Here is a 56,643-nt window from a genome sequence, read left to right as displayed (position 1 = left end):
TGAGTGGGATGACCACCAAACGCTGCCGCAGCATCTCCAGCGGGACCATCGGCGCGCGGTGCCACCGCTCGGCGAGGTGGAAGCCCACACCGCCCGCGACCGCGATCGCCAGGGCACTGAGCACTCCCGGCTGTGTCCAGCCCGCGTGGCCGCCCTCGATGACCGCGTACGCGACCCCCGCCAGCGCCACTATCGCGGTCGCCTGGCCCATCAGGTCGAGCGGCGCCGGCCGCTTCGGGGACGGCGCGATGCGAGTCAGCAGGACCAGAATCAGCACCCCGATCGGCAGGTTGAGCAGGAACACCGCCCGCCAGCCCGGGCCTTCCGTCAGCACCCCGCCCAGCACCGGGCCGGCGGCCATCGCCACCGAGCCGCCCACGGTCCACAACGCGATCGCGCGGGCCCGTTGCCGGGGCTCGTCATAGGTTTGCCGGATCAACGCGAGCGATGCCGGGATCACGATCGCCGCCGCGGCGCCCTGCGCGACGCGCGCCCCGATGAGCGTGCCGATTCCGGGAGCCAGCGCGCAGGCGAGCGACGCCAGGGTGAACAGCGTCACGCCCCAGGCGTAGGCACGTCGCGCACCGGTCCGGTCGGCGAGCGCGCCCGCCGACAACATCAGGGCCGCGAGCATGAGCGTGTACGCGTCGACGACCCACTGCAGGCCGGTCATCCCGCTGTGCAGTGACGAGCGGATCGACGGCAGCGCGATGTTCACCGCGGACACGTCGATCGAGATCACGGTGAATCCGAGCAGCGCGGCGACCAACGCGAATGGCGACGGCCGCTGCTCCGCGCCGACGTCGGACGAGGCGCGGGCGGACCTCGCGGCGGACGGGTCGGCCGTCGGCTCGGCGCGGGTGTGCTGGTCACCGGTGTCGGTGAGCGTGCTGGTCGACATGCGCGGGGCCTCCGTCGGTGGTGCCGTGGGACTGGATCGTGCGGGCGGTCCGGCCTCCGGGTCCGCGGCCCGGTGTCGCGCACCCCCTGGGATCCCCGAAGACGGGCCGCCCGCAACGAGCACAACTCTCCCGGCCCCGGGCGAACCGTGGCAGGACGCGTTTCACCGGGGCGGGGCGTTCCGGGGTGTGACACGGCCCCCCACCTCCGAACGCCACCTGAGACAATGGTTCGATGGCTGAGGTCACCGAGCTGGGCAGGTACTTGCGGGCGAGGCGTGCACTCGTGCGCCCCCAGGATGTCGGGCTGCCCGCGGGCAATGGGCTGCGGCGCACCCCCGGCCTGCGCCGTGAGGAGTTGGCGACGCTGTCCGGCGTGAGCGTCGACTACTACACACGGCTCGAACGCGGGCGCGAGAGCAACCCGTCGCCGGCCGTCATCGACGCCGTGGCCCGCGCCCTCGGGTTGTGCGGCGACGCGCACGCGCGCCTCCACGAACTGGCCGACCTCGCGGCGGGCCGGGCCACCGATACCCCGGGGGCCACGGACCGCACGGTACGTGATTCGGTACTGCGCGTGCTGGAGGCGGTGCGCCCGCTCCCGGCGTACGTCGTCAACCGGTTCAACTACGTGTTGGCCGCGAATCCGCCCGGGCGGCGCCTCACCCCCGGACTGTGGGACCTCCCCCCGGAGCAGCGCAACATCACGCGCTACCTTTTCCTGCACCCCACCGGCCGAACGCTGTACCAGCCGTGGGAGGAGACCGTCGCGGCGTCCGTCGCGCACTTGCGCGCGGTGGCCGGCGCCGACCCCGACTCGCCGCAACTCGCCGCCCTGGTCGGCGAGCTCCTGCTCAAGTCGACGGATTTCGCACGGCTTTGGGAACGCTACGAGGTCTTCGAGCGCGGCGGTGGCCGCAAGACGTTCGATCATCCCAAGGTCGGCCTCATGACCTTGACCTTCGAGGTGATGCAGTTGTCGCGCACCGGCGGACTGCGGATGGTCGTCTACAACGCCGAGCCGGGCACGGCGGACGAGGCGGCGATGCTGCGCCTCGAATCGGCATCCGGTACCCGTACGCCGGAGGCTCCTGCGTCCGACGCCGCATCGTCCGACACCTCGCCGTCCGACGCCTCCACTTCGGACGCCTCCGTGTCGTCCTGCGCGAACGCGTAGGTCGCGGCACCGGCGCCGCCGAGAAGTACCGGTGTTCGACGGCGCGGCGACGGGCGCGGCGTGGAACCCGGTTCCGCGCGGGCCGGTTCGGCCGAGTGCGACGGGATGCGCCGGACGACGTCGTTCACCGTTTCCGCCGCGCACGCGACTGCGCACCGTCGGCCGCGGCGGTGACCAGTCCGTGCCACAGCAGGCGTCCGGGGTGCCGCCAGTTCGGGAACGCCGACCGGAAACGGGCTCCGGCCGGCGCACCGGGCACTGCGATCTCGTGTCAGCTCAGATGCCGCGCGAAGAACCTCGGCGAGCTGTCTACTTCGAACGACGGCACATCCCCGTGCCTGCCGGGGTTGGCGTGCAGCGTCTTCTCGGCCGAGGCCAGGGCGTCGAACAACGCCAGGCTCTGGTCCTGCGGCGGCCGCTCGACACGCCAAGGTGCCGGTCCCGCCCGCCGACCGGGGCACCCGGAGGTTCGTCGCCGACGCCTGCGAGCAGCGGTTCCTCTGCGCCGCCGAGCCTGACTGGGACGACGTCGCCGCCGCGCATCGGCACCTCGGCCTCGGCCGTCGTCTCCTCCCGTTGGTTCGGCGGAACCGCGTGTGCACGGCCGGATGGCGGTCGAACGTTCAGCGGACAGTCGGCCGGAGCACCCAAGCCTCGCGGATCATTCGGCGAGGGTCGGGGCAGCGCGGGACCAGCGGTGCTCGTCGAGTTCGCGGGCGATGAAGCGGGCGAGGTCGGTGCGCGTCACCTTCCGGCCGCCCTTGGGGTTGCTCGCGTCGAGGACGCGGTAGTTGCCGGTGGGGGGTTCGTCCTGCAACCGGGCGGGGCGAACGAAGGTCCAGTCGACGGCACTTCGGCGGACGATCGTTTCCATCAACCGCATGTCGTCGTACAGCTCCCGAACCAGCGGTGTGACGAGATTGCGGTACCACCAGGGGAAGTTGGGGTCGCGGTGGTGGACTCCGCCCGAGGTGACCGCGATCAGCCGGGGTACGCCGGCGCCTTCCATCGCGGACACCAGGGTCCGCGCCGCATCGGAGTAGAGCCGGTGTGCGTGCCGCCCCGGCGGTCCGATCGCGGAGACCACGACGTCGTGGCCCTCGACGGCGGAGCGTACGCCGGCGGCGTCGCGCACGTCGGCCCGCACGACGTTCGACTTCCCCGTGCCGGGCGAGTCCTCCGCGGTCGGGGGTTGCCACCGGGCCGGCTCGCGCACCGCGGCGGTGACGTCGTGGCCCAGGCGCAGGGCCTCCCGGACGACGAGCTGCCCGGTACGGCCGTTGGCTCCGAAGACGATGACGTTGCTCATGACGGGGCTCCTCACATGGTCGATGGTCTGATGCGGGTCACTCGTCGGGTGCACGAATGCACGGGTCCACGAGTGCATAGGTGCACGGGTCTGCGGGTCTGCGGGTCTGCGGGTGGGCGGTCCGCGGGTGTGCGGGCCACGGGTCCACAAGTGCGACCGAACTACCGGCCGGCCCGACACAACCCGGGGCGCGGCCCGGTCGGTCCTTCGGCTACGAGGCACGGCCGCGGTCACGGTCGCGGTCACGGTCACGGTCACGGTCACGCGGCAGCAGGAGCACCAGGGCAGCGCCGACCAGGCAGGTCGCGGTGACCACGAGTGCGCCGATGACCAGGCCGTCCGCTCCCGGGTCGGGCGCACCGGGGTCGTGGGCGGCGAAGTACACGGTGCCCAGCACCGCGACGCCCAGGGCCGTGGAGAGTTGTTGGAGTGCGTTGAGGGCGCCCGACGCACTGCCCGTCTCGGCGGGTTCGGCTGCCGCCAGGATCGATTGGACCAAGGTGCCCGACACCAGTCCCACGCCCGAACCCACGACCAGGGTGGGTATCGACAGCGCCCAGGCCGGAGATCCCGACGCGGCCACCGCGGCCAGGCCGAGCGTGCCGAGCGCCTCGACCCCCAGCCCCACGTGCAGGAGCGAGCGGCCGAGCCGGACGGCCGCCGCCGGGGCGACGAGTGAGGCGAGCCCGATGCCCACGGCGAGCGGAGACAGGGAGAGCGCGGTCTCCCACGCGGACCGGCCGAGAGCGAGTTGGAGGTGGAGGGAGAGGACGAGCAGCAGTCCGCCGAGGCCGGTGAAGAATGCGGCGGTGACCGCGAGGCCGCCGACGAACGCGGGTTTGCGCAGCAGGCTCGGCACCAGGACCGGCGAGCGGCTGGTGCCTTGACGTCGACCAAAGGCGATGAAGGCCACGATGCCAACGGCGATCTCCGCGAACGTCCACCACGGCCAACCCGCCTCCCGGCCCTGGATCAGCGGGTGGACCACGAGCGCGGACCCCATGGCGACCAGGAGGGCACCCGGCGGGTCGATCCGCACGAGCGGGTCCCCCGGGTCGGCCGGCATCCACCGCAGTGCCCCGACCACGGTCAGCACGCCGAGCGGAAGGTTGATCAGGAAGATCAGCCGCCAGTCGAGTCCGGCCGGGTCGAGGGCGATGAGCCCGCCCGCGAGGACGGGGCCGCCGACGCCCGCGAGCGCCATCACCGGTCCGAACGTCGCGAACGCGCGGCCGCGTTCGCGTTCGTCGAACGCCGCGCTCAGGACGCCGAATCCCTGCGGGATCATCAACGCGCCGAGCGCACCCTGCGCCACCCGAGCCGCGACCAGCACGGCCGGCGAAGGCGCCGTCGCACACACCGCGGAGGCCACCGTGAACCCGGCGGCGCCCAGGACGAACAGCCGCCGCCGACCCCACCGATCACCCAGCCGGCCGCCGACGATCAGCAGGACGCCGAAGGCGAGCGTGTACCCGGCGGTGAGCCACTGCATCATCGCCGCGCCGCCGCCCAGCCCGGCGCGGACCGATGGGGCTGCCACGTTCATCACGGTCGCGTCCAGCAGGTCCAGGGCTTGGGCGAGCAGCACCACCGCCAGGATCCGCCACCGATGCGGATGGGCCGTAAGCGGTGCCGCACGGGCAAGCGACGTCGAAGCGGGAACGGTCACGAGAGGTCTTCCCATCAGTCTTAACAAACACTGTTCGTCAAGCACTGTGCCTTAACGAACAGCATTCGTCAAGATAGGATGGCGCCATGCCGCAAGCCCGCTCCCGCTCTCGTCCCTCGAAATCCATGCTCGGCCTGGACGCCGTTCTGGCGGCCACCATGGCGCTGGTCGACGAGCTGGGCTGCGAAGCGGTGAGCCTGCGGCGCGTTGCCCAGGCCCTCGAGACCGGCCCCGCCTCGCTCTACGTCTATGTCCGCGATCGGCAGGAGTTGATGGCGCTCGTCCTCGACCACGCGGTGGCCGACGTGGTCGTGCCCGACGAGGGCGCCGGGGACTGGCGTACCCGCCTCGAACTGCTCGTCGGGCGCATCGTCGCCGCCCTGGCCGGCCACAACGACATCGCCTCCGTCGGCCTGCGGGACGCCCTCCCCGGCCCGCACGGCCTGCGCCTGACCGAGGAGACGGCGCGCCTGCTCCGCGCGGGCGGACTCGACGACGACGCCTGCTCCTGGGCCATCGACCTGCTCGGCCAGTACATCTACTCGACCGCCCTGGAGCACGCCGGCGACCCACAACCCCGGCGGGCCCCCACACAACCCTCGTCCAACGCCGACTCGACCGGGCCCGAGACGTTCACCACCCGACTCGACGCCACCTTCCGGGCATTGCCCGCCGAGCGTTATCCCACGCTGCGAGCCCTGGCGCCCAGGCTCACCGGCGGCGACCCGAACGCCAGGGCCGCATGGAAACTTCGCGTGATCATCGACGGCCTCCTCGCCCAACCCCCTCGCCGGCCCACAGCCCACCAAGACGACACCGCCGCACCCACGCCGACCTGACCGAGCGCCATTCGCACACCCAACTCCCCTTTCGACGGCACCACTTGCGGTGTACGCCGGACGAGCGCCGCGGTGCGGCCCCGAGCGGAGAAGGGATGGGCACTCCCATACGAACCGGCCTGCGCCGTACGGCGCCGCCACTCCGTCGACGTCGCGGCCCGGATCACGGCCCGAGCCGAGGACCGCCGCCCTCATGCGAGGGCGGCGGCCTGCGGCGTCGCACCGGTCAGCCAACCTGCCCGGTGGGCTTGGAGGCCAGGACGTCGGTGCGGCGGCCGAGAATGAAGGCGGGCACGTGCTCCAACACCTCGTCGATCGCGGCGCAACAACATCCCGACCTTCGCGGTCTACTCCGGTACGAAGGCATACGTCACGCACCTGTCCCGGTACCTGCGAGCCGATTTGCCGACCTCGTCGGCGAACTGGCCCTGAAATCAGGCGAGTTCTTCATTTGGTGGAACGACCACCGCGACCGGCGCCGCACTCACGGCGCCAAGTCCTACCACCGCCCCCTCGTCGGAGACCTCCACTTCTCCTACGAGTCCTTCCCCGCGCCCGGCGAAAGCGACCAGACCCTGTGGGTCTACAACGTCGACCCCGGCTCCGAAACCGCCCCTTCCCTCCCACTCCTCGGCAACTGGACGGCACCACAGCGGGACACGCTCCCCCGACCCGATCCGACCATCGCACCCGAGGCAACCCCGTAACGATGTCGCCGGACGGCACCGAACCGGAGTTCCGAACCGACCGGGCGTCGGCCCGTCAGTCCTCGCCCGCAGGCGCCTCACGCAGGTCCCGTCCGGTGGCCGCGAAGGCGAACCACATCTCCTCGTACCGGACGCCGTCGTGCGCCAGTTCGTCGGGAACGCGCACGGTGCCGCGCCGGTCGCGCGTCGCCGGCCGCACCGTGAGCGGGAACGCCCGCGCCTCGTCCGCCTCCCCGGGGTGCGCGCTCAGCACCCGAAACTCCCACGTCTGGGGACCGGCCGACGTCGGATCCGGCTCGTCGCGACACAGGATGTAGTGCTCGTGTCGGTGGTGGACGCGCGAGCGAGCCCGTATCGCCACGGGCCTTTCCGCGCCGGGCAGTTCGCTGCGGATGCGGCCGATCGCACGCCACGGCGCCTCGGGCCGGTGCAACCCGAGCCCGTCCGCGGCCAGTTCGCGGCGCAGCTCGGCGTACAGCGGTGCGATCGCGGTGAGCCCGTCGACGGCGTGTACGACGTCGCTGTCGCTGTCGCACCACATCATGCTGTGCTCCCAGCGCGCGATGCGCTCGCGCACCCACGGCTTCAGCACCGCGTCGATCCCGACGCCGAGCCGATCGCCGCGCTCCGCCCACTCCACGGCGAACAGCGCCCCGTCATACGCCTTGCGGAAGTCCTCGAGCAGCCCCATCGCATCCCCCTGCACGGTCCCAACCGTCGTAACCATGGCCGACGGTACGCGAACGCGCCCGGCCCGGGGCGACCCCGGCCGTGCGTCGCGCCGTCGGATCGTCAGACCTGTGTGGCGGTGCCGTCCTCCGCGACCCTGATCCGGGCCACGTAATCGGTCCCGCAATGGGGCCCGTTGGGATGGGTGGCCTCGGGGACCAGCGTGAGTCGTGCGGGTGGCGGGGAGTCACCCGAGACGGTCGTCACCCGCACCGAGGCTTCGACGGGCCGTGCCGTCAGGGACAAGAACATGGTCGCGGACCAGGAGGGCACCGGCGCGCGTGTCGGGTCCGGGGAGCGGGTCTCCTCCTCGCATTCCCCGTCGCGACACAGCTCCACGGACAGCGTTTCCACCCGCTTGAGCAAGTCGGGCGCGAGGTCGACGGTCAGCGGGATGGACCCCACCAGCGTGCAGGTGGGCGCGGGATCCGACCCGGAACACGCGACGAGCGCCGCCGTCAGGCCCAGCGCGCCGACCAACCGAAACCCGCCATGAGCCGCCATCACACATCCCCCAAGTCCCCGAAGCCCGCCGAGAATTTCGCCGACCGACACGTCCGCCGGGCGCAGCCTCCCGTACGGCCACCGCCCCGGCACGCGAGGGCCCGATCCCCCATCGCGCCGACCGTGGGATCTCGTCCGGATCGACACCGCCGGGCTATGACGTCCATCGGTCGCAGATGGTTCCATCACTGGGCCCCGTTCCGGCAGGCGGTTTCCGGGCCGTTGGCGGATGCCGCGAGCCGGTCAGGGTCGCTGCTCGCACTCGTCCACGACCCCGGCGTCCTGCGCGAACCGGTCCGCCGGGCCGGCGCCGACCGCGTCCTCCTCGGCTCCGACTTCCCCTTCGACATGGGCACCGACGACCCCCTGGCCGCCCTGCGCGCCGCGGACCTGCCGGACCGCGACTTCCACGCCATCCGCGCCCACAACGCCGCCGCACTGCTCGCCCCGGCCCGCGTCCGAGACCCGAGGAGGCCCGCATGTCCCGCCTGCTGACCCATCTGCGCGCGGTCGCGGTTCCCCGGCACGCGCCAGGCCGGGGCGCGGGACAACGAGGCGGCGCTGATGTTCATGGCGCGGCCGCGGCACGTGGGGTTCACCCTCGACTCCGACACGCCGTACTCCGGCGGGATCCTGGACCTGCGCGAGAGCGGCCCGACGCTGATCGAGCCGCCGCCCGGGCCGCTGGTCGGATCGGTCGGGGTCACCATCACCCGCACGCGCCTTGCTTCCGCCGGTGGGCCGAGGGCGTCGACCGGAAGAACGCCTTCGCGTAGACGCCGACCTGGGGGTGGGGCGCGGGACGAGGCCCTGCACGGTCGCGTGGTCGGCTCGGCGCGCGGGGTCCGGTGACCGGCCGGCAGGGCGCGAAAACCCTGGACGCAGCGACGATCAAGATGCAAACATATGCCTAATGACACATATTCATGCAACGCATGAGGAGGGCGCGGCGTTGACGTGGCCCACCGGCTTCCGGGCGTACACCGGTCATGGCGGGCTGCGCGATCGGGGGGACGACATCTCGATCGTGGCGTCGGACCGGCCGGCCGTCAGCGCGGCGATGTTCACCCGGAGCCGCTTCGCGGGGCCGGCCGTGCTGCTCAGCCGCGCGCACGCCGCCGGGCAACACCTCCGGGCTCTCTGCACGTTGGCGAAGAACGCGAACGTCGCCACCGGGCGCCAGGGCGAGGAGAACGCCGCCGAGGTCGTCCACCGGGTCGCCGGGATTCTCGACATCCCGGAGAACGAAGTGCTCATCGGCTCCACCGGGGTCATCGGACGCCCGCTGCCGATGGACACCATCCGCACCCACCTCGACGAGACCGCGCAGCGCGGTCCGGCGGCCTTCGAGGCGGGACCGCTGGAGGTGGCTCGCGCGATGATGACCACCGACACGCGGCCGAAGACGGCCGTACGGACCGTCGGTCCGGCCCGCATCGTCGGTGTGGCCAAGGGCGTCGGCATGCTGGAACCCGACATGGCCACCATGCTCGCCTACCTGTTCACCGACGCGGCCCTTTCCCCGGCCGATCTGGACACCGCGCTTCGCGGTGCCGTGGAGAAGACCTTCAACTGTCTGAGCGTGGACACCGACACCTCCACCTCCGACACCGTGGCCGTGATCGCCAACGGCGCGGCCGGCCCGGTCGACTTCGCGGCGTTCTCCCTCGCACTCGCCGACCTGTGTCTGGACCTGACCACGCAACTGGCGGGCGACGGCGAAGGCGCGACCAAGCTTCTGCGCGTCACCGTCGGCCGGGCCGGGGACTACGAGCAGGCCAAGCGCGTCGCGAAGACCGTGGTGAACTCGCCCCTGGTCAAGACCGCGGTCCACGGAGCCGACCCGAACTGGGGCAGGGTCGTCATGGCCATCGGCAAGAACACCGACGACACGGACATCGACCCGAACAAGGTGACCGTGCGGTTCGGCGCGATCGAGGTCTACCCCAGGGAGCCCGAACCGGACACCCTCGACCAACTCGTCGACATCATGGGGCGGGACGAGGTCGACATCACCATCACCCTCGGCCTCGGTGACGCCACCGCCACCGTCTACGGCTGCGACCTCTCCGAGGGCTACATCCGCGTCAACGCGGACTACACCTCATGACGGCCGCCGATCGCGGACAAGCGGCCCCTGGCGATGGCCGCCACCCACGGTTCCACCGAACGGCGGACCGACCTGTTCGACCGCCGGCACGACAGTCTCCGCCACCGCGAAACCGCTCCCGGTCCGAGCTCAAGCCAACGGCTCGGTGCGTCGAGATCTCACCACGGACGACCTGCTCGCGGTAGCCGCGGGCCTGTGCATCGCGGGAGGCGGCGCCGACCAGGGCCGCCGCCTGCTGCACCTCGCACGCCGAGGCATCCAAGAACCGGCGAACACAACCGAGATCCTCTGCCCCACTGCCCGCAGGGCGGCACGACCGGACCGGACCGACACCCCTCGGCGCACCCCCGCACACGGGGACGCTCAATCCTGCTCCACGCCCTCGCCGCGGCTGGGCGATGACTTTTGTACAAGACCGACGGCCGGTGGCCCACTCATCATCGCCGCATGAGTGAGTACGACGTCGAGCACAGTTCACACGGCATGCACGTGATCCGCGACGGCCCGCGGCAGGCGCCGCCGGTGTTGCTCATCCACGGATCGGGGGCCGCAAGCGCCTCGTGGCGCCCCTTGGTCCCGGCGCTCGCCGCCCACCACCACGTCATCCGGGTCGACCTCCCCGGATGCGGCCGGTCCCCGTCCGCGACGTCCTACCGGGTCCCCGTACAGGCGGGCAGGATCGCGGCGCTGCTCGACGACCTCCAACTGGGCTCCGTCACCGTGGTCGGGCACTCCAGCGGCGGCTACGCGGCCACCGCGCTCGCGGAGCAGCGCCCCGACCTGGTGGGCTCGCTCGCACTGATCAGCACCGGACCGAGTCTCGACGCGCTGCTTCCGCAACCGGTCGTCCTACGGGTCCTGCTGGGCCCGCCGTTCGGGCCGCTCCTGTGGTCGCGACGTTCGGACGCCATGATCCGCAAGGGGATCAACGCGACGGCCGCCCGCCCCGTGGACATCCCGGACGGTGTGGTCGCCGAGCTGCGAGGCACCACGTACGGCGCCTTCAGGGCCGTGATGCGCGAGAACACCACGTACGTCGCCGAGCGGAGCGTGCCCGAGCGTCTCGCCTCCCTCGGGGTTCCCGTGCTGGTGGTCTTCGGCGCCGCCGATCCCCGCTGGGATCCGGCCTCGGCGCGCCGGTACGAGACGGTGCCGGGCGCGCGGGTCGAACTCCTGCCGGACGTGGGGCACATACCCCTGTGGGAGGCGTCCGAGAGGACCGCGCAGCTGCTGCTGGAGTTCGCGGCACGAGGCACCGGCACCCCGCCGGTGCGGCCCCGACAGTCTTGAGCTCGGCGCGTCGGCGGAACTCGGCAGGATGATCGACGACATCGCCTGGCCGGATGCATCGCCGACCCGGCCGGGGCCGGGCATCGGGAGGCCACGACACTCTCCCGATGCCCGAAGGTGCCGAACGCTCGGACTCGGCGCGATTGGTCAGCGCGGGTTCACCGGTGCCTGCAACTCCGTCACCCAGTCGTCACGGTTGTCCGGGCACTCGAGGTTGACCTCGCGGGGGTATGCGGTCGACCGGTAGCCGTTGGCGTCGATCCAGCGGGCGAGGGTCTGCGCGGTGGGGAGCACGGCGTCCATCGAACCGTGGTGCACGATGGTCGCGGCCTGGTCGAGGGATGGCAGGTCCAGGACGCGGAAGGCGCCGTCCTGGAGAGGAGCGGAGACCTGAACGGCGGCGTGGACGCTGATTCTGCCGCCGCCCTCCGGGGCGTCCTCGTAGTAGGCGACACCGGGGCCCGTGACGGCTATGCCCGCCGAGCCCAGGTACCGGAACAGCTCTTCGTAGAGCGGCCCGACGACCGGCCCGATGTCCTCGGGCTCGAAACTCGCGGCGGTCGCGGTCAGCTCCGCCACCCGGACGGTGGGAACGCTCTTGATGACAACGTCGTTCGTGGGCATGTGCCCCTCGCTCTCGATCGCTCGGAGCCTCGCCTCGACGTGGACCAGCCGTGCTCCTGCGGCAGCCATGGCGGCCTCCAGTTCGGCCCGCCGCAACCGCAGCATGCCGCGCAGTTCCTCGACGCCGACCTTCTCGTCCACGATGCCCCGGACCTGCTGGAGGGTGAATCCGAGGTCCTTGAGCGCGATGATCCGGTTGAGGCGGGCGAGTTGACCGGCGGTGTAGTGGCGATAGCCGCTGGCAGGGTCGACGTGAGCCGGGCGCAGCAGGCCGGTCGCGTCGTAGTGACGCAGCATCCGGACCGAGACGCGGCCGTGCCGGGCGAAGTCTCCGATGGTGAACATGATGTCTCCAAGCCGACCGCCTGACACGGTGTGAGGGTCAAGAAGCTACCCCGCGGCCGAGGGACGGCGAGAACGCGGGGAGCTTCATCGACGCGGCTCCGTGAAGTCACCGACAGGGGAGCCGGCGCTGTCCATCACGGTGCAGCCGGAGTTCGAGGCGGTCGAGGTGGCGCGGACGTGCGGCAGGACCGTGTGGAAGCCGTTGGCGAAAGAGATCAAGATGGCAACCCACCGTGACTGATCGGTAGCGCATACGGGTACACGCTCCTCGTCCGGCGACCGGGAGCGCGTCCGGTACAGGTGCGGCCCGGCCGTGTTTCCACGCGCAGGGAGAACGCCTTGACCTTCGCATCCGACCACCAATCGCCCACGCCCACACCGACGCCGGGACATCGCCAACCCCCCGTGCCCACCGGCTACTTCGAGACTCGGGCGGCCCCACCCGGCGAGCCCCCGCGATTCGCTGCGCCGCCGACCCACCCCGGCGAGCCGGCGCTCGCGCGACCCGCCGGCACACCGGACGAACCGTATGGCGAGCACCTCACGCGCCCGACACCGGACGACCGCGTCGAGGCAAACTCCGACAACCCGGCCGAGACATTGCTGCGTTTGGCGACCACCCATCGCACCGTCCCCGAGGTCGCACGGATGATCGCGATCCTGAAGGACTGCTCCGGATTGGCCGCCGACGACGCCCTGCGCGAAGCCGCGCTGACACGACCGGTGAGCGAACTCGTGCTCCTGGCGAACCTGCTGAGCAATCCCACCCACGCCAGACAAGGCCGGCGCCCCGCCGAGCAACCCGACCCACGCGATGCGCGCATGCCGGTCGGCCCGACGCACACCGGCGCGTACCCACCCCCACCGCCGGCGTTCATCGCCGAGAAGTCACCGGTGGGAGCGCCGTCGAGGGTCGCGGAAAAGGGGGCGGGGGCTGGTCTGCGGTGGGCCACCGCGGTGGGCCTGGCGGTATCCGGGCTGGCGCTGGGCAGCGCGATTCCCGCGAGTGTCCGCACGCCCCCGTACGCAGCGGGGTGGTTCGCGCTGCTGGGCCTGACAACCCTGTTCCTCGCCGGGATCACGGCCGTACGCGCCGGTCGCGGCATGCGCCTGGCGGCGTTGGCGGCGGGGTGCGCGACGATCGCCACCGCGCTCGTACCGCCGCTGCTCGCCGACTCGGGTGCGGCGTTCGAGGCGTGGGGTCCCGTCGCCCTGGGCGCGGGCACACTCACCGCGTTGTGCGCCGCCGCGTTCCTCACCCGATCCACCGCGCCGCCCGACCCCGGTGACCCGCACCGGGAGATCGACTTCGAGCCCTGGGAGGCCACGATGCTCGAGCACCGCCCGGCGAGCACCACCCGCATGTTCGGCTGAACCCGAACCCTGGCCGACCGGTCGTTCGACACCCATTTCACCACCATTGAGAACCGGAACCGGAACCGGAACCGGCACCGGGCGCGGAGCCGGGGCTGGGACCGGACGGCGCGAACCGGCCGAGATCAGCCGTCCGTCGGCTTGACGATGGCCATCCCGGCCGCCGGGAGGTGGCACCGCCCCGGGGGGATCCGTGGGTTCGGGTTCGGCGGTACGCGGGAGCGGGCCGCGTGGTGGCGCGGCGCTGTCGGAGCCACCCCTGGGCGGTGGGGCGAGTCACGATGTCACCCACGTCGACGCCGTCCGGCTCGGCAAGACCGACCCTCGGCCGCGCCGCCGGACGCGCGAACCGAACCCGGGCCGTGCCTGACGCATGCCGCGTGATGTCGACGGCTCACCGCGAGCGCTGTCGGACGATCTCGATTCGATCCCGGCAGCGCGGGTAGCTCTGACTCCCGCGACCGGTTCGGAGGCACCCGACCCTCGGCACGCGGCCGTGGGGGTTCCGCCGGTTCGAGCCCGGTCGGCACCCGCGAACCCTGGTACCCGGAGGAAACATGGCAAAGCCCAAGTCCAAGCGCGCGAGCCACAAGCCCGACCCCGCCGGCGTGATCCCCGGCCGTCCCGGCAGCGAGCACGCCCCGCTGGAGGAGCCCACGCGGCCGCGCGAACCGCTCCCGCCGAAGCCTGATCAGAGCGGCCCGGACCCGGTGAGCCCGACCGGGCAGCCCACCGGCACCGACCAGGCGGCGGTGGCGCAGGGCGGCGCCTACCTGACCACCGCCCAGGGCTTGCGTCTGCCGGACACCGACCACTCGCTCAAGGCGGGACCGCGCGGGCCGGTCCTGCTCCAGGACCACCATCTGCGTGAGAAGATCACCCATTTCGACCACGAGCGCATCCCCGAGCGGGTCGTGCACGCCCGGGGCGCGGCGGCCCACGGTGTCTTCGTCGGCTACGGCAGCGCGGCGGGCGTGAGCAAGGCGGCGTTCCTCGGCAAGGACGTCGAGACGCCGGTGTTCGTGCGCTTCTCCACCGTGCTGGGATCGCGGGGATCGGCCGACACGGTGCGGGACACCCGCGGGTTCGCCACCAAGTTCTACACCGCCGAGGGCGTCTTCGACCTGGTCGGCAACAACATCCCGGTGTTCTTCATCCAGGACGCGATCAAGTTCCCGGACATCATCCACGCCGGGAAACCGCACCCCGACCGCGAGATCCCGCAGGCGCAGAGCGCGCACGACACCTTCTGGGACTTCGTCTCGCTGCACACCGAGGCCACCCACCACACCATCTGGAACATGTCGGACCGCGCGATTCCGCGCTCGTTCCGCACGATGGAGGGCTTCGGGATCCACACCTTCCGGCTCGTGGCCGCCGACGGCACCACCACACTGGTGAAGTTCCACTGGAAGCCGAAGGCGGGCGTGCACTCGCTGGTATGGGAGGAAGCACAGATCATCAGCGGCATGGACCCCGACTTCCACCGCCGCGACCTCGCCGACGCGATCGAGGCCGGGGCGTTCCCGCAGTGGGAACTGGGCATCCAAACCTTCCCGGACACCGCCGACCAGACCTTCGAGGGCATCGACCTCCTCGACCCCACCAAGATCGTTCCCGAGGAACTCGCCCCCGTACAGCCGATCGGCCTGCTCACGCTCAACGCCAACCCGAGCAATTACTTCGCCGAGACCGAACAGGTCGCCTTCCACCCCGGCCACCTGGTCCCCGGCATCGACATCACCGACGACCCACTGCTGGCGGGCCGACTGTTCTCCTACCTCGACACGCAGATCAGCCGACTCGGCGGCCCCAACTTCGCGCAGATCCCCATCAACCGCCCACACGCGCCGGTCAACGACATGCTCCGGGACGGCCTGCACCAGGACGCCGTGCACAGCGGCGTGGCCCCCTACCGACCGAACTCGCTCGATGGCGGCTGCCCCTTCACCGCCGGGGCCGACCACGGCGGGTACGTCGAGGTACCGGTCCCCCTCCCGCCCGCGGCCAAGGTGCGCGAGGCCCCGGCCTCCTTCGCGGACCACACGAGCCAACCCCGACTGTTCTGGCTCAGCCTGACCCCCATCGAGCGCGAACACGTCATCGCCGCCTACACGTTCGAACTCGGCAAGTGCCACGAACAGGCGATCAAGGAACGCACCCTGCGGGTCCTGGCCGACATCGACCCGTTGTTGTGCGCACGCGTCGCCGAGGGCCTGGGGCTGCCGGCGCCCTCGCCCGCGGCCCCCCTGGCCTCGGTCGAACCGAGCCCCGCGCTGTCCCAGATCGGCGGGACGTGGCCGGTCACCGGCCGCGTGATCGGCATCGTCGCCGACCCCGCAGCCGACTTGGACGCCGTTCGCGAGGTGCGACGGGCGGTGTTCGACGCGGGCATGGTGCCGCTGGTCATCGCGCCCACCGGCGGCATGCTCGGGGCGGACGGCGACGCACCCGTCCCCGTGCAACGCACCTTCGCCACCGCGCGCTCGATCGAGTTCGACGCGATCCTGCTCGCCGGCTCACCGGCGCCGGGCAAGGACGCGTACGCGGCACGGGACGCCAAGGCAGGCAACGGGACGTCGCTGTCCGCCACCGATCCGCGGATCCTGCTCATGCTCGCCGAGGCATACCGCCACGCCAAGGCCATCGGTGGTTGGGCCGACAGCGAGGACTGCCTGGTCGCAGCCGGCATCCCGACCAACGCCCCCGGCGTGGTCGTCGCCGAGAACGCGTCCGCCGTGCTGTCCGAAATCACCGGCCTCCTCGGCACCCACCGGGTATGGGACCGCTTCCCCGCAGCGGACGCCGACACCGTCTGAGCCCCACCCAAACCCCCCTTCCCCGACGCGGGCCGATGGCGACGCGTCGGGGAAGCGGGGAAGGGACCTCGCTCGAAGCGCTGGTGACGTGCCCGGAGGGGCGGCCGCCTCGGCCGCGATCGGAGGCCCGCCCCCAGTCCCTCGCGGTCACAGCTCGCGCAGTGCCGCCAGGAGGTTGTCCCGCGCCCAGTCCAGGAACGCGTGCTGGGTCTCGCCACCGATCTGGATCAGCGCAACCTCGGTGAACCCGGCCTCTACGAATGGGCGAACCGCGTCCACGAACGCGTCCACGTCGTCACCGCAAGGGATCGACTCGGCGACGTCCTCCGGTCGCACGAACTGTGTCGCGCCCGCGAATCCTGCGGTGCCCGGAAGCTCGGAGTTGACCTTCCAGCCGCCCCCGAACCAGCGGAACTGCTCGTGTGCCCGCGCGATGGCGACACTCCGGTCGGGGTCGTAGCTCACCGGCAACTGGCCCACCCGGGGCTTCCCCGTGCCGCCGTGTCGGTCGAACTCGGTCAACAGCCCGCCCTCGGGCTCGGTCGCGATGACCAGGTCCGCCAGCCGACCCGCCAGGGCACAGCTCTGCCGTCCGGAGACCGCGATGCCGATCGGCGGCGGCCGATCCGGCAGGTCCCACAATTTGGCGGACTCGACGTCGAAGTGGGTGCCGTGATGGTCGACGTACCCGCCCGCGAACAGCGCCCGGATGATCTCCACCGCCTCGCCGAGCATCTCCTGGCGCACGTCCGCCGCCGGCCAGCCGCCGCCGACCACGTGCTCGTTCAGGTTCTCCCCGGAGCCGAGTCCGAGCCGGAACCGGCCGTCCGACAACAACTGCACGGTCGCGGCCTTCTGCGCCACCACCGCCGGGTGGTAGCGCATCGTCGGACAGGTCACGTACGTCATCAGCGGGATCCGCGAGGTGGCCTGCGCCGCCGCGCCCAGCACGCTCCACGCGTACGGCGCGTGGCCCTGCGCGTCCAACCACGGAAAGTAGTGGTCCGAGGTCACCGAGAAGTCGAACCCGGCCTCCTCCGCGTGCACCACGTGCGCGACCAGATCCTTGGGCCCGGCCTGCTCGGTCATCATCGTGTAGCCGATCTTCACCATGGAACCCGGGTGCCCGGACAAGCCGGTGGAAAACCGGACCATCGACACCGACAGCCGGCGCCCCGCTCGGGCCTTCGCGGGCGCATCCGTCTCCGCGTGCCCGCCAGGGACTGCGTCGTGACCGCACCCGGCGGCGCGGCGCCCCGACGCCGGCGGGTCAGCTCGTCGTCAGCCGTGGTGTGCGCGGCGGTGCGGTGCGGCGGTTTCCGGTGGCCTCGAAGGCCGCCGCGACGGCGAGCAGGGCGTTGTCGTCGTAGGCACGGCCCGCGAAGGTCAGCCCGACCGGCATGCCGATGTCGGCCATGGTGCCCATCGGCACGGTGACGGTCGGGATGCCCAGGTGTCGGGGCACCAGATTGCCGTTCGCGACCCACACGCCGTTGCGCCAGCCGAGGTCGGCGGACGCCTCGGAGACGTCCATATCCGCCGGGCCCACGTCGGCGACGGCGGGGAACACCACCGCGTCCAGGCCCAGTTCGTCCATCCACAGCTCCAGGTCCACCCTGCGCGTCTCCTCGAGCCCGCGCAGCCCCTGCTCGAGGTGTGGCATCTCGGTGATCGACGCGTACGGACGCTCGCGCACGAACCGCGGATAGTCGCCGATCGTGTCGTCGAAACCGGCGTAGCGGTCCGGCAGTTCGCCGGAACGCCTGGGCCAGATCCGGTCGCCGTCGACGTCGGCCAGGCCGGCGAACGCCGGGTCGCCGTTCGCCCGCAGGAAGTCGTCCCACGCCCAGGCCGACAGGTCCTCGATCTCGACCGTGAGGAAGTCACGTCCGACCAGGCCCCGGGTCGGCAGGGAAGGCGCGCCCGGGCGGTCGGCCTCGTAGTTCGACACCACGGGGAAGTCGACCTCGACCACCTCGACGCCCGCTGTCTCCAGGTCGCGGCGGGCGGCCTCCCACAGGGCGATCACCGAGGCGCGCGTCTCGATGCGCTGTCCGGTCTGGCCGCCGATGCCCCCGTCCGGGTTCGTCCCGGCGTCGGGGTCGGCATTGATGTACATCTTCGGCACGCCGACGCGCTTGCCGGCGAGCGAGGCCCGTGCCGTCGTCGCGTCCGCGGGGGCCAGCGCCGGGTACGAGGCCGGGCGTACCTGTGACGGCGCGGGCAGCGGCACCCATGGCTGGGATCGCCAGAGGTCGCCGCGGGTGTCCGGGTCGTCGGCGACGATGACGTCGAGCAGCTCGAACAGGTCGGCCATGGTGCGGGTGTGCGGCACCACGACGTCCATGGTCGGCACCAGCGGCCAGTTCCCGCGCACCGAGATCACGCCGCGGCTGGGCGTGTACGCGCACAGCGCGTTGTTCGAGGCGGGCGCCCGGCCCGACGACCAGGTCTCCTCGCCGAGGCCGAACGCGCCGAACGACGCCGCCGTCGCGGTGCCCGAGCCGTTGGACGAGCCGGAGCCGAAGGCGCTGGTCAGCCAGTCGGCGCTGTACGGGCTTTCGGCGCGCCCGTACACGCCACGCTGCATGCCGCCGTTCGCCATCGGCGGCATGTTGGTCAGGCCGATGAGCACCGCCCCGGCCGCGCGCAGCCGCTCGACGGCGAAGGCGTCCCGCTGGGCGACGAGGTGTTCGAACGCCGGTGAACCGGCCGCCGCCGTCAGGCCCTTCGCAAGGTAGCTGTCCTTGGCGGTGTACGGGATGCCGTCCAGCGGACCGAGCGTTTCGCCACGCGCGCGACGTGCGTCCGAGGCTTCGGCATCGGCGCGAGCGTCCGGGTTCATCACGACCATCGCGTTGAGCGCGGTGGCGGTGCCGGGCCGGTCGTAGGCCTCGATGCGCGCCAGATAGGCGTCGAGCAGCCCGACCGCGGTGACCTCGCCCTTCTCCAGCGCCGCGCGCAGGTCGGCGATGCTCGTCTCCACGACGTCGAATCCGCGCGTCATGCGGGGGTCCTCCTGGATGGTTCGGTCGAACGGGGCCACGGGCTCGGAACGGCGTCGCGGGGAACCGCCTCGAGTGGCGGGGCCTACGGGTCGATGCCACACCCCGAATCGCGCGGGCAGACCTCACGACAAGGTGTGCCGGATCGATCCGGCAGAACCGAATCTAGACTCTGCCGGATCGATCCGGCAAGTGCCCGTCCGGGTGATCTAGACTCCGTGGCTGTGACCGCCCGCATCGTGACCCTGCTCGACGTGGCCCGCGCCGCCGGAGTCTCCCGGAGTACCGCCTCGGACGCCCTCCAGGGCTCCGGGCGGGTGGCGGCGGCCACCCGCGCACGGGTCCGCGAGACGGCCGACGCCCTGGGCTACCGCCCCAACAGCGCGGCCCGCCACCTACGCCGCGCCGGCACCGGAGCCATCGGCCTGTACCTCCCCCGGACCGCGACCCGGCTCGACTACTACATGAACCTCGCCTTCGGGTCCGTCGCCCGGGCCCAGGAAGAAGGATTCGATCTGGTCCTGCTCGCCGGATCCGCGGGCACCGGAGGACCGGTCGCCTCGCGGGTCGACGGCCTGCTGCTCATCGACCCCGACACCGAGGACGAGACCGCGACCGAGATGCTCGCAGCCGGGGTCCCCGTCGTCACCGGCGAGCGGTTCCCCGGTCCCTCCGCCGCCCCCAGCGGCGCCGTGGTCTGCGACACCGCCGCCTCCCTCACCGCGCTGCTGGACCACCTGGCCGACCGCGGCGCCCGCCGCCCGGCCCTGCTGGCCCCCGGCGGCGAGTCCACCTGGGCCCGGGCTCTACGAACGACCGCCCGCACCTGGGGCAAGGCGCACCGCACCCCGGTCGCCGTGCGCCACGTCCCGTTCGCGGCCACTCCCGCCGACGCCGCCGACGCGGTGCGCGGCCTGCTCGAAACCAAACCGGCGGTCGACGCGGTGATCTGCGGCCCGGACGGCGCCGCCCCGGGCGTCCTCCACGGCGCCGCCGCCTTCGGCCGTACCGCCGGCCGGGACCTGCTGGTCGCGTCCTGCGTGGACGGCACCGCCACCCGCACCAGCAGCCCACCGATCACGGCGGTCGACCTCAGGCCCGCCGACTACGGACGCGCGTGCGCCGAACTGCTCTGCGACATCATGGCCGACCGCACTCCACCCGACACCGTTCGCCCGCACGACTGGGCTTTGCGTACCCGGGCCTCGACACAACCCGAGAGCTGAGATTCCACAACCCTCCGCCGGTATCGCCCGCCTGCTCCGCACCCCGACCCGTCGGGCCCGGCTGACGACGAGCTCGCTCACCCTCCCGGTTGCGGTCCACGGACGTGCGCTCCACGAGCAGCACGACCGCACACCTCGACGCCGAAGCCATCACGAACGCGCCCCGGCCACAAGGGAGCAGCGTCGTGGTCGTCTCCGTCCTCACTCGCTGCTTCCAGCAACAGCGGGATTCCTGAGGCCACTTCCTTTCTCATCGAAACCGCGCCGCGACAAGGTCATCTCGCGTGCGGCGGTCCGCGTGCCGGTGGTCCGCGTGCCGGCGCTTCGGCTCCCGACGCCATCGTCGGCCGCGCTCAATGTCCGTTCGCGCCGGCGGCCGGTCGGCCGAGGAACCAGTCCCGGGCCAGGTCGGCCACCGCGTCGAGGGTGCCCGGTTCCTCGAACAGGTGGCCGGCGCCGGGGACGACCTCGAGACGGCTCTCGCACCGGAGGAAGGTACGCGCACGGTTGTTGAGCTCCAGTACCACGTGGTCGTTGCCGCCGACGATGAGCAACGTCCGGGCCGTGACGGCGGGCAGATGTGCTTCCGCCAGATCGGGCCTGCCGCCCCGGGAGACGACCGCCCCCACGTCGTCACCGAGTTCGGCCGCCGCCCACAATGCGGCTGCGGCACCGGTGCTCGCCCCGAAGTACCCCACCGTCCGCCCTTTGCCTTCGGGTCGCTCCCGGAGCCCGCGTGTGACGTCGATCAGGCGCCGGGCCAACAATTCGATGTCGAAGACGTTCGACCGGCCGCGTGCCTCGCTCTCGGTGAGGAGATCGAACAACAACGTGCCCAGGCCGGCCCGGTTCAGCGCGGTCGCCACGAAGCGGTTGCGCGGGCTGTGTCGACTGCTGCCGCTGCCGTGCGCGAAGACGACGATCCGTTCCGCTCCCGCGGGCAGACTCAGGTGCCCCGGTAGCCGCGCGGTTTCGACCGGTAGGTCAATGTCGCTGTGCGTGGGCACGGATTCCGCGGAGCGCGTCGATCCGCTACCCGGTCTCGTCCCCGCCGTCCCCGCTTCCGCCGTCGGCGGCGGCTCCGACCGGCGAGCGACGGCCCGATCGAGACACTCGACGACCTCCTCGTCGGTGGTCTGGGAGAAGTTCGCGTAGAACTGCCCCACCGCCATGAATCCGACCGGGTTGTGCAGGCAGATCACCTCGTCGGCGTCCGGATCCGGCTCCTTCCCCCAGCCGGCCGGCGCCACCGGTACGGCGAGCACCACGCGCGCCGCGCCTCGATCTCGGACGGCGCGACAGGCCGCGCGGGCGGTGGATCCGGTCGCGATGCCGTCATCGACGACCACGACCGTTCGTCCGCCGAGTTCCACCGGTGGCCGCTCGCCCCGGTAGCGGCGGGCACGCCGTTCCAACAGCTCCCGTTCTCGCCGTTCGATCCCTTCCAACGCGGCGCGGGAAATGCCCGAGGCTCGCACGACGTGGTCGTTGAGGACGACGACCCCCTCTTCGGCGACGGCACCCATTCCCAGTTCCGGTTGGGAGGGAACGCCCAGTTTCCGCACCAGGCATACGTCCAGTGGAGCGCGGAGGGCATCGGCCACCTGGGCGGCCACCGGCATTCCGCCCCGGGCCAGGCCGAGCACGATCACGTCCTGGTTCGCCACGGGCAAGGGCGCCAGGTACTCGGCCAGTTTCCGTCCCGCGTCGACACGATCGGTGAAGAGCACGACTTCATCCCCTTCCGGGCACGACCCGGTCTCCTACCGGCCGCCCGGGACATCGACCGACCCCGTACGAGCGGGCAGCCGCACGAGCAGGCTGCGGTACGGGCGGCCACGGAATTCGGCCGCCACGCGCACCGATTCCCATCGGGCGACGACCCGCACCTCGGACGGATGGGCGGCATGGAACCGATTGTCGAATCCGTCTCCCTCGTCCCTTCGATTCTCCGACGTCCACTGCCGAAGCGCCTGCCGTCCGTTGCCCCACTCGACGTCTCCGGCACGACGTGAGGTGACCGAGGCCGCCGGGCGGTGCCGAACCGATCGGTTTGCCCGGATGCGGTCAGTTCGCCAGATCTTCGGTCGCGTCTCGCCCCGCCGCGGCGGCGCGGCGGAGGAACTCCGCGAAACGTTCGAGTTCCCCGCCTTCGTAGTCGGCGCAGATCTGCTCCACCGAGGTGTTCATGCCGGCGAAGAGCGCCAGGAGTTCGGCGTTGCGGTCACGCAGGGCCCGGATTCGGGAGCCTCGGCGGTCCGAGGGATCCGGCTCGCGGGACACCCAACCGGCGCGTTCGAGTCGGTCGAGCACCCCGGTCATCGTGGCGGCGTGCAGACCGGCTCGTCGCGCCAATGCGCTCGGGCTCAGCGGGCCGTGGGCGTTGACGATGTCGAGGCAGTCCAAGTCGACGTCGCGGAGCGTCAGATGCGCGCTGACCTGCCGGTTGAGCAGGGACAGTTGAAGGCTCAGCGCACGCAACCCCTCTTTGACGTCGACGGTTGCCCGTCGGCGGCGCGGGTCCGCGTCGCCCGCATCGCCATGTGCTACGGATTCCATAATGTACGACTCCCAAATCAATATGCTACGGTTCTCGTATATTACGTCACGCGAAAAACCCTGACCCGGGTGAGGAGACGCACGCATGTTCCTGGTGATCGGAGCGACCGGCATCGTCGGACGCGAAACGGTGAACCTGTTGCTGGAGTCCGGCCGGAAAGTGGCGGCGGTCACGCGCGACCCCGCCACTGCCGCACTGCCCGGCGGCGCGCATGTCGTTGCCGGCGACCCGTCCCGGCCCGACACGCTGACGTCGCTGCCCGACGTGGTCGAGGCGGTCCTGCTCAGCCCACGCGCCGCCGGCAGCGCGAGTTCCGAACTGCTGTCACTGGCCGCGGCACGAGGCGCACGGCGGGTGGTGGTGCTGTCGGCCGCGACCGTGGAGCACCCGGTCGGCCACCCACGCTTCATCGAGGAGTTCAAGCGGACCGAAGCCGCCGCACGGGAGTCCGGTCTGCCCTGGACGTTTCTACGGTGTGCCGACTTCGCCGCCAACGCCCTGGCCTGGGCGCCGCAGATTCGCGCAACCGGCGTCGTGCACGGCGCCCATGGCGGCGCGGCGACCTCCCCGATCCACCACCGCGACATCGCGGAGGTGGCGGTCGCGGCACTGATCGACCCCGCGCACGCCGGACGCGCCCACCTGCTCACCGGCCCGCAGTCGATCACGCAGTACGAAAAAGTCCGCCTCATCGGAGCGGCCGTCGACCGGACACTGGCCTTCCGGGAACTCGCCCCCGAGCAGGTCCGCCAGGCGATGCTCGCTCAGGGCCTCCCCGAGGACATCCCCGACCGGCTGCTCGGTTCACTGGCCGACTACGCCGACCGGCCCGGGCCGACCACGGGCACCGTGGAACGGCTCCTGGGCCGACCCGCGCTGACCTTCGCCACGTGGGCGGCCGACAACGCCGCGGCCTTTACGGCCCGGGCCGACTCCTCCGCGTCCGGCGGGGAGGGCCAAGCATGACCGAGACCCCGCTCGGCACGGTTGCAAGATGGGTGAGCCTGCTGTTCTCGGGTCTCTTCGCAGGCTTCCTCGTCGCGGTCCTCGTGCTCGAAATGTCGCTGCGCGGTGAAGACCGCCACGTGTACACCCAAGTGCGGCACGTGGAACTCGATTCGCTGGACAAGCTCGCGACCGCGACGCTGCTGCCGGCACTGATCGCGACAGCGTTTCTGGTCGCCGTCACGTTCAAAACCCGAGAACGCGCGTTCCGACTGCGGTCGACCGGACTCGCGCTGCTCCTCCTGATCGTCGCCGTGACGGTCGTGGTCAACATGCCCATCAACGCGGACCAACTCGACTGGGATGTACGGCAACCCCCTTCGGACTGGGCGAGCGTTCGTGACCAGTGGCAGATCGCCCACGCCATACGCACCGGCGCGGCCGTCATCGCGTTCGCGACTCTCATCGCCGCCTCGACGCGCACGGCGCGCGGCACCCGCGAGCCGGCCCGCGCATAGCTCCCGGGCCCGGTCCCAGCGGCAGCCGATCAAGGCGAACCGGCCGCCGCTTGGGCCGGGTTCCGTCGAGCTCCCGGTTTCGTGCGCACAGCCCGCAACGCGACGCGTCGGACGCCACCGAGGTGGCAACGGGCCGGCCAGGCAACGTCGGCATGGGGGACATGACGAAGGGGTTCCGGCTTCGGGAGGCGGACACCGCGAAGCCTTTCGGTAGGCTCTGTCGTCGCATGTCGATGGGTCTGCAACCGGAGGGAAGACACCATGACGACGCGAGCGACGTTGACGGACACGATGGCCTTGTCGACCGGCGACTGCGCAGTCTTCATGACTGTCGAGAGCGGAGAGTTCACCCGAGGGCAACGCGTCAAGGTGACTCGCGACGCATGTCTCCTGGGCGAAACGGTGATTCATTTCGGATTCGCCGCAGCGGCGGCGGACGAGGAAGGCAACCGTTCATCTCATGCCCTGATCAAGGGCATTGCCTGTGTTCGCGGTGACGTGATCGAAGGCTTGGAAGGGTGACGTGCCTCCAGGCAGCGAGGAACTCGGCTACCCGGAGGCCACGTTGGGCCTTTGATCCAGTCCGGTAGTCCCCGGCGCCGTAACCGATTCGACACAGCCGGGACAGGTTGACGGCGGTGCGACCGGACTTGCTCGGCGGGGTGGGACGGTGTGGCGACCGATGGACCACAGGCGCTCGCGGCCCCGGCCCACGACCGGCCCGACCGCGGAGAGCCGTTCGAGGCCGGTCAGTGGTGGAAGCCGCCGCGGTTCTCGTCGCTCGGGTGGCCGTCTTCGAGTTCCCTGATGGCCCGGCGCATGTCGTCGGCGAGCAGATCGATCTCGTCGCGGTCGACGCCGTGGCGCACGAGTACCCGCTGGATGACGGTCTCCTGGCGGTCGGGCGGCAGCGGGTAGGAGGGCACCTGCCAACCGCGCATCCGGAGCCGGTCGGTGAGGTCGTACAGACTCCACTCGCGCGTGTCGGAATCGGTCAGCGTGTAGGAGACGGCCGGCAGCGCTCCCACCCCGTCGTAGAGCAGGGTGAAGGGGCCCATGTCGGCGATCTGCCGGGCCAGGCCCTGGGCCGTGTGCGCACACGCCTCGTAGACCCGCCGATACCCCTCCCGGCCCAGGCGCAGGAACAGGAAGTACTGGGCGATGACCTGCCCGCCGGGGCGCGAGAAGTTCAGGGCGAGAGTCGGCATGTCGCCGCCGAGGTAGCTGACGTGGAAGACGAGGTCGGCGGGCAGGGCGGCGGTATCGCGCCACAGGGCCCAGCCGACACCGAGCGGGGCCATGCCGTACTTGTGGCCCGACGAGTTGATCGAGGCAACGCGCGGCACCCGGAAGTCCCACAGCAGGTCGGGATGCAGGAAGGGGGCGATGAACCCGCCGGAAGCCGCATCCACGTGCACGGGGATGTCGAGGCCGGTTCCCGCCTGGATCCGGTCGAGTTCGGCCGCGATCTCGGCGACCGGCTCGTATGTGCAGGTGTAGGTGACACCGAGGATCGCCACGACGCCGATGGTGTTCTCGTCGACGTAGTCGCGCAGTTGGTGCGGCTCGAGGCCGGTCGCTCCCGCCTCCACCGGGACTTGGCGCAGCTCGACGTCGAAGTAGCGGGCGAACTTCTCCCAGCACACCTGTACGGGCCCGCACACCAGGTTGGGCCGATCGGTCGGCAGGCCCGCCTCGCGCCGCCGGTTGCGCCACCGCCACTTCAGCGCGAGGCCGCAGAGCATGGCGGCCTCGCTGGAACCGGTGGTGGAGCAGCCCACGGCATTGTCGCCGCCGGCCGGCGCGTGCCACAGGTTCGCGAGGATGTTGACGCATCGCGACTCGATCTCCGCGGTCTGCGGGTACTCGTCCTTGTCGACGATGTTCTTGTCGAGGCACAGATCCATCAGGCGGCGCACCTCGTCGTCCGCCCAGGTGGTGCAGAACGTGGCGAGGTTCTGTGCGGCGTTGCCGTCCAAGAGCAGTTCGTTGCTCAGCACCTGGAAGACGATGTTCGGGGGCGTCGGGAGTTCAGGGATGGCTCGCTTGGACAAGGGGCGTTCGCTCAGCGGGGAGGCGAAGACGTCGTCGGCGGGGCTACCGACCTGTTCCCTGGCCTTGTGCAGAGCCATCAGAAAGCCTCTCATATCGCCGTATAAGCATCTCCTTCCGAACAATACGAGTGAACTCCGACGCCCGATAGCGGGCATACTCCGCCCGAGGTTCAGCGGTACGCGCCGCCCGGGATGTCGGACGCGGCACGGCCGACCGTCCTGCGTGGCTCACCGGTTGCTCCGTTGTGGGCCGGTACACAACGCCCAGATGATGGCGATGTCGATGGCGATCACGATGATCGACCACACCGGGTAGTGAGGCAGCCAGACGAAGTTCGCGAGCATGCTCAGCCCCGCCAGGAGTACCCCGAGGAAGCGGGCCCAGAGGGCATTCGTGAACAGGGCGAGGCCCGCGAGGAAGACGACGATGCCCAGGATCAGGTGGATCCAGCCCCAGCCGGTGGTGCTGTACGAGAAGGAGTAGTTGCGCGTCTCGACGATGACATCGTCTTTCGCGATGGCGGCGATTCCTTGGAAGACCGCCAGGACGCCGCCGATGGTCATCAGCACCGCGGCGAACGTGGTCCAACCCGACGAGTGAGTGGCTCGTTGTGTGTGCGTGGCCATGTCCAGGCCTCCCTATCGGGGCAACCCCTGGGGTGGATGTCCCCTCCTCCCACACTGACCCCTCCGGTGGGTCCCTGCGACTGGGATCACCCGGTTCCACCGGCAAACGGGTCCGTGCCGCGTATTCGTCCTCCGAGGGGCCGCGCCCGGTCCACGACCATGCCGGTCTCCCATGGCAATCGGCGCCGTGCGGATGCGGGCTCCCGGAGCGGGTACCGATGCGGGCGCCTGGGCACGTCACTCGCGGAGCGGTCCGAGGCGTGCCTCAAGGACCCTGCTCGCGCGGTGTCGATTCGGGCTGGACCAGAGGGTTGCCGGACCATGCCCCGAGGGTGACGGTGCCGATGGATGCGAGGCCGGCCGTGTTCGCCGCTTCGGCGATCTCGCTCGGATCGGCGTGGCCGGGCCGGCCCGTCTCCGGAGTGAGGACCCAGAGCACGCCCTCGTCGGCAAGGGGTGCCGACGCATCCGCGAGTTCGTCTGCCAGGTCGCCATCGCCTTCCCGCCACCACAGCAGGACGACGTCCACGACTGCGTCGGTTTCGTCGTCCACCATCTCGGTGCCGATCGTGTCCTCGATGTCGGCACGGATCTCGTCATCGGTGTCATCGTCCCAGCCCAACTCCCGGACCACCGCGGACGGAACGATGCCCATCCTCCGCGCGTAGTCCTGCGCACCCCCGGCAGCCACCATCACGGCCCCCTTCTCGAAACCCACGCCCTGGCACGACGATGCACACGTACGCAAAGCGGTTCTCAGTCTCATCGCCGGGGTGGCACCCGTTCAAGGCTCGACCCGAAAACATTCTGGCGGCAGGCCTGTTGACTGAAGGGGCGATCGTGGCCGCCGGGGCACCTCGGGCGCAGCACACCACAGCACATCGGCGCCGCAGCACCACACCGCACCGGTTCATCCCCTGCCGAGTACGAGGGTGGACCGGGGCGCTCGTGTCGCCGATGCTGGGCACGGCGCCGTCGGGCGCGTCGGCTGGTACCGGTGCGGCGGCGGAGGGACCGGTGCACCCGACCGCGAGGGCGCCGCGTGGCGAACATGCCGGCGACGACGTGCGGAACGGGGTGGCGGATGGTAATCGGGAGCGCGTCCGATCGGGGCGCCGCGGCGCTGGTCGCGTTGCGGTGGGGAGACCGGGCCTGGGCCGATGAGCTCATGGGGCGGTTGCGTGCCCCGCTCCTGGACGCGCTCGCCACGGCACCGATGCTGCCGCCGACGCTCGTCCGGGCCGCGGTGGCCGGCGAGGACGCCGAGGCGCTTGCGGCGCTGGGCAGGAACCAGACCCCGACGCCGGCTGCCGCATTGGCGATCGCGACGCTCGGCAGCCCGGCTCTGGGGGTGCGCCTGTACCTGGCCGAGTTTCCCTTCGGCTCCGACGTGCTCGGCCGGTTCGGCCCCGCCACACAGCCGGAGCCGGTCGGCGACCGTGCCCGGGCCCAGGCCCGCAGGACCGAGATTCGGCGCGCCGTGGCGAACGCGCTCCCGCTCAGGGGCGCTGTGCTGGCCGCCGCCGATCCGGCCGATCCGCGGTGGCGCAGGCCCGGCGGCCTGGTCGAGCGGGTGTTGGAGACCCGGGCGGACGACCGGCTCATCCCCGCGCTGCGTGGGCCGTTCCCCGAGTTGATCGGCCACGCGCTGCGGGTACTCGGCGTGGATCTGCCCCGACCTGTCCTGCTCGACGCCGCCCGCAGGCTGTTGGAGTCCGACGGGGAGTCGTTCGACGCCTTCGTACGTGCTGCCCGGATGCACGCCGACTTCGGCCACGCGGACCTGGCGGGCCGATGGCACGAGGCTGCCGCGACCGCCTTGCCGGTCGACGACGCCACCTTCGCCGATCACCTGCTGCTGCTCGGGTTGCGCCACCTCGACAAGCGGGTCCCGCGCGGCGAGTGCAAGTACACGGACGACCAGGACGAGGACTGGAACGCCGACTTCGCCGTCTACGCCCTGCACGCGTTCGCGAAGGTCACGGCCGATGTGCCGCTGTGGGACCTGGTCCGGGCCGAACACGCGCGCCGCCCGTTCACCGGTCCGGGACTGGCCGCGCTGACCCGGCGTCCGGACTGCCCGGCGGACCTGGCCGCGCAGGCGTACGCCGAGGAGCCGTACCGGGTCCTGTCCCTCGCGCCGCGCGTCCCGTTGGCGTGGATCACCGCGCTCCGCTCCGACCGCTCGAGTGGCATGGTGGTGGGGCCGGCCTTGTCGCGCGGCCTGGCGGAAGGCCGATTCGACCCGGCCGAGGTGCTGGCGACGGTCAGCCCGGCGGTCGACGTCTTCGCGCACCTTCCCCTCGACGCCCCCGGTGTCCGCGAGGCCGTGACCGGCCTCGCCGCCCGCCTCGGCGCGAGCCCCGGGCCGTGGGAGGCGATCATCCACGAGCGGGCCTGGCTCTTCGGCACCGCACGGCAGTTGGTCGACTCGGCGCTCACCGGACGGATGCCCGAACACCACCCGGTCACCTTCGCACGCACACCCCACGCCGCGAACCGCGTCGAGGCGGTGTTCCAGACGTTGTTCGCGTGCGCCGGGCCCGAGGCGCAGGACGCACTGATCCCCTCGCTGCCGGAGCGCCACCTCGAACTGCTGTGCATGCCCGGCGTGGTGACCGAGGCAGTGCGAGCCGAGATCCTCGCCCGTCGCGGGTCGGCCGCGGCTGTGGCGATGGCGACGTTCGCGGCGGGCTTGTCGCCCGCGGAGACGGCCGCGCTGCTGGACCGCGACGAGCCCGAGGTCAACACCCTGTTGTACGCTCGCGCGCCGCTCACCCTCGAACAGCGCGTGCGCCTCACCTCCGGCACGGACCGGCACGGCCGCCCCCGGGCGGTACCGGTCTCCGAACAGGTCGCGGCGTGGGGCGGGCGGCACACGTCGCCCGCGGAGCACCACGACCGGGTCGCGGCCGCCCGACAGTCGGGGCATCCGCTGGTGCTGCGGCACTTCCCCTGGCGCTTGGCGGGGCGGACCGCTGGGCCGCAACTGGCAATGTTGGTGCGGCTGTGGGAATACGGCGGGCCGGACGACGTCAGGGAGTTGCTGGGCTGCGCGACCACGCCGCGCTGTGGTCATCCCGCGTGCCCCTGGCCGGCGGGGACACAAGCGGTGGTTCGCCGGGCGTTGGCCGCCGGCCCGGCCGCCGGACTCGACCTCTTGCGCCGGGCGGCCGAGGAAGCGGTGCGACCCGAAGTGCTGATCGCGGAACTGCGTGTGGCCAACCCCAGGGTGGAACACCCGGTCCATCCCGGCCCCTTGCCGTGGCCGGAGATCCTGCGGGCACAAGCCGAGCGGTCGTTCGACGCCGACGTGATCTCGTTCCTCCTCGCGAAACCCGACTGTCCCGCCGAGTTCTACCGCGCCGCACTGCGCAGCCCCGCCGTCTTCCAAGCTCGGGCGCCGGCTACCTGGGTGGCGCAGGGCCTGGCCCGTGGCGTGATCACCGTGCTGGACGTGGCGGGCGCATGTACGCCGGCGGCCCTCGCGTTCCGCGCCGTCACCACCCACGCCCGACAGAGCCGCCATTTCCTGCGCACCCCCCAAGCCCGCGAACTCATCCGCCGGGTGCGCACCCGTCTCGACAACCCCGATGCGTGGGTGGTCGCCGTGCACCTCCTGCCGGACTTCCCCGGCACCCTGCTCGAACTCGTCGACATCGCCGCGGCGTCGGGATCCTCGGAGCCGCGCCGGCGGCCATGACTCCGCGCCCGGTCACCGGCGTCCCGCGCCACCCACCGTTCCGGTCCGCACCGGCCGCCGGGGATCGGCGTGCGCTTCGGTCGGCTCGCGCTTGGCCGCCGGAAGCGGCCGGGGCGCCGGCCCGGGCGGACCTCGTCCACGGGGTCAAGGTCGATCGGGTCCGGGGGTGCGACGGTCCACGGCCACCGTGCCGGCTTGTGCGATCAGGAGAGCGACGTCGTCGTGGTCGTCGGGGTGTCGCAGGGCTCGCAGGAGCCACTGGCAGGTGTCGTCCAGGGGCAGGCGGGATTCGTCGAGGGTGCGCAGCAACGTGTCCAGACGTTCGTCGATGGCGTGGTGGCGGGTTTCGACGAGGCCGTCGGTGTAGAGAACGAGCCGGTCGCCCGGGTTCAGCTCGAAGTCGGTGGTGTGGAAGGAGATGCCGCCGACGCCGAGCGGTGCCCCGGATGGCAGGTCCAGCAGTCGGGGTCGCCGTCCGGCGGGGGCGAGGACCGGCGGTAGGTGGCCGGCGTTGGCGATGTGGCACCGGTGCCGGTGCGGGTCGTAGACGGCGTAGATGCAGGTGGCGATGTAGTGCTCGAGTCCGTCGGTAATCCTGTCGAGGTGTTGGAGCACGTGGTCGGGAGGCAGGTCGAGGTCGGCGAAGGCGCAGGTGGCGGTGCGCAGTCGGCCCATGGTGGCGGCGGCGTCGATGCCGTTGCCCATCACGTCGCCGATCACCAGCGCGGTTCTGTCGTCCGTCAGCGGAATGACGTCGTACCAGTCGCCTCCCACCTCGTGGGATGCCTGGGCGGGCTGGTAGAAGGAGGCGACGTCGAGGCCGATGAGCTCGGGTGGGCGACCGGGCAGGAGACTGCGCTGGAGGGTCTCGGAGACGTTGCGGACGCTCTGGTGCCAACGGGCGTTGTCGATGGCGACGGCCGCGCGTGCGGCGAGTTCGACGGCGAGGATCACGTCGTCGTCGTCGAAGGGAAGCGGGTTGCGGGCGCGCAGCAGGTCGAAGGCACCGAGGACCTCGTTGTGGGCGATCAGCGGCACCGCGAGGTAGGAGTGCACCCCGGCCCGGGCGAAGGCGGTCGCGACGTCGGCATCGGGGGCGATGTGCTGCAGATCGCTGGTGTCGGCGTGGGCGACCACGACGGGCTGCCCGGTGTGGACGCACTGCGTGATCAGACGGTCGGCGCTGTACGCGGCGAGGTCCCCGACCTTCAGGGAGTCCGTCGCCGGTGTGGGGTAGGCGGAGGCGACGGCGAGCGCGCGGAACATCTCCGGCCCCCGGTCCACGGATGCGCTGGTACGGCGGAAGGCCAGGACGGCGTCGAGGACGTCGACCGCGGCCACGTCGGCCAGGTCGGGCACGGCGACCTCGACCAGTTCCTGGGCCGTGGTCTCCACCTCCAAGGTGGTGCCGACGCGGGCGGAGGCGTCGGCGATCACGGCCAGCCGGCGGCGGGCCCGATCCGCCTCGGTGGCGACCCGGTGGCGTTCGCTGACGTCGACCACCGTGGTCGCCACTCCGATCACCCGCCCGCCGGAACCTTCGAGCCGGAAGTACGAGACCGACCAGGCGTGGTCGTGGTCGGGGTCGGCCGGGGTGCGGCCGACCGTGTACTGGTCGATCAGGGGCGTGCCGGTGAGCAGCACTTGGCGCAGCGCGGACTCGATGGTGTCGACGTCGAGGGACGGGACGATGTCGACGGGGTGCCGCCCGATGTGGTCGGCCGCCGATTTGCCGTTGATACGTTCCAGCGCCGGATTGACCAGCAGATAGCGCAGGTCGGTGTCCAGCAGGGCGATACCGATGGCGGCTTGCGACACCAGGCGCTCGGACAGGGCCAGATCCGTCTCCACCCGCCGCAGCATGCTCTGGTCGGCGGCTATGCCGAGGGCGTAGACGTCGCCCAGGTCGTCCAGGAGGCGCATATTGCGGAACTCCACCAGGCGCGTCGTGCCGTCCCTGCGAAGGATCGGGAACGCGCCGGCCCAGCTCGCGCCGGTGCTCAGGATCTCGGCGAACAGCTTGACCACCAGGTCCCGGTGCATCGGGTGCACCAGCACGTCGGCCGCGTACTGCCCCAGAGCCTCCTCGGCCGTGTGGCCCAACACCTTGTCGGCCTGCGGGCTCCAGAACACGATCTTCCCGCGGTCGTCCAGCACGATCGCCGCGACGCTCAGCAGGTCCAGCAGCCCTCCGGGCGGCGAGGGCACGGCCGCCTGGCCGTGCTCGTCCCGTGGGGGCGACTCGTGTGCACTCATCCCATACAGCTCCCTCCCCAGCGCGGCCAACGCGGTCACGCGCCGGCTGAGGGCTTGTCTCCATGCTGCTCCCGAACCCGGCGCCGCACGATCCGGCGGCCCCGCGGCACGGCTCCGAAGGCCGGCACCGCTGAACCCTTCCTCAGCGAGCCACGTCGATCCGGCAGCCCCCGAAGCCCGGCGCACACCCCCGCCGTCGCGCGCTTTCCCGGGTGAGATCGGGGTCCCGGGCGAACGTGACGGCCGGCGAGTCGGTGCGGCTCGCCTTCGTCGCCGCGCTCGGGCACCCTGCGGGCGGGCCGGGCGTCGGCATGTGTCCATGCCACCGAAATCGGCGACATCGGCGAGACCGTCTCCGGCTGGGAACCCACCGTCCGACGTGTGGTGTGCGTCGTTCGGGTGAACGGTTGCCGGGGCCGAAGCCTTTGGGCGTGTGGGTCGTTGGTCGGGACGAGGGCGTCGGGACGGTCCGGCGCCGCAGCGAAGAGGGAGTGTTCGTGGGTTCGTTCAAGAAGGTCACCATGGTGATGGCCGGCACCGCAGCGGTCCTGATGGCGGGCGCGGGCGCCGCGCACGCCGAGGCCGACGCGGACGGCGCCGCCGTCGACTCCCCCGGTGTGGCCTCCGGCAACAACATCCAGGTCCCGGTCCACGTGCCGATCAACCTGTGCGGCAACACCGTGAACATCGTCGGCGTCCTCAACCCCGCCATCGGCAACACCTGCCTCAACATCGACGGGGACGACGAAGGGCACAAGGGGCACGACGGCGGCCACGAGGCGCCCCAGCACGGCGACCACCGAGGCTGACCCCTCCGAGGGCATTTTCCCGGACGTTCCTCCGCGTCCGACACACCGAGACCCCCGCGCCTGCATCCCGCGGGGGTCTCGGCACGCCCGACCCCCGTCCCGCGTCGGGATAGTCCGGGGGCGACCTCGGCCCCGATTGCGGGCTCGGGCATCGGGTCAAGGCGCCCGGGTCCCGGACGGATCCGTGTCGACGTCCGCCGCGTCCGCCGCGTCCGGGTGCTCCTCTACGGGCAGGTCGAGGGCGTCGGCGACGGCCCGGCCCCGGTCCGCGGGATGGCGCACCTCCGTTCCGGGGACGATGCGGTACGTGTTGCGGCGCCCGCTGCGCTCCCGGATGAGATACCCGCCGTCCTCCAGGTCGGCCAGGATGCCCTGGACGGCGCGCTCGGTCAGCAGGCACACGGCCGCGATGTCACGCACACGCGCCTGCGGATCACGAGCGATCACCGAAAGCACACGGGCGTGACTGGTGAAAAAGGTCCACGACGGCCGGGCCTCGTCCGCATCACTCATGACACCCATCGTAAGCTCGTTCATTCCGGCATCACTACACCGGAAATAGAGTTCCCGAATTCCTTGACGTGCTTTTGCCGGCGTCCGATCCTGGAGTTGACGGGACGCGGGTCAAACCGACCCGACCGGTCCGCACCCCGATCGAGATCCCCACCACGGCACCCGAGTGAGGGAATGGCAATGTCCCCACGTCGCCCCAACACCCGCCGCCGGGGCACGAGTCGCCCCGGACGCCGCCGGCACGGCGCAACCATGACGCGGCATCTCCGTGTAAACGCCGCCACAGACGGCGCCCGAACCCTCCTGCGGATCGGCGGAGAGATCGACATCGACACCGCGCCACAGCTTCGGCGAGCCCTCGACACCGTCCTGGGTTTCGGAGCACGTCGAGTGAACGTGGACATGCGCGCGGTGACGTTCTGCGACAGCACCGGAATCCACGCCCTGCTGTACGCACGAGCCAGAGCCGTCGAGCGCGGGATCGCACTCACCCTCGTACCCTGCGACAAGCTTCGCCGTCTCCTCGACATCACGGGCACCGCGCACCTGTTCACCTGTCTCGCGTTCGCTCCGCCACCCCGTGCGACCGCGGGCGGCTCCCCCAGGGGACCGGGTGACGACGGCATCGAGGGGGCGTCGCCATGAGCGCCCCGGCCTGTTCCGGAACGGACCCCACGCCCATGGAGGTCCACTGCGCGCTCCGAGGCGCGACCTATCCCGCCCGGCCCGGCGGCCTGATCGCGTACGCCCGCGCCCACCACGCGCCCCCGTCGGTCCTGCGCGTGCTCGCCACGCTGCCGGACCACCCGATCGTCGGACCCAACCAGGTCTGCATGGCCCTGTTCGGCCGACACCGGGAAACCCAGCCCGGGCCCTGACCGACCGGTCTCGGCCGCCCACCCACGACCAGTCTTCGACAGGTGATCGTCATGATCCCGCTTCTGCTCGTCCTCCTACTGGCGCTGGTGCTCTTCGGCGCCGGATTCGCCCTCAAAGCCCTGTGGTGGATCGCCATCATCGTCCTCGTCGTGTGGCTCCTCGGCTTCGTCTTCCGAGGCACCGGCGCCGGGGGCGCGCGAGGCCGCTGGTACCGCTGGTAGCCCTCGCGGGGCAACCAGCGACGCGAGGTGAGAACGCGGCCGGCCGTTCCGGTCCCCCACCATGCACACGGGGCGACCGGGACCGGCCGGACGAACCCCGACCGCGGGTTCGACACAGGTCGCCCGGGGGCATCGCGGCTCGGCGGGGGCCGCCACGCTGCCCCCGCCGAGACCGACGTCGAAGAGGCCGAGCGTCGCCGAACGGGCCGCGGGTCACGTCGTCTCGGTGTCAGCGTCGCTCGGTCCACGCGTCCAGGCCCCACCGGAAGGTGTGCTCGGCACCGGGCTCGAGTTCCACCAGACCGGCGCGGCTTCGGAACGCGTCCGCCGGGCAGGACATCGGCTCCACCGCGATGCCTTTGCGCCGCGCCGGCTCGGGGAGCGTGTCTCCCGTGTACACCTGCACGAACTCGACTCCCTCGCCGAGCCACAGGTCGGTGCCGTGCGATCCGGAAGGGTGCGCCAGCCGCACCGCGGCAAGACCGGAGGAGTCCCGCTCCAATTCCGTGAATGCCGTGTCCAGGTGCTGCGCGCCCACGGCCCTGGGGATGCGGAAGTCGAAGAGTGAGCCGGCCACCGGTTCGGCCGCCGCGGGCATGCCCGAATCGTCCGCCGGAAGCCATTTTCGGGCCGGGAGGGTGAGCACCGCGTCGTCCACCGGGTCGGTGCCCACGGTGAGGTAGGGGTGCCGGCCGACACCGTAGGGCGCTGTGCCGGTACCGACGTTCCGGGCGACCACGGCCACCGCCGGCCCCGCCGTCCCGAGCGCGTACTCGACCCGGACGTGGAGGAGGAAGGGGTAGCCCGGCTGTGGCCGGAGCGTGACCCCGAGAAGTACCCGATCCTCGTGCTGTTCCAGCACCTGCCAGGACGTCCAGCGCAGCAGCCCGTGGATCGCGTTGCCCTTCTCGGGCTCGGTCAGGGGCAGCCGGAACTCCTCGCCGTTCCACCGGTACCGTCCTCCGCCGATCCGGTTCGGCCACGGTACGAGGACCTGGCCACGGCCGCCCACGATCGGCTCGTCGGCGGAGAAGCCGTCCAGTACCGGCCGTCCACCGACGAAGTAGCCGCGCAGGGCACCGCCGAGTTCCACGACGGCGGCGGTCTGTTCGCCTTCGCGCAGCACGATCTGCCGCCCTGTCGGACTCACGGACACGATCGGCCTCCACCTCGGGTGCCGGGTCAGGTACATACGGCCCGAGCGGCCCCATGTACCGAACGGGCGTCGGACTAGGACGGGTCGGCGTGGGCGCCGACGGGCTCGGAGCCCGGTGGCGTGGCGGGCGCAACGCGGGGCACGGGGACGAGTCGCAGCGAGACGACGTACGAGACCACGACCGCGACGATCACGAGCGGCATCACGGTGAGCGCCGAGGACCCCAGCAGCAGGGTGGCCAACAGCACCGAGGTCATCGGGAGTTTCAGCATCGCCACGCACATCGCGCCGATACCCATCGCGAACCCGGACGTCAGATCCAGGCCGGGGAGATGGGACAGCGCGATCCCGCCCACCGCGCCCACGAACATCGAGGGAAAGACGAGACCTCCCCGAAAGGCGCTCAGTGACACGCAGTACGCCACCGACTTGCAGAAGATGAGCAGGACGAGCGCGCCCACCGAATATCCGTCACTGCCGGCGAGCAGCGGGTCCAGCGCGTGCTGCCCCGAGTACAGCACCCCCGACGCGTCGTACCCCGACCCTTCGGCATACACGAGCGCGGCGAGCCCGACGATCGTCCCCATCGCCACGGTGACCGGCAGCCTGTGCCGCTCCACCCGCGGCTCCAGATACAGGGCGCCCCGGCGGATGCCCGTGCCCAGGAAGGCCGCCGCAAGCCCGATGACGAGGGCCCAGCCGAAGGACGCGAAATCCGGCACATCGGCGGCGGGCACGTCGTCGAGGGTCAGGGAGTAGGTGCCCAGGCCGGTCCACGAGCCCAGGCCGATGAAGACGAGTGAACCGATGCCGGCCGCAAGCAGTCCCGGCACCAGCACCATCCCGAGCATCGGCCCGCCCAGGCCCGATGCCTCCATCAGCAGGAACGCCCCCAGGAGCGGCGATCCCAGCAGCGCGCTGACCGCGGCGAAACTCCCGGCGGCGCCCACGGCGGCGCTCACCTTCGGCCCGATGTCCCGCTTCACCAGCCGTGCGCCGAACACGGCGAGGCCGGCGCCGAGAGCGATGAGCGGCGCCTCGGGCCCGAGGACGACGCCGATCCCGAGGGAGGCCAGCGCCGCGAGCGCGATACCGGGCAGCTCCTTCGCGGACGCCGCGCCCGTCGAGCCGAGGCCCTCGGCCGGCTTGTGCCCGCCCTCCCCCGGTAGATGGTTGATGATCAGCCCGACCAGCAGCCCCGCCACGGCGAGCAGCGGTACCGGCCACCACGAGGGCGTGTCGTCGAAGCCCAGCGCCTCGGGCAGATCCGTGTAGGTCAGCGACTCGAACCGGGAGACGAGGGCGAGGAATCCGAACGCCGCCGCCGAGATCGGGACCCCGAGCACCGCCGCTATCGCCAAGAGCCCCAGGTACCCGCGAGAACGGACCGGCGCGAAGGGATCCGGTGACACCTTTTCGGGCACTCCGGCAGGCGTGGCCGACACTCGCATCGTCTCCTCAGCAACGGAACCCACCCGCAGGCGTCGGCTCACAAGCCTTTGTCCGGTGATATCACGCGGCTGGAGCGGGTTCCGCGTCCCCGGCCCGCGGAGCCCCGGCATGTCCCGCACCGTCATGCCCATGGCGCAATCGGACCGCGGCCGAGCCGCCATTCGGGGCCTCGATCACGGCGTTCCTACCCGCCGTGACCGGGCCGGCTGCCGGTTTGCCCGCGGCGCCGGCCGACCCGCCGCCAGATCTCCCGCTGGAGGCGGAGCGTTGCGGTGCCCACCGCGACCAGGACCACGATGTTGACCAGCAGTTGCACGAGCGACCCCCATGCCTCTCGCCAGGCGGCGAACGCGACGGAGACACCGACGTCGGCGGCCGCCGGGATGGTGGTGACCGAGATGAACACGCCGAGCAGAGCACTCGTCCTCGCCTCGGTGAGCGAGACGATGCACACGATCCCGGCCAACGTCGCGACGGCGACCGAGAAGAAGTTGGGGGTGTTGATGAGATTGGACACCGGCCGCAGTCCCAGGCCGAACGCCCGCGACTCGGTCGAATGCGCGAATAAGGAGGCTGAACAACAACGTGGCGACGATCGCCGGTACGAAGCCCACGAAGAGCGCGCGCAGACCCTGTCGGATTCTCGTGCGATCACGGCGGTCGATGCCCAGCGCGACGCTTGTGCGGCACAAGCTCCGGAGCAGCCTCGAACACCTGGGGATGCACCCGCACCACCTGCTCCCGCACAGCCTCTACCTGCACAAGGGCATGCCGATCGGTGCCACCGCGCACCAGGCGGGCACCGTGCGATTCGGCACCGATCCGCGGAGTTCGGCTCTCGACGTCAACTGCAAGGCCCACGACCTGGACAACCTGTACGTCGTGGACACGAGCTTCTTCCCGAGCATCGGCGCGGTCAACCCCTCGCTGACCGCCATCGCGAACGCCCTGCGGGTCGGTGACCACTTGGCGGAGCGCCTGGGCTGAGCCTCCCCGTGCCGGGCTCCCCGGCCGGGGAACGCCCTTGTCCACAGGTCACATTCCGCTTCTCGGCCGGGGATGACAATCGTCGCCGCGTGACTTGCGCATCGGGCTTGCCGGCGGGCCGCCCGTCTCCGCCGCGCCCGATGCGGTGCGGTGTGCTGTCCGGTGCTGTCCGGTGCTGTCCGGTGCGGTGCGGTTCGGTGCGGTGTGGCAAGCCGTCACTCCCCGACGTCCTCGTCGGTCAGCGGTTCCAGCACCCCGTGCGTGTCGAGGCGGTACAGCACCACGAGCGCCGGGCCGATCAGCACGACGGCGATGAGTGCGACGATGAGCATCCAGCGCAGCGACTCGCTGTCTCCCGCTGCCTGTCGCACGGTCAGCGAGGTGGGCACCAGATAGGGACGCTGCGCGAATCCCCAGGCCGCGACCATCAGGGCGACCGAGGCCACCGAGGTGTAGCGCGCCCATCCGGCGTTGCGGCCGGAGACCAGCCAGGCCGTGGCGGCCACGGCACCCGCGGCGACCAGGATCAGCACGAGCCCGATCCCGTGGGTGAGGCCGTGCCGGACGTACGAGGCGTGCTCGTCGGTCACGGCCAGGGCGAGCACACCCAGGACCACGAGGGCCGCGATGCCGATCCAGGCGCGCAGCCGGAAGTAGCCGACCAGGTCGTGGGCGCCGAAGCGGCGCGCGTCCGAGGTGAGGAACACCGCACCGAGGAAGGCGGTGGCCGCGACGGTGAGCAGTCCGGCGAAGATCGAGGTCGTGTTCGCCCAGGCGTCGGCCGAAGCGGTGGTGCCCGGCTCGACCCGGCCGGAGGCGACTCCGCCCGCGGCGGCTCCCAGAAAGAACGGGGTGAGCAGCGAGGAGATCGCGAACACGGCCCCGTACACCCGGCGTTCGGCCAGCCTGCGGGTGGGCTTGCGGAGCGCGAATCCGGCGCCGCGCAGGAGCATGCCCACGGCGGCCAGCACCAGCGGCAGCCACAACGCGGTGAACACCGTCTGGAAGAACACCGGGAAGCCGGTCCACATGAGGATCAGGACGAAGATCAGCCAGACGTTGTTGACCTCCCACACCGGCGCCATCGCGTGATCGATCAGCCGGCGCGGGGCCTTCCCGCGCTCCGCACCGCCGGCCAGCAGGTCCCAGAACCCGGCGCCGTAGTCGACGCCGCCGCCGCAGACGTACGCGGCGATCACCACCAGCAGGATCCAGGCCACGGCGTCGGCGATCACGGCCCGCTCCCGGGGTCCGGGCCGGTGCCCGATCCGCTGCCCGAAGTCCCCAACGGAGCAGAGGGCTTCGGGCCGGTGGTGACCAGTTCGCCGCGTGGGCCGTACGGGGTGTCGCTCTCGGGTCCGTCGGCCGGCACGCGGCCGACTTTGGAGTCGGCCAGGCGCCAACGACTTCGCATCTTGAGGAGCACGCCGAGAAACGCCCCGAAGATGAGGCCGTAGAGCACCACGATGACGGCGAACACGGTCCACAGCGTGGCCGCCCCGGTCGGTGTGACCGCTTCGGAGACCCGCATGTTCCCGTAGACGATCCAGGGTTGGCGACCCACCTCGGTGGTGATCCAGCCGCATTCCACGGTCACCACACTGGCCGCACCGGCAAGGGCGGCGCCTCGGAAGAACCACCGTGACCGCGGCAGGTCACGGCGGCGCAACCAACACCAGCCGTACCACAGCGCCAACAGGATCAGCAGGCTGCCGATGGTCACCATGATGTCGAAGGCCCAGTGTGCGATCGTCGCCTGGGTCGGGGTGGGGCGGTCGGAGGCCGGCACGGCGGTCAGCCCGGTCACCTTGGTGTCGGGGCTGAAGCCGGCCAGAATCGAGTCCAGTTGGGGGATTTTGAGACCCCCCTTGACACTTCCGTCCGATTGCAGGCTGCCGAACATGTACTCGGGTACATGGGTGTCGGTGTTCCAGACGAGTTCGGTGGCGGCGAACTTGACGGGCTGCTTGTGGAAGACGGACCGGGCGATGGAGTCGCCGAGGACGAACTGCACGGGGGTCAGGACGGCGGCGATCGTGAACGGCACCCGGAACCCGAGCCGGTGGTAGCGGTCGCGGCGACCGCGCAGCCACCCGACCGCGTAGACACCGGCCACGACGTAGCCCGCGGTCAGGAACATCGCGACCACGAAATGCCAGTACTGCGGTCCGAACATCGGCGTGAAGATCACCGATCGGATATCGACGTTCACCGGCTTGCCGGTCGGATCGAGGGTGAAGCCCGCGGGGGTGTTCATCCAGGCGTTGGCGGCGATGATCCCGAACGCGCCGAGCAGCGCCGCCAGCGGCAGGGGGACGCCCAGCCAGAAGTGCGTCCACGGCTTCAGCCGCCGCCAACCGTACAGGTAGATCGCGATCAGGATCGCCTCGAGGAAGAACGCCCAGGCCTCGACCCCGAATCCGATGCCGAAGACGTCGCCCCACCGACCCATCATGCCCGGCCACAGCAGTCCGAATTCGAACGACAAGACCGTGCCGGTGACGATGCCGACCGCGAACTGCACTGCCATGACGGCGGACCAGCGCCGGGCCAGCAGCATGGCCACCGGGTCGTTCTTGCGCAGACCCCGATGGTGCATCACCAGCGTGATGAACGGCAGTGCCACGCCCAACGGCACCAGGGTGATGTGGGCGGCCAGCGTGAACGCCATCAACTGCCGTGCGGGAAGCAGCTGTTCCGGTGCGGCTGCGGCCAGCAGCTGGGGCATGAGGTTCATGCGGGCCTCGACGACTCGTGCCGGGCGACCTCGGGGTCGTTCGGCGGACCGGGGGATGTGGCCGAGGGCGGGGCGGGTGGCGGGTCGGTCGCGATGAAGGCGCGTTCGCGGCGGGAGCCGGTGGCGAAGACCACCGCCCAACTCGGCAGCGCCCCGATCCGGCTGCGGAAGCCGGTGAGGAAGACGATGTGGATGAGCAGCCAGATCAGCCGGCCGATCAGGCCGGACGCGTGGAACCGGCCCATCTTGACGACCGCCTTGCCGCGGGAGATGTACGCGGCGCTCCCGAGATCCAGGTAGCGGAACGGACGCGCCTTGCCGGTCCGGCCCTCGACGGCGTGGCGAATCCGGCGGCCGGCGTAGGCGCCGCTCTGCATCGCGACCTCGGCCAGACGGGGCAGCTTGTTCAGGCTCATCAGGTCGCCGACGACCCGGATCTCCGGATGGCCCGCGATCGTCAGGTCGGGCTCGACCCGGACGCGTCCCGCCCGGTCCTGTTCCGCCCCGGTGGCCCTGGCCGGCGCCGTCGCCAGCGGCGGTGCCTCGACCCCGGCCGTCCACAGCACCGTGCGCGCCTCCACCTGCTCCGTGCCGCCGTCCTTGTGGCGTACGGTCAGGCCCTGTTCGTCCACGTGGGTGACGATCGAGCCGAGGTGCACCTCCACGCCGAGGTCGTCCAGGGTTCGGGCGGACCGACGGGACAGGACGGGGCCGAAGGCGGCGAGGACCGCGTCCGAGGCGTCGAAGAGCAGCACCCGGGCCCGACTCGGGTCGACGGTGGAGAACTCCCGGTTGAGCGTGTGGCCGGCGATCTCCCGAATCTGGCCTGCCAGCTCGACTCCGGTCGGGCCGGCCCCCACCAGGGCGAAGGTGAGCCATTGCGCGCGCTCGCGCTCGTCCTCGGCGGCCTCGGCCATCTCGAACGCGCGGTAGAGCTTGCTTCGCACGTTCAGCGCGTCTTCCAGCGTCTTCATGCCCGGGGCGTGGGCCGCGAACTCGTCGTGCCCGAAGTAGGACTGGCGCACGCCGATCCCCACGATCAGCTCGTCGTAGGGGAGTTCGAGCGTGCGGCCGTCCGGCCGCTCGGCGTGCACGACCCGTCGGGTGACGTCCACGTCGGTCGCCGTCGCCTCCAGGCAACGTACCTGCTCGTGGCGGCGCAGGACGGCGCGCAGCGGTTGCGCGATCTGGCCTTCGGACAGGATGCCGGAAGCACACTGGTACAGCAGGGGCTGGAACAGGTGGTGCGCACAGCGGTCGACCAGGGTCACCGCGACCGGGGCGCTGCGCAGGGCCCGTACGGCGAACAGTCCGGCGAAGCCGCCGCCGAGGATCACCACCCGACGAGGAGTGACGTGGTCCTCCACGCCCTCACCCTCCGGTGGCGAAGCCGGGGAAGAGCGTCATGCCGCCGTCGACGTAGATCGTGGTGCCGACGACGTAGTCCATCAGGTCGGAGACCAGTGCGGTCACCGCGTCGGCGATGTCCTGCGGATCACCGACGCGACGGTAGGGAATCAGCTTGAGGAGATCGGCCTCCGCCTCGGGGGTGTCCCACGCGCTGCGGTTGATCGGAGTACGGATGGCGCCAGGGGCGACCGCGTTGACCCGGATGCCCTGCGGGGCGAGTTCCTGCGCGAGGGTCTGCATCAGCATCAGGACGCCGCCCTTGGAGGCGGCGTAGTTCACGTGGCCCGCCCACGGGATGATCTGGTGGACCGAGCTCATGCAGACGATCTTCCCGACCGAGCGGGAGACCTCCGGGACGGCGCCGCGGCGCAGGAACTCCTTGGTCGCCTCCCGGGCGCACAGGAACTGGCCCGTGAGGTTCACGTCCAGGACCTTCTGCCACTCGGCGAGCGACATCTCGGTGAAGGCGGCGTCCCGCTGGAGCCCCGCGTTGGCCACCATGATGTCGATCGTGCCGAAGTCCTCGACCATGCGCGCGATCATCGCGACGACTTGGTCCTCCCGAGAGACATCGGCCTCGTGCGCGTAGGCCCGTACGCCGAAGGACTCGATCTCTCGGACCACGTCCTCGGCGGCCTCCCGGCCGGCGACGTAGTTCACGACGACGTCGGCACCCGCCCGTCCCAGTCCGATCGCGGTCGCCTTGCCGATGCCGGAGTTCGCCCCCGTCACCAACGCTTTCTGCCCTCTGAGGATGGGCGGCAGCACCGGCCGGCCGGGCCTGTCCACACCTGTGGTCATCGCGCTCTCCCATCATCGCCCCGCACGGCGGCACCGAAGCATCACCGTGTCCGACGGCACGCCGTGCGACGCCGAGCGACCCGACCCGCCCACCCGATCGGAACAGTCGCACCCCTCGGATGGCTCAAGCTCGGCGCCGCCCGCCGCACCGCCCTCGTCCGGACCGAGCGTGCCCCCCGGCGCTTGTGCCGTGCGGGGGCGGCGCGGGGAGGGCGGGCCGTCGAGCTGTTGCGGGCACATCCGCGTGGATGGGTCGTCCGAAGATCCGCGTGCCCCGGGCGGCCGACCTCCGGACGTGGCCCGTCATCGCCTGCCACGCCCGCTCCGGGCCGGCCCGAACCCTCGTCGCCCATGGGAGAATCCCGCCGAACCGCCCCACTCCTGCCCGGGTCCGCCGCGCCGGTACGGCCGGCCGCGCCTGGGAGATCGGCGCCGGCGGCCCGATCGTCCAGCGCCCACGGGTCGACCCCGTACGTCCGCTCCGCGAACGCCATGCGGCCGAGCGCGAGCCGGCCGACCGGCGGATCGGTACACCCGGGCGGCACCTACTCCATGGCCGCCGCGCTCACGCCGGGTACGGAGCCGCCTCGCGAGCGGCTCGGAGTGCGCCCGCCCACCAGGACAGCTGGTCGAGGAGGGTCTTGGCGTACCCCGGCGCGTCGGCGTCCAGCGGCCGGCCGTCCTGCCATGCGGTGAAGTAGTTCGGGAAGGCGAGGCCGTCGCGAACGGTGACCGCGTGCAACTCGGTCAACACGTTCTCGAGGTGCAGGACCGCGTGCCGCCCGCCCGCCGCGCCGCCGTAGCTGACGAAGGCGACGGGCTTGGCCGTCCACTGCGTGAAGTGCCAGTCGATGGCCGCCTTCAACGAGGCGGGGTAGCTGTGGTTGTACTCGGGCGTCACCACGATGAACGCGTCGGCGTCCTCCAGCGCCGACGTCAACGCCGCCATCCCGGCCGGGCGGGGGTAGTCGTCGCCCGCGTACTTCGGGGACGCGGCGGGCAGCGCCAGCGGGATGTCGATTTCGGCCAGATCGACGACGTCCACGTCGAAGCCGCCGTGGGTGGCGGCCTGTGCGGCGACCCACGAGGCCACCACCGGGCCGAACCTTCCGTCTCGAACGCTTCCGACGATGATCAGCAACCTGTGCTCGGTGTTCTCCATGTCCACCACGATCAGGCGACGCCGAGGCGGCAACCAGACCGGGCTCAGGCCGGCCCCCGCAGGGCCGGCCTGAGCCCTCCACACCCCGCCGACACCGCCATAGGCTCACCTCATGGGTACGCCGTTGGGAGACTTCATCCGCGCGAAGCGGGACAGCATCCAGCCGAAATCGCTGGGACTGCCGGATCATGGACGCCGCCGTGCACCGGGTCTGCGCCGCTCGGACCTCGCCGCGCGCGCGGGCATCAGCGTGGAATACCTGACCCGCATCGAACAGGGCCGGGACCGCAATCCCTCCACGCCGATCGTGCACGCGCTCGCCGACGCGCTGAGTCTGGATCCGTCGGAACGCGAGCACCTGCGCTACCTCACCAAGATCACCGGCGGTGAGTGCCCCTCGCACGCGCGGCCCGCGCCGCCGAGCCGGGCGGTGCGACCGTCCGTCCTGGAAACGCTGCGTCTGCTGGACCCGGGGATCGCACTGGTGACGAACCGGCTCGGCGACGTCCTCGCCCACACCGAAGGCTTCGCGGCGCTGGCCGACGGAACGGGACTTCTCGACGCCGAGGCCCCGAACCTCACCCGCTACGTCTTCACCGACCCGCGCGCCCGCGAGTTCTTCGCGGACTGGGACGACGTCGCGGACGAGCGGGCCTTCGACCTGTGGCTCGGGCCGAGTATCGAGAACACCGCGTGGTTCACCGCGGAACTCGCCCCCGTGGCGGGCCCGGACTTCACCCGCCGCCTGAAGGGGAACGTGGTGCCGCAACGCGGCCCCCTCCGACTCGACCATCCCGCGGGATACGCCTTGCGATTGCTCCGGGAGACTCTCGAACTGCCGTCGGACGCACAACAACTGGTGGTCCTGCTGCCCGCGGACGAGGCCACGGCGCAGGCTCTGGAAGAACTCCGCCACGGGCCGAGCGGTCGGCTCCGGGTGGTCTCGTAACAGCTCGTGCGGCCCGCCCCGGAGACAGTAGTGCGCCCCTCGGACGGCGTCACCGGGCGCAGGATCCGCTCGGCGGCGGGCCGGCTGGCATCCCTGGGCCCCGCCCGTCGACCGGTTGTCGCGCGGGGCGGAGGCCGGCGACGTACGAGCGGCGGTCCCGCGCCGCGCCGCCGGCGACCGGATCGACACCGGCGCCGCCCCGCCGACCGGCTCTCGGTGCGAGGTGAGCAAGCCATGGGGGCGGCGCCGATCCGCGGGCGGTGTCCCGGGTTCACGGGCACACCCGCCCGCGGAACGCGGCCGGCGCCGGTGCGGTTACTGCACCGGGTAGAAGTGGTTCGGGACGACCACCCCTCGCCACCCGTGCCAGGTTCCCTTCCAGCGGTTGGTCAGGAACTCCTTGGTGTGGCCCGGGACGAACAGGTCCAACGTCCCCACCTGGTGGCTCACCACGATCGGGGTCGCCTGGCGGTAGAGCCCGGCCGTGGAGTCGTTGGGCTTGGGAAGCTTCTCCCAGTTCCAGCCCTCCTGGTCGCGGTAATAGGCGTTCCACACGTGGCCGTCCACGCCCATCGCGAAGATCTCCTCGGCCCACCAGCCCCAGTTCACCGCGGTGGGTGCGCTGGCCAGCTTCACCGGCTGGTTGCCGACCCGATGCCAGGACTCCCAACTGGACGGTGTCGACTGGCGTCCCTGTGTGCGGTACAGGTAGCCGTCGGCCCCGCGCGCGTACAGCCGCATCACGTTGATCTCGGGGCTTGCCCCCGCGCAGGCCGAGGTGAACTCGACCGGACCGGAGCGGGTGAACCCCCAGCCGGACGAGGAGAACGTCGACTCGTTCCAGGTCGCGGTCCAGAACTGCTTGTCGGTCCCGCGGACCGCGTAGTGCAGCAGGTGGTCCGCGGACGACCACACGGCCGTCATCGAGGTGTTGTCCGGCGGGCTGTGCGGTCCGTTCCAGCCGGTCACGCCCTGCTGGTAGTCGCGCCAGTGGTGCCAGGTCGCCGAGTCGAGGCCGCGCGCGAAGACGTCGATGCGTTGGCGGTTCTTCCACAGCGTCGCTCCGGGAGCGGAGGTCAGCGCCCCGCCCAGGGCCTCTTCGTGGACCGTGGCGAAGCCGGGCGTCCAGTCCATCGCCACGAGTTGGTCCGCCCCGCCCTGGAACCAGCCGCCCACCTTGAAGATCCGGAACCAGCCGCCGGTCGGCCCGCCCGGGCGCACCGCGACGCCCATGTAGGAACTGTCCAGCGCGAACGCGTTGTTGACCAGCGCCTCGTCGGACTCGACGGGCGGTTCGACGGCTTCGATGTCCAACCGGGGCGCGGGCCGCTGAACCCGACGGTCCGGTTCGGACGGTGGTTCTCCGGTACGGCCGACGACCGCCGGGGACTCCACTTGGGTCATTTCTCCCCCACATTGATATTTCCGTTGAGTGTTGCCTTGCCGTGCCTGTCGACGCCTCGCGTCGTGACTCGCCCGCGGGCCGCGGGCCGCCGTGGATCGAAGGCCGTCGCCGCCGTTCCCCCCGGCGAGGTGCCGACCCGATCCGTTCTACGGGCGTTGACCTGTGGTGGGCATCGGTGGTCGCCACCTATGTTGGGAGCGTGGCCACCTAGACACGCCCTGGCACGGACGCGTGGCCGCAAACGCCGTGGACGGCACCGGAACTGCCGTGGACGGCACGCATCGAGGCGACAGCGGATCGGCAGCGGGGCAGGATGTCGGTTGGGGGCGCCATGCTGGAACGCGACCGGGAATTGGCCGAGTTACTCGCGGCGAGCGACGACGCCGGGCATGGGTGGGGCTCGGTGGTGCTGGTGTTCGGCGAGGCCGGGATCGGCAAGACCAGCCTGGTCCGAGCATTCACGGAAGCCGTCGGAGCGGATGTGCGCGTGCTCGTCGGCGCCTGCGACGACCTGATGGCGCCGCGCGCGCTCGGTGCGTTGCGCGATGCCGCCGCGGGCACCGGCGGCCCGCTGGAGCGGACACTCGCCGAAGGGGCGGCGGGCGAGGCCGTGTTCGCCGCGATCTCCGCGGAAATGTCGCAGGCGGGCCGGGTGGTGCTGGTCGTCGAGGACGTGCACTGGGCCGACGACGCGACCCTGGACGCCCTCACCTATCTGGCCGGACGCGTCGACGACCTCGGCACGGTCCTGGTCCTCACCTTCCGCGACGACGAGCTGGGTACCCGGCATCCGCTGCAAAGACTGCTCGGCGCCCTCACCCGCGCCCGGGTGCGCAGACTCCCCCTGCGACCGCTGTCCCCGGACGCCGTCGCCCGACTCGCCGCCGGATCCGGACGCGATCCGCGGACCCTGCACGCCGTCACGTGCGGCAACCCGTTCTACGTCACCGAGGTCCTCGCCGACACCCCCGGAGAGGTGCCGGAGACCGTCGCGGACGCGGTGCTGGCCCGGGTACGTGTCCTCGGCGAGGACTGCCGCACCGCGCTGGAGCAGTTGTCCGTGGTGCCCACCCACGTCGGCCTGCGCCTCGCCGAGGAACTGCTCGGCGACCGGCTCGACGCCCTGGCCGAGGCGGAGCGGCGCGGCATCGTCGAAGTACGGCCCGAGGGACTGGCGTTCCGGCACGAGCTCGCCCGCCGCGCGATCGAGGGCAGCCTGCCCGCCCTGCGCCGCCGTACCCTCGACCGTGCCGTGGTGCGCGCCCTGCTCACCCGGCGGGAACCGGACCGGGACCGGCTCCTGCACCACGCGGTCCGCTCCGACGACGCCGAAACCATCGCGGCCCACGCCCCGGCCGCCGCCCGGGAGGCGGCGCGCGCCGGCTCGCACCGGCAGGCGCTGACGCACTTCGAGGCCGCCCTGCGCCACCCCGACCGCTTCACCGCCGCCGACCGCGCGGGCCTGATGGACGACTACGCCTGGGAGCTGTACAACGCGCACCGCTTCACCTCGGCGGTACGCGCGGGCCAGGAAGCGGTGCGCCTGTACGAGCCGTCGGCGGACCCCGCGGCGTTCGGCCGGGCGCTGGTCCGGCTCTCGCGCCACCACTACATGACCGGGGAGACCGACGCCGCCGAGGACGCCGTGTCCCGGGCGGTCCGCGTCCTGGACCCGCTCGGCCGCACCCCGGAGCTGGCGTCCGCGCTCACCCATCAGGGCGCGCTGCTCGCGCTGACCGGCCACAGCGAACGGGCCGTCCACGTCCTCGACCAGGCCCGGCGGCTCGCCGGTGAACACGGCTGCCCGGATCTGATCTCGTTGTGCCTGAACTATCTCGGGGTGGCCCGGGCGGACCTGGGCGAGCCGGCCCCCGCGCTGCGCTGCGTCCGCGAGAGCCTCGCCACCGCCCTGCACGCCGGGTCCCACGAAAGCGCCGCCCGCGCCTACACCAACCTCGCCGAACTGCTCTACCGCTTCGGCGACTTGGCCGGGCTGGACCGGTGCGTCGAGGAGGGACTGGCGTTCACTCGCGAATGCGGCTTCTGGTCGCACGCCTACAACCTGGACGTGCACCGCTGCCTGGCCCTGATGCGACGCGGTGAGACGGCGTCCGCCGAGCAGGGGCTGCGGGCACTCGTGGAGGGCGTCGACGACCCGGGGATGCTCTACGTCTACAGCGTCCCGCCGTACGCGAGGCTCCTGGCCCGTCGCGGCGACGCCGGCGCCGAGAAACCGCTGATCCAGGCGTGGCATCGCGCGTTGCGCCAGCGCTCACTGCCCGGACTCGCCTACGCCGGGATCGCCTACGCCGAATGGGCCTGGCTCGCCCGCCGGCCGGAAGCCGCCGGCGCCGTCCGCGACCTGCTGCTGCCGTTTCTGGACCGGCCCGGCAGGGAGTCCTTCCGCGCCGAACTCCTGTGGCATCTGGCCCGATCGGGGCCGGCGGCCGAGCCGTTCGAGGGCTGCCCGGAGCCGTACGCGGCGAGCCTGCGCGGCGACTGGCGAACTGCCGCGGAGGGCTTCGCCGCCGCCGGGGCACCCTACGAACAGGCGCTGGAGCTCGCCGAGTCCGGGGAACTCGGCCCGACCCTGACCGCACTGGGCATGCTGGACCGACTCGGCGCCTCGGCCGCGGCCGACCCGGTCCGCGCCCGACTGCGCGCCCTCGGGCTGCGCCGCGTGCCCCGCGGCCCCGTACCGGCCACCCGCACCCATCCGGCGGGACTGACCGCCCGCCAATCCGACGTCCTCGAACTGCTCGCCGAAGGCCGCACCAATGCCGAGATCGCCCGGCACCTGGTGTTGTCGGTGCGGACCGTGGAACACCACGTCGCGGCGATCCTCGACAAACTGGGCGCGACCTCGCGCCGCGAGGCCACCGAAACCGCCCGCGCCGCGGGCCTGTTGCACCCGGGCCCCGCGGCCCCGACCCGGTGGGACCCGGAATCTCCCGGCACCGTCGGGTTCGCGTAGTCGCGGACGCCGACGACGCGCTCGGGTCGGTGATCGCCGACCGGAGCGCGTAGTGGCCCCAGGTCGCGGCCACATCACCTCGTCCGCACGGGCGATGGTCTGTGTCGGGCGTGGCCCGGGGTCGCGTCCGACGTCAGGAGTTCCTCGGGTGTTGTCAGCCCATGGCGGGGCCGCGCGGGTCCTGTCTCGTTTCTCTCGAGTTCTGACCCTCGCGTCGACGAGGCGTTGGGTCGGCTCCCTCACCGGCGGGGGTCGAAGACGGTGTGGACGAGCCGGCTCCCCGGGGTGAACGGGCCGGCGTGAACGTGCGGGCCACAGTGGACAGGGTTCCGTTGGCCCACAGACTTCTCGGGTCGGGTACGCGAAGATCCGGGATTGTGGCGTCCGCGCTTCCCGGGGTGGTCTCGGCCGTCGTCCTCGTCCCGGCTACGGGGACCGGCAGGACCAGCGGTATCGTCGCCGGGGATTCGGGCGACTGCGGCGATGGCAATACGCGTTGTGGCTTGGGGATCGGTGCCATCGGTTCGGGGGAAATGCTCGGGCGGATCCACGGGTTGGGGGGAGGTATCGGCCGGAGCGGTTCGGCGGCCGCGGCCAGGAGATACGCGTTGTTTTGCGGGACGTATCCCGATCTCCAAGAACGGTCGAGCTCGGTGACCTGCATGCCGTGCAGGAAGTCGTTCAGAAAGCGGGGCCGGTCGTCGGCACTCCGACCCAGGGTCCACATCAACTCGGCGAACAGCTCTTGGGGCAGGCCCTTCTGCGAGTCCCCGCCGAGGACGGCCCCGGCCACCGTGTCCGCGTCCAACTCGCCTGCGATATTGGCATAGGTACCGATCTTCGTCGCGACCGTTGCGGCCGCCTGTTGGTTGCGGAGCACCGTATCGGAACCGAAAAGTCTCTGATGGAGATCGGCTTTCCGATTGCTGATCGTCCCCGAATCCGCGCCGGACGCCTCGATGCTCCGAAGCTCATTTCCGTAGCGGTGCACGACCGCTCCCCAGATGGCCCGCATTTCGTCGGGTCGCACGCTGTTGAGCACGATGTTCGGAACGTTGCGGTACAGTTTCCCGGCTCTCCGGCGGGCTTCTGCGGCCCAGCCGATTCCGTGGCCGAACTCATGGACCGCCGTGCTGGCCACGCCGAATCTACGGTGCGCGCCGAAGGCGTTCCTCTCTTCTTGCAAAAGACCGCGAAGAAAATTTTCCCGATTGTCGGTTCTGAGGAGTGTGGACTTGAACCACAATCCTAGTTGCGCGGGACTTTCGCCCTGCGTGGCCACCGCGCGGGCGTTGGGAAAATTCCCCGGGACGGTGTCGTCGATCGTCACGGACCGCAGGTCGACCTCGCCATATTGCCTGGCCATGACGAGCAAGGAAAGAGCGGTCATTCTTGCATGCAGCGGATCCGTTTCCGGGTGTATCGTAACGAATGCTCCGCCTTTGCTGCCCCGTATTTCCGTCAAACCCTGCCGCAGATATTCTTGGATTTCACCCGTTCCGGTCAACCGGTCGAGCTTCCAGTAATCGTAATAATTTCGGGCGACGGCCGGATCCTGCAACGATGCATCATAAGCAATTCGATCCATGCGGAACCGCAGAGCTTGGGCCGATTGGAATTCCGCCCAGGCCCGGGCCATCGTCCGCTGGTGCTCCTCCTGGGCCTGCCGGTTCATCGATGACAACGACCCCCTGCCCTTTGCCGTTTCCAACGAAAAGAATGAGTTCGGCGTGACGTCGGATTACTCGGCCGCAGGGCCGGGGCCGAGCAGAGCGTGCGTCGCTTCCGTGGCTCGTCTCGGACGATGGTGTCTGCTCGGGCCGACTCCCCGTGCCGGCGCCGAAGTCGATGTGTGGGCGTCCGCGCATCACGCATCGGCAGGCGGCATAGGAGATCCTATTCGTCCCACACCCGGGAATCCATGGGGAGTTACAGCCACAGAAGCCGGACTCCGGGGGCGCAGACAAGAGCCGTTGGCGTCGTCTCGTCGTCGTGGGCCACCACTTGATGCGAGGGGCCTCTACCAGGTGGCAGCAACGCATCGCGCCGGTCGACCTGGTGGGTCGGATCAGGACCCGGCGCACCCGACGGCTCGACCGCCCGCACCCGCGCCCACGAGGCACCCACCCGGGCAACTGCCCTTCGAGCGGGATCCTCGGCCTCGCCGTGGTCTCCGGTCCTCGAGTACGCGATCCGCACGAGTCGCCGCGATCGGCGGCTTCCTGCTGCTGGAACGTCTGGCCGGCCGGTGAGAAGGCCTGCGCACGTCGTGGCCCCCCTCGGGACGTCCGGGTTGACCGATGCTGTGAAGCAATACGCGGGTTCGACACAATGATCATGTGCCAAACGAACGCAACGACTCGGTATCCGCCTCGGGCAATGCCATCGCCGTGGGCCTTTCCCTCGGGCTCGCGATGGGTGTCGTCCTCGGACTGCCGGTCTTCGACAACCTCGCGCTGGGCATTGCCCTGGGCATGTGCCTCGGGGTCGCGGTGGGCGGCACGTTCGCGGCGCGAGGACGCCGGCGGGGCGGTACCGCCGAAGGTCCGCAGGACGGTTCGCGCTGACGGCGGCACCGGGGCGCGAACTTCGCTGAGCACAGGCTCGGCTGCGGGGTGGGGTCACCGACGAGGCGCCTTCGGACTTCGCCCCTCGTCCGGGAACGCGGGTGCTGTCGTGTCACGGCGTGCCGCTCCCGCAGGGTCACTCGATCGGACCAACGTGGTGCGAGCCGTCCTCACCCGTCGCGAGCTCCGGGCAGGCCCCACTCTGACGCCGTTCGTAACGCGCGTCACGGAACCGCGCGGCCTGCTCACCGGTCGCTGCGGCGCCCCCCTCGTGCCCGGTGGCGACGCGGAAGGGCGGCCGTGATGGTGGAGATACCGACCGGGTCCGCTTCGATCGGAGACCCGGCGCCAACCGCCCATTCGAGCGGCCCGGCCCCTCCCGCTCATCCCGCGGCGGCCCGCACGCCGTACTCGATCGGGCCGGAGGATCGCCGATGCCAGATCCCCGCAGTACCCACGCCACGCCCGCCGCGGGCGCGACTGCCGTCACGGGTCCCGCCGCCGAGTCCACCGCGGGTAACGTGCCGACGATGGGGGTCGAGGAGGAATTCCTCCTCGTCGACGCGCACGGCCCGCACCCGGCACCCCGCGCCGAAGCGGTTCTGGCCGAGGCCGACGACGGCTGCGACACCACCCACATCGAGGCCACCCGCTACCAGGTGGAGTCGGCCACCCCCATCGCCCACACGGCCCAGGAACTGCGCACCCACCTGCTCACGCTGCGCCGCCGCCTCGCCGCCGCCGCCACCGCGCACGACTGCCGGCTCGTCGCCTCCGCCACCCCGGTGGTCCTCGCGTCCCCGCCCGCGTCGCGGCTCGTCAACGCCCCCCGCCGGCACGAACAACGCGCCCGATACGGCTCGCTCACCGACACACTCGTCGTCTGCGGGTGTCACGTCCACATCGGCACGCTCGACCTGGAAACCGCCGTCGGCGTCCTCGGGCACATCCGGCCCTGGTTGCCCACGCTGATCGCGCTCGGCGCCAACTCACCCTTCTGGGAAGGCCGCGACACGGGACACGCCAGCTGGCGGGCCGTCTCCGTCTCCTGCTGGCCCGCCTCGGGATCCCCGCCGCGCCTGGACTCGGCCGAGCACTACCACCGCACCCTGGCCGATCTCGTCGCGAGCGGTGCCGTGATGGACGCCAAGATGATCTATTGGGACGCGCGCCCCTCCGCCCACTGGCCGACCGTGGAGATCCGCGCCCCGGACGTGTCCACCAGCGTGGACGAGGCCGTCCTACAGGCCGTCCTGGTCCGCGCGTTGGTCACCGGCGCGTTGCGTGCCGTCCACGACGGCCGCCCAACCCCCGACATCCGTGACGGCGTGCTGACCCTGGCCCGCCGGCGCGCCGCCCGCGACGGCCTCGAGGGCCGAGCCGTCGACCCGCACACGGCGGACCTGCTCCCCGCGAACACTGTCGTCGACGCCCTGATCGACCACGTGAGCAGCGACCTCGACGACACCGGGGACCTGCCCCACGTGGAGCGGACCCTGGCGACACTGCGTCGCGACGGTTGCGGCGCCCGCCGCCGGCGACGTGCCTTCGAACGCCGCGGGCTCCTGTCGGACGTGGTGGACCACCTCGCCGAAGCCACCATCGACCAGGACGCCTGACTCGTTTCGCCATCGAATCCCGCACCACTCCCAGGCCCACCCGCTACCCGCTGGTGACACAGCCCTGCGCAGCGCCCGCTACACCGGCTCCGGTTGTGCCGGGCCGACTTGCCCGGCGTCGAGCACGGCCCTGTTCCACCCCCGTGCCGCCCTATCACGGCGCCGGCGAGGCCGTTCGCGGTTGGGTGATGCGGTCGAGCAGCCAGGTCTCGATGCCGTTGAGCGCTGTCTGAGCCATTGCGGTGGGGTGCCCGGTGAAGCCGTGCGGCGCCTCCGGGTAGACCCGGAGTTCGATGTGATTCCCGGCGACGGAGAGTCGACTCGCCATCGCGAGGTTGTCTTCCAACAGCACATCCGTGCTTCCGACGACCAATAGCGCCGGGGGAAGATCGCGAAGGTCGGCGTAGATGGGAGAGATATCCGGATGGGTGCGGTCCGCGACGTGGCCCGCGTAGGCCCGGATGAAGTACTCGTCCGCGATCCGGCGTCCGGCCGGCGTCTGTGCGCTCAGGTCGTAGGTGCCGAACTGGAGTACGGCCCCGACGAATTCGTCGACGACCCCGCTGTCCCTCAGCCGGAGCAGGGTCGCCAGTGCGAGTGTGGCTCCCGCCGAACTCCCGCCGATCACCAACCGGTCCGTGCCGAAACGCTCACGCGCCTGTTCCACGAGCCACAGTGCCGCCGCCGCACAGTCGTCGGGCGCGGCCGGCCACGGATGCTCCGGCGCCAGGCGATAGTCGACACTGACGACCGCGAGCTGGAGGGCGTCCGCGAGCCGACGGTTGCGCACGTCTCCTCGTGCTGCGGAGTCCATGTAGAAGCCGCCTCCATGGATGTCCAGGTAGACGCCTCGTGCTCGCTCGTCGGACGGAGTAAAGATCCGCACCGGGACACGCGCTCCCGACGCGTCGGCCATCTCTTCGAGGGCCGGTGGATCGGCCGGGACAGACGCGCACCTCTCCGCGCGGACCTCCCTCAACTCCTCCGCGCTGCCGGGCCCACGACCGGCCGCCCTCGAACGGTAGAAGCTCCGAGCTTCATCGACCTGCTCGGTCGGTAGGTCGGCGAACAAGTTGCCCAACGCGAAGCGCACGGCGCCCTCCAGTCGTTCGAGATCTCGTCCCCACGCTATTGCAGGCACATCCGGCGCCAGGGAGGCCGGACGCGCCCCCTCCCATGCGGGCGTCAAGGTACGGCGTCGCGCGCAGTGGTGTCCCTGCCCGACGGCCCCGGCTCCCGTGGGCCACCGACGGCCGGTCACCCGACGCGCGAACCCTCTTCCCCCTCCTCGCCCAGTCACGGCACCCCGGTGCCGGGGCGCGGAGGATCATTCGTGCGCGATGGCGGCGGACGCGTACTGGATCCGGTCGATGTCGGCCAGAACACTTCGAGTCCCGTCCACTTCGACCAGGAAACCGCTTCCGTGCCAGGCGACGGCCAGGAACCAGTCCCCCGGTTCGAGCAACCCGTTCTCGCGGCCGGTCGCCGGATCGGAGACCGGCCGCACGGAGGGCACCGCGAACCAGAACGGCGGAGTGACGTGTCTGGCGGCGGACGCGTACTGGATCCGGTCGATGTCGGCCAGAACACTTCGAGTCCCGTCCACTTCGACCAGAAAACCGCTTCCGTGCCAGGCGACGGCCAGGAACCAGTCCCCCGGTTCGAGCAACCCGTTCTCGCGGCCGGTCGCCGGATCGGAGACCGGCCGCACGG

At 71.4% G+C, this 56,643-nt stretch carries 47 protein-coding genes and 4 pseudogenes (1 of these 51 only partly in view); 23 read left to right on the top strand and 28 right to left on the bottom strand.

What is annotated here, in order from left to right:
- Nucleotides 1-901, bottom strand: the 5' portion of a protein-coding gene (locus ACIBSV_RS10325) for an MFS transporter (RefSeq protein ID WP_395861292.1). The gene continues 563 nt to the left of window position 1, outside the view; 901 of the gene's 1,464 nt are visible here — the first part of the coding sequence; the start codon lies at nt 899-901; the stop codon falls past the left edge of the window.
- A gap of 233 nt (nt 902-1,134) precedes the next feature.
- Here ACIBSV_RS10325 and ACIBSV_RS10320 point away from each other — a divergent pair, with 233 nt between their 5' ends.
- Nucleotides 1,135-2,076, top strand: coding sequence for a helix-turn-helix domain-containing protein (locus tag ACIBSV_RS10320; RefSeq protein ID WP_395861290.1), 942 nt, complete (start codon nt 1,135-1,137; stop codon nt 2,074-2,076).
- A 271-nt stretch (nt 2,077-2,347) separates the two neighbouring features.
- Here the strand turns inward: ACIBSV_RS10320 and ACIBSV_RS10315 are convergent.
- From ACIBSV_RS10315 to ACIBSV_RS10305, 3 genes and pseudogenes are all read right to left on the bottom strand, one after another.
- A pseudogene (locus ACIBSV_RS10315) lies at nt 2,348-2,506 on the bottom strand (alpha/beta hydrolase); the annotation flags it as partial.
- 231 nt (nt 2,507-2,737) lie between these two features.
- On the bottom strand, nt 2,738-3,385 hold the full coding sequence (locus ACIBSV_RS10310; RefSeq protein ID WP_395861288.1) for an NAD(P)-dependent oxidoreductase: 648 nt from the start codon (nt 3,383-3,385) through the stop codon (nt 2,738-2,740).
- 211 nt (nt 3,386-3,596) lie between these two features.
- Nucleotides 3,597-5,054 (bottom strand): MFS transporter, encoded by a 1,458-nt coding sequence (locus ACIBSV_RS10305; protein ID WP_395861286.1) that lies wholly within the window; start codon nt 5,052-5,054, stop codon nt 3,597-3,599.
- An 86-nt stretch (nt 5,055-5,140) separates the two neighbouring features.
- Here ACIBSV_RS10305 and ACIBSV_RS10300 point away from each other — a divergent pair, with 86 nt between their 5' ends.
- Both ACIBSV_RS10300 and ACIBSV_RS10295 read left to right on the top strand, forming a co-directional pair.
- Complete coding sequence (locus tag ACIBSV_RS10300; protein WP_395861284.1) at nt 5,141-5,893, top strand: TetR/AcrR family transcriptional regulator; 753 nt, start codon at nt 5,141-5,143, stop codon at nt 5,891-5,893.
- Nucleotides 5,797-6,600 (top strand): hypothetical protein, encoded by an 804-nt coding sequence (locus ACIBSV_RS10295; protein WP_395861283.1) that lies wholly within the window; start codon nt 5,797-5,799, stop codon nt 6,598-6,600. The genes ACIBSV_RS10300 and ACIBSV_RS10295 overlap by 97 nt, the downstream gene beginning before the upstream one ends.
- 55 nt (nt 6,601-6,655) lie before the next feature.
- On the opposite strand, the gene ACIBSV_RS10290 is transcribed toward ACIBSV_RS10295, so the two are convergent.
- Together ACIBSV_RS10290 and ACIBSV_RS10285 are read right to left on the bottom strand one after the other, a co-directional pair.
- Complete coding sequence (locus tag ACIBSV_RS10290) at nt 6,656-7,291, bottom strand: hypothetical protein (protein WP_395861281.1); 636 nt, start codon at nt 7,289-7,291, stop codon at nt 6,656-6,658.
- A gap of 101 nt (nt 7,292-7,392) precedes the next feature.
- Nucleotides 7,393-7,833, bottom strand: coding sequence for a hypothetical protein (locus ACIBSV_RS10285; RefSeq protein ID WP_395861279.1), 441 nt, complete (start codon nt 7,831-7,833; stop codon nt 7,393-7,395).
- Between ACIBSV_RS10285 and ACIBSV_RS10280 the strand changes: the two genes are divergently transcribed.
- The 4 genes from ACIBSV_RS10280 to ACIBSV_RS10265 all read left to right on the top strand — a co-directional run bounded on the left by ACIBSV_RS10280 (nt 7,822) and on the right by ACIBSV_RS10265 (nt 11,233).
- The gene (locus ACIBSV_RS10280) at nt 7,822-8,328 is read left to right on the top strand and encodes an amidohydrolase family protein (RefSeq protein WP_395861277.1); all 507 of its coding nucleotides are present in this window, start codon (nt 7,822-7,824) and stop codon (nt 8,326-8,328) included. The two genes, ACIBSV_RS10285 and ACIBSV_RS10280, sit on opposite strands and share 12 nt — an antisense overlap.
- A gap of 69 nt (nt 8,329-8,397) precedes the next feature.
- The gene (locus ACIBSV_RS10275) at nt 8,398-8,685 is read left to right on the top strand and encodes a hypothetical protein (RefSeq protein ID WP_395861275.1); all 288 of its coding nucleotides are present in this window, start codon (nt 8,398-8,400) and stop codon (nt 8,683-8,685) included.
- Nucleotides 8,686-8,746: 61 nt separating this feature from the next.
- On the top strand, nt 8,747-9,943 hold the full coding sequence (gene argJ, locus ACIBSV_RS10270) for a bifunctional glutamate N-acetyltransferase/amino-acid acetyltransferase ArgJ (RefSeq protein ID WP_395861273.1): 1,197 nt from the start codon (nt 8,747-8,749) through the stop codon (nt 9,941-9,943).
- 447 nt (nt 9,944-10,390) lie between these two features.
- Nucleotides 10,391-11,233 carry an alpha/beta fold hydrolase gene (locus ACIBSV_RS10265; protein ID WP_395861271.1) on the top strand — a complete coding sequence of 281 codons (843 nt, stop codon included), beginning with the start codon at nt 10,391-10,393 and terminating at the stop codon, nt 11,231-11,233.
- 147 nt (nt 11,234-11,380) lie between these two features.
- Here ACIBSV_RS10265 and ACIBSV_RS10260 read toward each other — a convergent pair whose 3' ends face one another.
- Nucleotides 11,381-12,202: a MerR family transcriptional regulator gene (locus ACIBSV_RS10260; RefSeq protein WP_395861269.1), complete on the bottom strand. Its 822-nt coding sequence runs from the start codon at nt 12,200-12,202 to the stop codon at nt 11,381-11,383.
- Nucleotides 12,203-12,541: 339 nt separating this feature from the next.
- Between ACIBSV_RS10260 and ACIBSV_RS10255 the strand changes: the two genes are divergently transcribed.
- Entirely contained in the window at nt 12,542-13,576 is a 1,035-nt protein-coding gene (locus ACIBSV_RS10255) for a hypothetical protein (protein WP_395861267.1), read from the top strand.
- A 557-nt stretch (nt 13,577-14,133) separates the two neighbouring features.
- Nucleotides 14,134-16,395 carry a catalase gene (locus ACIBSV_RS10250; RefSeq protein ID WP_395861265.1) on the top strand — a complete coding sequence of 754 codons (2,262 nt, stop codon included), beginning with the start codon at nt 14,134-14,136 and terminating at the stop codon, nt 16,393-16,395.
- Between the two features lie 147 nt (nt 16,396-16,542).
- Here the strand turns inward: ACIBSV_RS10250 and ACIBSV_RS10245 are convergent, their stop codons facing one another.
- Nucleotides 16,543-17,508, bottom strand: coding sequence for an LLM class F420-dependent oxidoreductase (locus ACIBSV_RS10245; protein WP_395861263.1), 966 nt, complete (start codon nt 17,506-17,508; stop codon nt 16,543-16,545).
- 157 nt (nt 17,509-17,665) lie between these two features.
- Complete coding sequence (locus tag ACIBSV_RS10240; RefSeq protein ID WP_395861261.1) at nt 17,666-19,402, bottom strand: amidase; 1,737 nt, start codon at nt 19,400-19,402, stop codon at nt 17,666-17,668.
- Between the two features lie 222 nt (nt 19,403-19,624).
- Between ACIBSV_RS10240 and ACIBSV_RS10235 the strand changes: the two genes are divergently transcribed.
- Complete coding sequence (locus ACIBSV_RS10235) at nt 19,625-20,626, top strand: LacI family DNA-binding transcriptional regulator (protein ID WP_395861259.1); 1,002 nt, start codon at nt 19,625-19,627, stop codon at nt 20,624-20,626.
- 353 nt (nt 20,627-20,979) lie between these two features.
- Here ACIBSV_RS10235 and ACIBSV_RS10230 read toward each other — a convergent pair whose 3' ends face one another.
- Together ACIBSV_RS10230 and ACIBSV_RS10225 are read right to left on the bottom strand one after the other, a co-directional pair.
- Nucleotides 20,980-22,356 (bottom strand): phosphoribosyltransferase family protein, encoded by a 1,377-nt coding sequence (locus ACIBSV_RS10230; protein ID WP_395861257.1) that lies wholly within the window; start codon nt 22,354-22,356, stop codon nt 20,980-20,982.
- A gap of 337 nt (nt 22,357-22,693) precedes the next feature.
- Nucleotides 22,694-23,185 carry a MarR family transcriptional regulator gene (locus ACIBSV_RS10225; RefSeq protein WP_395861255.1) on the bottom strand — a complete coding sequence of 164 codons (492 nt, stop codon included), beginning with the start codon at nt 23,183-23,185 and terminating at the stop codon, nt 22,694-22,696.
- A gap of 85 nt (nt 23,186-23,270) precedes the next feature.
- Between ACIBSV_RS10225 and ACIBSV_RS10220 the strand changes: the two genes are divergently transcribed.
- From ACIBSV_RS10220 to ACIBSV_RS10210, 3 genes are all read left to right on the top strand, one after another.
- Nucleotides 23,271-24,152 carry an NAD(P)H-binding protein gene (locus ACIBSV_RS10220; protein ID WP_395861253.1) on the top strand — a complete coding sequence of 294 codons (882 nt, stop codon included), beginning with the start codon at nt 23,271-23,273 and terminating at the stop codon, nt 24,150-24,152.
- Complete coding sequence (locus ACIBSV_RS10215; RefSeq protein ID WP_395861252.1) at nt 24,149-24,649, top strand: anthrone oxygenase family protein; 501 nt, start codon at nt 24,149-24,151, stop codon at nt 24,647-24,649. Before ACIBSV_RS10220 ends, ACIBSV_RS10215 begins: the two co-directional genes overlap by 4 nt.
- Before the next feature lie 261 nt (nt 24,650-24,910).
- Entirely contained in the window at nt 24,911-25,171 is a 261-nt protein-coding gene (locus tag ACIBSV_RS10210) for a hypothetical protein (protein ID WP_395861250.1), read from the top strand.
- A gap of 227 nt (nt 25,172-25,398) precedes the next feature.
- Here ACIBSV_RS10210 and ACIBSV_RS10205 read toward each other — a convergent pair whose 3' ends face one another.
- The 3 genes from ACIBSV_RS10205 to ACIBSV_RS10195 all read right to left on the bottom strand — a co-directional run bounded on the left by ACIBSV_RS10205 (nt 25,399) and on the right by ACIBSV_RS10195 (nt 28,024).
- Nucleotides 25,399-26,781: a glutamate decarboxylase gene (locus ACIBSV_RS10205; RefSeq protein WP_395861248.1), complete on the bottom strand. Its 1,383-nt coding sequence runs from the start codon at nt 26,779-26,781 to the stop codon at nt 25,399-25,401.
- A gap of 150 nt (nt 26,782-26,931) precedes the next feature.
- Entirely contained in the window at nt 26,932-27,330 is a 399-nt protein-coding gene (locus tag ACIBSV_RS10200) for a hypothetical protein (RefSeq protein WP_395861246.1), read from the bottom strand.
- 265 nt (nt 27,331-27,595) lie between these two features.
- The gene (locus tag ACIBSV_RS10195; RefSeq protein ID WP_395861244.1) at nt 27,596-28,024 is read right to left on the bottom strand and encodes a DUF3052 domain-containing protein; all 429 of its coding nucleotides are present in this window, start codon (nt 28,022-28,024) and stop codon (nt 27,596-27,598) included.
- Between the two features lie 390 nt (nt 28,025-28,414).
- Between ACIBSV_RS10195 and ACIBSV_RS10190 the strand changes: the two genes are divergently transcribed.
- Entirely contained in the window at nt 28,415-31,033 is a 2,619-nt protein-coding gene (locus ACIBSV_RS10190) for a hypothetical protein (protein WP_395861242.1), read from the top strand.
- A 144-nt stretch (nt 31,034-31,177) separates the two neighbouring features.
- On the opposite strand, the gene ACIBSV_RS10185 is transcribed toward ACIBSV_RS10190, so the two are convergent.
- Nucleotides 31,178-33,289 carry a SpoIIE family protein phosphatase gene (locus tag ACIBSV_RS10185; RefSeq protein ID WP_395861240.1) on the bottom strand — a complete coding sequence of 704 codons (2,112 nt, stop codon included), beginning with the start codon at nt 33,287-33,289 and terminating at the stop codon, nt 31,178-31,180.
- A 497-nt stretch (nt 33,290-33,786) separates the two neighbouring features.
- Between ACIBSV_RS10185 and ACIBSV_RS10180 the strand changes: the two genes are divergently transcribed.
- Nucleotides 33,787-34,098: a chaplin gene (locus ACIBSV_RS10180; RefSeq protein WP_395861238.1), complete on the top strand. Its 312-nt coding sequence runs from the start codon at nt 33,787-33,789 to the stop codon at nt 34,096-34,098.
- 156 nt (nt 34,099-34,254) lie between these two features.
- Here the strand turns inward: ACIBSV_RS10180 and ACIBSV_RS10175 are convergent, their stop codons facing one another.
- On the bottom strand, nt 34,255-34,611 hold the full coding sequence (locus ACIBSV_RS10175) for a MarR family transcriptional regulator (protein WP_395861236.1): 357 nt from the start codon (nt 34,609-34,611) through the stop codon (nt 34,255-34,257).
- Nucleotides 34,612-34,863: 252 nt separating this feature from the next.
- Between ACIBSV_RS10175 and ACIBSV_RS10170 the strand changes: the two genes are divergently transcribed.
- Genes ACIBSV_RS10170 through ACIBSV_RS10160 form a run of 3 tightly spaced genes read left to right on the top strand, consistent with a single transcriptional unit; the run spans nt 34,864 to nt 35,711 of the window.
- Nucleotides 34,864-35,256: an STAS domain-containing protein gene (locus ACIBSV_RS10170; RefSeq protein WP_395861234.1), complete on the top strand. Its 393-nt coding sequence runs from the start codon at nt 34,864-34,866 to the stop codon at nt 35,254-35,256.
- Complete coding sequence (locus ACIBSV_RS10165) at nt 35,253-35,489, top strand: DUF2795 domain-containing protein (protein ID WP_395861232.1); 237 nt, start codon at nt 35,253-35,255, stop codon at nt 35,487-35,489. Before ACIBSV_RS10170 ends, ACIBSV_RS10165 begins: the two co-directional genes overlap by 4 nt.
- Before the next feature lie 51 nt (nt 35,490-35,540).
- Entirely contained in the window at nt 35,541-35,711 is a 171-nt protein-coding gene (locus ACIBSV_RS10160; protein WP_395861230.1) for a hydrophobic protein, read from the top strand.
- A gap of 229 nt (nt 35,712-35,940) precedes the next feature.
- Here the strand turns inward: ACIBSV_RS10160 and ACIBSV_RS10155 are convergent, their stop codons facing one another.
- The 3 genes and pseudogenes from ACIBSV_RS10155 to ACIBSV_RS10145 form a co-directional block, all read right to left on the bottom strand.
- Nucleotides 35,941-36,867 (bottom strand): aldose 1-epimerase family protein, encoded by a 927-nt coding sequence (locus tag ACIBSV_RS10155; protein ID WP_395861228.1) that lies wholly within the window; start codon nt 36,865-36,867, stop codon nt 35,941-35,943.
- A gap of 74 nt (nt 36,868-36,941) precedes the next feature.
- A complete protein-coding gene (locus ACIBSV_RS10150; protein ID WP_395861226.1) occupies nt 36,942-38,312 on the bottom strand; it encodes a chloride channel protein in 1,371 nt (456 codons plus the stop codon).
- A 191-nt stretch (nt 38,313-38,503) separates the two neighbouring features.
- Nucleotides 38,504-38,999 (bottom strand): annotated as a pseudogene (locus ACIBSV_RS10145) (DUF389 domain-containing protein); the annotation flags it as partial.
- Between the two features lies 1 nt (nt 39,000).
- On the opposite strand from ACIBSV_RS10145, the pseudogene ACIBSV_RS10140 reads away from it, so the two are divergent.
- Nucleotides 39,001-39,306: pseudogene (locus ACIBSV_RS10140) on the top strand (GMC family oxidoreductase); the annotation flags it as partial.
- Nucleotides 39,307-39,521: 215 nt separating this feature from the next.
- On the opposite strand, the gene ACIBSV_RS10135 reads toward ACIBSV_RS10140, so the two are convergent.
- The 5 genes from ACIBSV_RS10135 to ACIBSV_RS10115 form a co-directional block, all read right to left on the bottom strand.
- Complete coding sequence (locus ACIBSV_RS10135; RefSeq protein WP_395861224.1) at nt 39,522-40,541, bottom strand: cytochrome d ubiquinol oxidase subunit II; 1,020 nt, start codon at nt 40,539-40,541, stop codon at nt 39,522-39,524.
- Nucleotides 40,538-42,043, bottom strand: a complete 1,506-nt coding sequence (locus ACIBSV_RS10130) for a cytochrome ubiquinol oxidase subunit I (RefSeq protein WP_395861222.1) — start codon at nt 42,041-42,043, stop codon at nt 40,538-40,540. The genes ACIBSV_RS10135 and ACIBSV_RS10130 overlap by 4 nt, the downstream gene beginning before the upstream one ends.
- Entirely contained in the window at nt 42,040-43,410 is a 1,371-nt protein-coding gene (locus tag ACIBSV_RS10125) for an NAD(P)/FAD-dependent oxidoreductase (protein ID WP_395861220.1), read from the bottom strand. The genes ACIBSV_RS10130 and ACIBSV_RS10125 overlap by 4 nt, the downstream gene beginning before the upstream one ends.
- 4 nt (nt 43,411-43,414) lie before the next feature.
- Nucleotides 43,415-44,254: an SDR family oxidoreductase gene (locus ACIBSV_RS10120; RefSeq protein WP_395861218.1), complete on the bottom strand. Its 840-nt coding sequence runs from the start codon at nt 44,252-44,254 to the stop codon at nt 43,415-43,417.
- Between the two features lie 565 nt (nt 44,255-44,819).
- Nucleotides 44,820-45,416 carry an NADPH-dependent FMN reductase gene (locus tag ACIBSV_RS10115; RefSeq protein WP_395861216.1) on the bottom strand — a complete coding sequence of 199 codons (597 nt, stop codon included), beginning with the start codon at nt 45,414-45,416 and terminating at the stop codon, nt 44,820-44,822.
- Nucleotides 45,417-45,528: 112 nt separating this feature from the next.
- On the opposite strand from ACIBSV_RS10115, the gene ACIBSV_RS10110 reads away from it, so the two are divergent.
- On the top strand, nt 45,529-46,365 hold the full coding sequence (locus tag ACIBSV_RS10110; RefSeq protein WP_395861214.1) for a helix-turn-helix domain-containing protein: 837 nt from the start codon (nt 45,529-45,531) through the stop codon (nt 46,363-46,365).
- Between the two features lie 315 nt (nt 46,366-46,680).
- Here the strand turns inward: ACIBSV_RS10110 and ACIBSV_RS10105 are convergent, their stop codons facing one another.
- Nucleotides 46,681-47,769, bottom strand: coding sequence for a hypothetical protein (locus ACIBSV_RS10105; protein ID WP_395861212.1), 1,089 nt, complete (start codon nt 47,767-47,769; stop codon nt 46,681-46,683).
- A 332-nt stretch (nt 47,770-48,101) separates the two neighbouring features.
- Here ACIBSV_RS10105 and ACIBSV_RS10100 point away from each other — a divergent pair, with 332 nt between their 5' ends.
- Entirely contained in the window at nt 48,102-50,744 is a 2,643-nt protein-coding gene (locus ACIBSV_RS10100; protein WP_395861210.1) for an ATP-binding protein, read from the top strand.
- Between the two features lie 154 nt (nt 50,745-50,898).
- Here the strand turns inward: ACIBSV_RS10100 and ACIBSV_RS10095 are convergent, their stop codons facing one another.
- Nucleotides 50,899-52,419: a hypothetical protein gene (locus tag ACIBSV_RS10095; RefSeq protein ID WP_395861207.1), complete on the bottom strand. Its 1,521-nt coding sequence runs from the start codon at nt 52,417-52,419 to the stop codon at nt 50,899-50,901.
- 664 nt (nt 52,420-53,083) lie between these two features.
- On the opposite strand from ACIBSV_RS10095, the gene ACIBSV_RS10090 reads away from it, so the two are divergent.
- Nucleotides 53,084-53,311, top strand: a complete 228-nt coding sequence (locus tag ACIBSV_RS10090) for a hypothetical protein (protein ID WP_395861205.1) — start codon at nt 53,084-53,086, stop codon at nt 53,309-53,311.
- Between the two features lie 434 nt (nt 53,312-53,745).
- Nucleotides 53,746-54,930 (top strand): glutamate--cysteine ligase, encoded by a 1,185-nt coding sequence (locus ACIBSV_RS10085; RefSeq protein WP_395861203.1) that lies wholly within the window; start codon nt 53,746-53,748, stop codon nt 54,928-54,930.
- A gap of 154 nt (nt 54,931-55,084) precedes the next feature.
- On the opposite strand, the gene ACIBSV_RS10080 is transcribed toward ACIBSV_RS10085, so the two are convergent.
- The gene (locus ACIBSV_RS10080) at nt 55,085-56,023 is read right to left on the bottom strand and encodes an alpha/beta hydrolase (protein ID WP_395861201.1); all 939 of its coding nucleotides are present in this window, start codon (nt 56,021-56,023) and stop codon (nt 55,085-55,087) included.
- Nucleotides 56,024-56,257: 234 nt separating this feature from the next.
- Nucleotides 56,258-56,643 (bottom strand): annotated as a pseudogene (locus ACIBSV_RS10075) (hypothetical protein); the annotation flags it as partial.

The organism is Embleya sp. NPDC050154 (assembly GCF_044460165.1).
Lineage (GTDB): Bacteria > Actinomycetota > Actinomycetes > Streptomycetales > Streptomycetaceae > Embleya.
The sequence above is the reverse complement of the archived record's forward strand: the minus strand, read 5'-3'. Positions and strand labels throughout refer to the sequence as shown.

Bases quoted from the DNA above. Each gene is read 5' to 3' on its own strand.
- ACIBSV_RS10320 (WP_395861290.1), top strand. From the start codon at position 1,135: ATGGCTGAGGTCACCGAGCTGGGCAGGTACTTGCGGGCGAGGCGTGCA.
- ACIBSV_RS10310 (WP_395861288.1), bottom strand. From the start codon at position 3,385: ATGAGCAACGTCATCGTCTTCGGAGCCAACGGCCGTACCGGGCAGCTC.
- ACIBSV_RS10300 (WP_395861284.1), top strand. From the start codon at position 5,141: ATGCCGCAAGCCCGCTCCCGCTCTCGTCCCTCGAAATCCATGCTCGGC.
- ACIBSV_RS10295 (WP_395861283.1), top strand. From the start codon at position 5,797: ATGGAAACTTCGCGTGATCATCGACGGCCTCCTCGCCCAACCCCCTCG.
- ACIBSV_RS10290 (WP_395861281.1), bottom strand. From the start codon at position 7,291: ATGGGGCTGCTCGAGGACTTCCGCAAGGCGTATGACGGGGCGCTGTTC.
- ACIBSV_RS10280 (WP_395861277.1), top strand. From the start codon at position 7,822: ATGAGCCGCCATCACACATCCCCCAAGTCCCCGAAGCCCGCCGAGAAT.
- ACIBSV_RS10285 (WP_395861279.1), bottom strand. From the start codon at position 7,833: ATGGCGGCTCATGGCGGGTTTCGGTTGGTCGGCGCGCTGGGCCTGACG.
- ACIBSV_RS10275 (WP_395861275.1), top strand. From the start codon at position 8,398: ATGTTCATGGCGCGGCCGCGGCACGTGGGGTTCACCCTCGACTCCGAC.
- argJ (WP_395861273.1), top strand. From the start codon at position 8,747: ATGACACATATTCATGCAACGCATGAGGAGGGCGCGGCGTTGACGTGG.
- ACIBSV_RS10265 (WP_395861271.1), top strand. From the start codon at position 10,391: ATGAGTGAGTACGACGTCGAGCACAGTTCACACGGCATGCACGTGATC.
- ACIBSV_RS10260 (WP_395861269.1), bottom strand. From the start codon at position 12,202: ATGTTCACCATCGGAGACTTCGCCCGGCACGGCCGCGTCTCGGTCCGG.
- ACIBSV_RS10250 (WP_395861265.1), top strand. From the start codon at position 14,134: ATGGCAAAGCCCAAGTCCAAGCGCGCGAGCCACAAGCCCGACCCCGCC.
- ACIBSV_RS10245 (WP_395861263.1), bottom strand. From the start codon at position 17,508: ATGGTGAAGATCGGCTACACGATGATGACCGAGCAGGCCGGGCCCAAG.
- ACIBSV_RS10240 (WP_395861261.1), bottom strand. From the start codon at position 19,402: ATGACGCGCGGATTCGACGTCGTGGAGACGAGCATCGCCGACCTGCGC.
- ACIBSV_RS10225 (WP_395861255.1), bottom strand. From the start codon at position 23,185: ATGGAATCCGTAGCACATGGCGATGCGGGCGACGCGGACCCGCGCCGC.
- ACIBSV_RS10220 (WP_395861253.1), top strand. From the start codon at position 23,271: ATGTTCCTGGTGATCGGAGCGACCGGCATCGTCGGACGCGAAACGGTG.
- ACIBSV_RS10215 (WP_395861252.1), top strand. From the start codon at position 24,149: ATGACCGAGACCCCGCTCGGCACGGTTGCAAGATGGGTGAGCCTGCTG.
- ACIBSV_RS10210 (WP_395861250.1), top strand. From the start codon at position 24,911: ATGACGACGCGAGCGACGTTGACGGACACGATGGCCTTGTCGACCGGC.
- ACIBSV_RS10205 (WP_395861248.1), bottom strand. From the start codon at position 26,781: ATGGCTCTGCACAAGGCCAGGGAACAGGTCGGTAGCCCCGCCGACGAC.
- ACIBSV_RS10200 (WP_395861246.1), bottom strand. From the start codon at position 27,330: ATGGCCACGCACACACAACGAGCCACTCACTCGTCGGGTTGGACCACG.
- ACIBSV_RS10195 (WP_395861244.1), bottom strand. From the start codon at position 28,024: ATGGTGGCTGCCGGGGGTGCGCAGGACTACGCGCGGAGGATGGGCATC.
- ACIBSV_RS10190 (WP_395861242.1), top strand. From the start codon at position 28,415: ATGGTAATCGGGAGCGCGTCCGATCGGGGCGCCGCGGCGCTGGTCGCG.
- ACIBSV_RS10185 (WP_395861240.1), bottom strand. From the start codon at position 33,289: ATGAGTGCACACGAGTCGCCCCCACGGGACGAGCACGGCCAGGCGGCC.
- ACIBSV_RS10175 (WP_395861236.1), bottom strand. From the start codon at position 34,611: ATGAGTGATGCGGACGAGGCCCGGCCGTCGTGGACCTTTTTCACCAGT.
- ACIBSV_RS10170 (WP_395861234.1), top strand. From the start codon at position 34,864: ATGACGCGGCATCTCCGTGTAAACGCCGCCACAGACGGCGCCCGAACC.
- ACIBSV_RS10165 (WP_395861232.1), top strand. From the start codon at position 35,253: ATGAGCGCCCCGGCCTGTTCCGGAACGGACCCCACGCCCATGGAGGTC.
- ACIBSV_RS10160 (WP_395861230.1), top strand. From the start codon at position 35,541: ATGATCCCGCTTCTGCTCGTCCTCCTACTGGCGCTGGTGCTCTTCGGC.
- ACIBSV_RS10130 (WP_395861222.1), bottom strand. From the start codon at position 42,043: ATGAACCTCATGCCCCAGCTGCTGGCCGCAGCCGCACCGGAACAGCTG.
- ACIBSV_RS10120 (WP_395861218.1), bottom strand. From the start codon at position 44,254: ATGACCACAGGTGTGGACAGGCCCGGCCGGCCGGTGCTGCCGCCCATC.
- ACIBSV_RS10115 (WP_395861216.1), bottom strand. From the start codon at position 45,416: ATGGAGAACACCGAGCACAGGTTGCTGATCATCGTCGGAAGCGTTCGA.
- ACIBSV_RS10110 (WP_395861214.1), top strand. From the start codon at position 45,529: ATGGGTACGCCGTTGGGAGACTTCATCCGCGCGAAGCGGGACAGCATC.
- ACIBSV_RS10105 (WP_395861212.1), bottom strand. From the start codon at position 47,769: ATGACCCAAGTGGAGTCCCCGGCGGTCGTCGGCCGTACCGGAGAACCA.
- ACIBSV_RS10100 (WP_395861210.1), top strand. From the start codon at position 48,102: ATGCTGGAACGCGACCGGGAATTGGCCGAGTTACTCGCGGCGAGCGAC.
- ACIBSV_RS10095 (WP_395861207.1), bottom strand. From the start codon at position 52,419: ATGAACCGGCAGGCCCAGGAGGAGCACCAGCGGACGATGGCCCGGGCC.
- ACIBSV_RS10085 (WP_395861203.1), top strand. From the start codon at position 53,746: ATGCCAGATCCCCGCAGTACCCACGCCACGCCCGCCGCGGGCGCGACT.